Below are 57,671 nucleotides of genomic sequence, written 5' to 3'. Positions count from 1 at the left end.
TGTTTACCCGCAGGGCTTCTACATCAGCTTTGGCGCCAGGTAAATCATTTAACCTGGCTTTGCACTCTGCTCTTAATAAGTACAAGTCAGGAACTTGAACGCCAAATTGTATACCTGCAGGCCCTGTTCTTCTTAACATCCCACCGGGATAAGTATTGCCTCCAAAAGCGGGTGTGTTAGCATAAAAATTAAGCCGAAGATCAGCAGGGTCATATAATGCAACGGTTTGCGGGTTGATAACAAATTCATCACTTATGAATGTCCAGTAATTAATGAATTGCTTGCCGTACAAATTTTCTTTATCATCGACAATTGTAGGATAGGTAGGCCCGAAAAAACTTATTGGAAGGAAACTTCCGCCTGGTCCAAAGTTTACGTTGTAGTCATATAACCCAACCGGAATCGCTGCGGAAGCCATATCGGTAATGGCAGCATTTAACTGTGGCAAGGCATCGCTAAATCTTCCCATAAAAGTATAAACCTTACCTAAAATCCCTTCGGCCGCTGCTTTGGACATGCGCAGTCGATGCGTAGTCTGGGCTGGCAGGGCGGGGATAGCGGTAGTAAGGTCTTTTATAATAAAGTCATATACATCTTTCACCGAAGCCCGTGTAAATTTCGTTTGCGTTACATCGGCTGTGGTAATGATAGGAAATCCCGGGTCGGTAGAAGATGTGGCATTGTTGAAAGGTTTTCCATAATAATTAATCAGCAAAAAATACGTCCATGCTCTTCCAGCCATGGCTTCCGCCTGCAATGATTTTTTTTGCTGGTCGGTACCTTCAGCAGCATTCAATACTTCGTTAATAATTTTGTTATAGTTATAAATGTTTCGCATGGGTACCGCCATTTCATTGGCATTTTGCTGTGGTTCATAAATCACGGCATCCCAGCGAAATAGCCTTTGCGTTCGCAGGTCAGTGCCTGAAAAATAGGGTTCTACCGCTGCAATTTCATCCCCCATGGCTGCCTGCGCATCTGCATCTATATTAAATAAATCGTAATTGTTTAGCAGGAGGTTGTAGTCGTTGGTTGTTTGGGCAATGGTTTTACCTTTTGGTTTAATTTCCAAAAAGCTTTTCTTGCAGGAAAACACACTGGTGGTAAACAAAAGCCAAACGGCTAACCGGCTATAGTGCAATATCTTTTTCATTTTGCTGGCGATTGTGGTTATTGAAAATTTACGTGTACCCCTACAGTTACCGTTCCCTGGCCAAAGCGGTAGCTTTGCGTATTAACGGCGGGATCTGTTATGAAAGGTGTCGAAGGCACGCGGGTTCCCCTAAAAGGATCCTGAAATTCAGGATCAATACCGTATTTATTTGCCTTCCACAACATAATGTTGGATACCTGTAACCTGAAGCTGATATTGTCGGTTTTAATGCGGTGGATCAGACTTTGGGGCAGGCTGTAACTGAGAGTGATGTCTCGCATCTTAATAAAGGAAGCACTGACCACATTAATATCTGCGAAGCGGTAGTATTCAATATCTCTACGGGTATTGCTTACAGAAGTACTGGCAACATACGAAGGAATATTGGTAATAGCCTCGTCGCCGGGTTGTTTCCAGCGGTTTAAAAAGTCCGGGTGCAATTGACCGGAGGTAAAGCCTGACTGGTCGCTTTGACTAAGGATATTAGATTGACCGGAAATACTACCGGAGTAGGTGGTATTCACGTCTCTACGCATAACATGCCCCAGGTTCAAGACCACATTGGCCGCCAGCGTAAAATTTTTATACCGGAAGATATTGGATATGCCACCACTCCAAATTGGCTGGTAGGTTCCCATGTAAACAACATCTTCGGGTTTCGGCACATTGGGTGTTTTTGTGACGGTTTTATCGTTTAAATAAATCTGCGGATCTCCCATATTATCCAGCCCTGCATATTTGTAAGCAAAAATGCCAAATGCGGAATAGCCAGTTACAAATCGAGAAGATATCTTTTGAGCACCAGTGGTAATGGCTGTAGGATCATTCAATTGCGTAACAGTATTCTTGTTATATGCCAGTGACAACAAAGTATTCCAACTGAATTTTTTAGTAGAAATATTAAGTGAATGAATGCTGAACTCGATCCCCTTGTTTTGCAGACTACCAAAATTTCCAACAATTGTAGAATAGCCAGTGAAGCCGTTTACAGGCATATTGCCTAGTAGGTTTTCTGTTTTCTTACTGTAAAAATCTATGGAACCGTTTAAACGGTCATTCAACACAGAAAAATCAACTCCCAGGTTGATAGACTTCGTACTCTCCCAAGTAAGTTTGGGATTGGTAGCCGTTGCAATTTGGAGACCAGTGCGGCCGGGCAGGAAGGAACTTGATATGGCGGATAAAACATCATAGGAAGAAGCAGTTCCCGGCGTCGGTGAATTGCCCGTAATGCCGTAGGTAGCCCTAAGTGCTAATCGGTTAAGCCAGCTAAGTCCTTGCATGAAATCTTCATCACCCAAGCCCCATTTTACACCGGCACTCCAGACAGGTTTGTTTTGCGCCGATTTGTCAAGGCCAAATAAATTGCTGCGGTCTATGCGCCAACTACCATTGATCGTGTATTTTCGGTTATAAGTGTATCCGCCATTAGCGTAATAAGAAGTAAACCGGGTTTCGTATTCTGCTTGGCTGAATGGGAGATTTGAAAAGACGCTCCTCCCAAAACTATTTGCCATAACCGGATTGAGTACACCTGTTGCTCCCAACGTCGCATAATCAATCGGGACAAAGGTCTGCAATGCTTCATTGTAGCCTCTTACCTCGCTTCCGTTAATAATTGTTAACTGATCTTGCGCTTCCTGTCCAGCTAATAATGAAACCTGGTGCAGCAGGCCATGCCATGCTTTATCGAAAACTAACTGGTTACGGATCGTCCAGCTTCGTTGGTTCAAATTGGTAACCGAATATTTACCACCCGATGTGGGCAGATAATAAACAGGGGTAGAAGAGGGTGTTGGTGCAACGGTAAACTGCACTACTTCGCTGCGTACTGCATAACTTTTCTCATCATCAAAGCTGGTGGTTCTGTTGGTACCTTTTACATATCCGTATACGCCTTCAAAGCGCAGTCCTTTAAACAGATGGACTTTTACGCCTCCGGTTATCCGGTCTAGCAAATTATCACTTTTGGTATGGCCGTAATTTACCTCGTCTAAAGGAACATAATCGAGGCCGATACCACTTCTGTTTTGCCAGGCTATTCTTGTTGAATCGCTTAAATAGCCAATATAGGGTACAGAAAGATTTTTCCCGTTTGCATCCTGAAACAGTTGATAGGGATAAAAGCGGTAGTCAATGGCAGGCTCCCTGTTGGAAGAGGTAATGGTATTGGTTACATCAGTGATTAAATATGCCTGGAGCCATTTATTGATGTTAAAATCCTGCCGGAGATTGGCTTTGTAAGAATTGTTTTGTTCTCCCGGCCGCGGGGAGGTGGTATTGGTATAGGCCAGTGAGCCATAAAACGAATATGCAGGACCTCCACCAGAAAGAGAAACTGTATGATTCATAATAGACGCATTTCGATAAAACAAATCTTTGATCTGCTGGTGATTGTTAATAGATGCCAAACTGTCCAGACTCTTATTGGCCTGTGCATCAGAAATAAGACCCCGATAGCGGTTATACAGGATTACCGCATGGGGAGGTAACCCCATAGAACCAGTATTGGTAAAAGCAGAAGCTGTTGACCAGGGATATAAAGCGAAATATGCAGGTGTATAGATTTCTTTTACTGTTTGGATAAACTGTTGGCTGGTTAAAACAGGTGTATAATCCAAATCTGGCCTGCCCTGAAAATTAATGAATCCGTCATACTGCACTTTTACTTTTGTGTTTGCCTTTCCTTTTTTTGTCGTAATCACAATAACGCCATTGGCCGCTCTTGCGCCCCAGATCGAAGCTGCCGTTGCGTCCTTTAAAACTGTTATGTCCTCCACATCCTGCGGATTAATATAAGAAACATCATCCATGGGAATACCATCTACCACTACCAAAGGGTTGCGGTTTGTACCTGAATAATTTCCAAGTTGGTCGGAAATTCCAAGCGTGGATAATCCCCGAATTAACAAGGGGTTTCGGGACAAAGGCGCATTGTTGACTGCCAGTCCGGGCACCAGCCCATCGAGGCGTTGCAAGACATTCATACTGGTGGATCGGTTTTCCACTATCTGCATATCCGGTTTAGAAAATGCACCAGCACTTCTTTCCTTAGAAAGTGATTGGTAACCGGTATTAACCATCACTTCAACTGCCTTCATAACAACAGGACTTACCTGGAGCACCAGCGTACCCAAATTAAATGATGCATTTTGCTGTACAACAATTTCCCTCTTGATACTGTAATGACCAACATGGGATATTTGCAACATATAATGCCCTGGAGGAACATTAGCAATCGTAAAAGCACCATTCGTACTCGTTTCTGTTCCTTTATTTCCTGGTGAAAGCACTACCGAAACCCCAGGAATTGGTTTGCCCAGGGAATCAAGAATAAGCCCAGTGACAGGTTGGTGGGGATTTTCACCTACTGCAGAAGTATTGTTCGGATAATTAGACTCAATACGGATAATGTTTTCTCGAATACTCCATTTCAGCCCTTTGTTCTTTAAAAGCATATTCAGTATATCGGCTACCCTTTGGTCTGTTAGCGTAATACTTACTTTTTCTTCTTTCAGCACCCCGGTGTTTTCATACATGATCACGACATCACCCTTTGCTTCAATAGCAGCAAATACTTTTTGGATAGGGGCATTTTTGAAATCGATCGATATCTTTTTCTGTTCATTACCTTGGCCATAACCGGGAATAGCTAGCAACGCTTGCGCAGCTATCAATATAGAGGTGAGTATAATTATAGTTGGTCTCTTAATAAAGTGTGCACGCAGTTTACCAACGGTTAGCAGCCAACAACGGCCGCTAACACAATAAATACCTGATTTTTTCATAAATTGCAGGAGATGAAATATTAATATTAATGTTTCGGGGAAGCCCCTCAGATGCTGTCCAAGGCCGGAGGGGTTTTCTTATTTACGGAGGTGCATCAATGATAGGCATATTTATTATGGTTGGTTTTTGGTGATAAAATGATAATTTTCTTGTAATCTCTAATTAAGGACGATTAACTTTCCTATATTCACTAGTTGAAAGTTTATTTTTTTTAAAATTTTTTTAGGCGGATAATTTAAACATCCGCGGCTGCCATTTTCAGTATTTAATATTTTATACCTTTACTAAAACCAACTTGACTATCAACCGGCTTCAGCGTGTTCGAAGACAAAATAAATTATACGACAATATTGGAACGATTAAAGGCATTTGATCAGGATGCCTTCGAGCAGTTGTATCTCCATGCACGGGAACGCCTGTACGTGTATGCGCTTTCCATTCTGAAGGACGAAGCCACGGCGCAGGACATTGTACAGGAGTTATTTGTTGATTTTTGGGAGGAACAGATATTCCTACGGATTCATACTGGTCTGGCTGCCTATCTGATACGAACAGTAAGGAACCGCAGTCTTGATTATATAAAAACAGAACAAAATAGGTCCAAGATACGCAAAGCGTATTTCGGGGAGAACGAAACAATAGCGGATGCTGTTGAGGCTCGGGTATTGGGCGAAGAAATAGAAGCGGCCATCAACAAACTGCCACAAAAGGCCGCCACCGTGTTTCGGCTGCATTATATAGTAAAGCTAAGCCATGCGGAAATTGCGGAGCAATTGCAAATTAGTATTAATACTGTAGGCAATCATATAACAAGAGCGCTGAAAGAGTTACGGGAAACTTTAAAAATAAAATAGTGATTTTAGGCGACTTAATAGTCAATAGCGTATGATGGATCAATTAACCTCCGAAGAACAGTTTTTATTGTTAGGAAAAGTTTCGGGCTCCTTAAGCCCGGATGAGGAAAATGCATTGGAACAGTTGTTCCAATCTAATCCGCACGCTCGTCAAGCTTATGAAGAACTGGTAAGTTCATTACCTGTTGAAGACGTTACTGTCCATTTTGCACAGCGAAAAGAAAATCCTACGTGGAGAGACCTTAAGACGGAGTTCCAGGAACGGGGGCAATCGTCACTTGTTGTTAAGCAGGTTCCATTTTATAGAAAAAAATGGATTGCTGCCGCTATGGTGATCGGCGTAATGGCAATGGGAGCTGTACTTTGGCAACAGTTCCGTAAATCTGTAAAAACGGATCTCATTAAAATACCTTCAACATCTGCTATCGAATTAAAGTTAGCAAACGGTCAGGTAATCAACCTTTCGCAAGAACAGGGGACCATCAATGTCGGTACTGCGCAGCTCAACAACACTAACAAGTCACTTAATTATGCCACAGGTAATTCCCCAACGGTGGCAGGTATCAACACATTGACTGTACCGATAGGTATGGATTATAAAATTAACCTGTCCGATGGATCGGAAGTCTGGCTTAACTCAGCTACCCAATTGGAATTCCCCCTTTCATTTTCGGGGAATACACGTGAAATTACTATCAACGGGGAGGCATATATAAAAGTGGCGAAGAATGCCCTAAAGCCATTCCTGGTACATCTACCGCACAGCACTGTACAGGTCCTAGGCACTGAATTTAACGTGAACACCTACGATTCCGGTGTTGTGAGAGTAGCGCTGGTAGAGGGATCAGTAAACATGCATGCTGCTACAGGAGAAAGCAAGCTAACACCAGGCAAACAGGCCATATATCAAATCGGCAAGTCGATTACCCAAGTGGTCTTTGAGGAACGTAATGTGTTGAGTTGGCGTAAAGGGTTATTTTACTTTAATGATATCAGCCTGGAAGAAATCAGCAAGGTATTACTGCGTTGGTATGGCGTTAAGGTCGTCATAGAGAATCCAGCCCTCCTTTCTCGACAGTTCAGCGGTGTTATCAATCGAAACCGCCCGATACAATATTTCATAGAAGATTTGAAAGTAATATCACATATAGATGCGGAGTTAGACAGAAATGGAGTGTTGCATTTCAAATAAGGGGTAGCACCAGTTAAATTACGCCTGTTCTCAAAAAAATAAAAAAGCCCGCAGATACAATGTAGTAGTGGTGATAGGCCTTCAAATCTTTTTTGCTTAAATTTAAGTCACCCTATTATCTAAAAATATAAAGAATGGCAATAGTCAGAAGATTGTTATACTTCCTCCTAATAGTTACCGCAAGTATAGAGCCGGGACTTAGCCAGGAATACCGGCAATCTATCGACATGCATATTCCTTTTATGCCTGGTAGTGTAATTATGAATGGAATACCTACTGTTTACTATGAACTTTATTTGACTAATTTCTCAAATGATTCCATAAGCTTGGAAAAGATGGAAGTATTGGATGTTATTGATTCTTCCGTTGTTGTTTCCTTTAACAGGAATGATTTGATAAATAGGTTTAGCAGGCTAGGATTACAAATGAAGGATACAGAAAATATAATTGCACCAGGTAATTCAAGAGTAGTCTATCTTGAATTGCAAAATGATAAAAGGGATGTGCGACTGATTCATCGTCTTAATTTCGCATTATCCCAGGGTAATAAAAAGCAAACATTTTCGGTTCAGGGTGCATTTAATAGCTTATCAGAGAAGCCGCGAATAGTTCTTGGAGCACCTTTACGTGGTGGCCCCTGGGTTGCAGTTTACGATCCTTCCTGGAGCCGTGGGCATCGCAGGGTAATTTATACTGTTGGTGGGAAGGCCCGGATTCCGGGACGTTTTGCCATAGATTTCATCAAGCTTGATAAGCGTGGACACTATGCAAACGGAGATAATGATGTGGTGAAAAATTGGTACGGCTATGGAGCAGAGGTGCTTGCGGTGAGTGATGGTATTATTTCAGCCACCAGAGATGATTTTCAGGAAAGTACCACCTTGTCAAATCATCCTGAATGCCCCGCTGAGAAGGCAACAGGAAACTACATTTCACTAGATATAGGAAATTACTGTATCGCATTTTACGAACATCTGAAACCAGGAAGCATCAAAGTTGTAACCGGACAACGGGTAAAAAAAGGAGATGTCATTGCAACTGTCGGGTTTACTGGTCAGACTACCGGTCCACATCTTCACTTCCATGTTGCAGATCAGCATTCAGCGCTTGGAGCGGAGGGTATTCCTTTTGCATTTGAAAGTTTTACGGTGCTGGGCGCATATGCTGATTTTGGCAAATTTGGCAAGGATCTCTGGATATCAGTTAAAGAATCGGGAAACGATTAATAAATGCAGAACCGAAACCGGTCTCTTGCCTAAAAAGAGAAAAGCTCTAAAACCTTTATCACTAAAGACTTTAGAGCTTCTTAACTTAAAAAATAATTCTCAGGGTATTAATTCCAGGCACAGCATTCGCAACTGGGCTCTTCTACAGGTGGGGTCGCTTTAAAACTCCACACAGCGCCACGTGCAGTCCATTCATCATTCCCGTGAATAAAAGCCTTGCCGGAATTTTTTCCGGTCATCAATAAGTAACGCGATGGCGCACAAACAGGATAAGCATAGTGTTGTGTAAAGCGCATTCCGCTTTTGGCCAATGCGTCAAAATTAGGCGTTTCGATTTTTTGCTGACCGTAACTGCCTAATTCACCATAGCCCATACCATCAGCAAGAACATCATTTACCTTAATTGCTTTTGTCGCGTCGGATATTATACACTTTTCCGGTGGTTCCTTTTTCGCTTTTGGGCAGGATAGAAAACCTTTTATCAAACAGGATCGCCTGATGAGATATAATGATAGGGGCACTACCGTAAGTAGTCGTCTTGTCACTGAGCTTTTCCCAGAATCCAGAGGCGTATTCGTTCACAGGATGCTCAGGGGTGTTCACTTCCTCAGCATTCCCTTTAAGCAGGAAGATACTGTCACCATTAATCTTCTGTATCTGGAATAACGCGTATTGCTGCCCCGTTTCACGGGCTACATTGTTATCAATGATCATTTCACCTCCGATAGATCCATAAAGAATATCCCCTGTTTTGGGATGCGCGAAATAGTCAGCTACTATTTGCTCGTTTGCTTTCCTGAAATGAGTACTAATGGGAGCGGCTATACAGAGCACCGCAAAGAGGGATACGATAACACAGGCCCCCCTCCACAGACGGAGCGGAGTTTTACTTCCTGCTTTCAACTCCTTATACTTCGCCCACATTTCCGGTGACCATTTGGCGATTTTTGTTCCGTCATCACTAATAGCCATGCCATATTTAAAGGAGGGCATGATGGGGCCGAGCCACCATATATAACGTTGCATTACGTACAGGGTGATACCCTTCTTCCCCTTAGGAGAAACCAGGTCCGGAAAATGCTGGTGCCGATGCTCAATACTTCGGACTTCGTAAATATATACCATACTGATTTATGAAAATGTGTTATTTGCTTTAAAATAATTAATTTCTGAACCTAAAATATACATACCGGTTAAAACATTGGATGCGCATTAGCTGCCTGGTCAGGAACATCCTGCTGCGCATCCCAATGTTCTGCTATCCTTCCGTTTTCCAATCTGAAGATGTCAATCGTTGATTTTAGCTTTCCATCAGGCTTAATATTTTTGATATGTAAAAATACCAGATCACTATCCGCAGCAATATGCTGTACGTCTATCTTAGTTTTTGGAGCACCTTTGAACCAGGCCGCCGCCGCTTTCTTAAATGCAGTTGCGCCATCGGACACACCAGGGTTATGCTGTATATAGGTGGGTAATATGTATTTATCAACTGCTGCTGTGTCTTTATCACCGAACATTTGTTGGTAAAATGCCAATACTACTTTTTTGTTTTGCTCCTGTACAGTTGACGGAAGATTGGATACCTGAATCGTAAAATCTGATGGTTTATCACGCGAATGACAACCGACAAGAAGCAGCCCTATGAGCCAGAGTAGTCCAAATCCTATATTTATTTGGGGACGCTCTGATATTGAGAAAATTTGTTCTTGCATTATTCTTTTTTTAGTATAAATACTGGGTAAAAATACACAAAACCATTTGATTGTTTCCTATAAAACACCTATAAAATGACTCCAAGATTGTATTAAATTTTCAAGACAAAAAAAGTGTTATTAGATTCACTTTTTCGGTTACTAAAATCATGCATCGGCATAGTGACGATTCTGTTGAAGAACGGAGACAGCAGGCCTAAAGACCAGATGACCACCGCCCATGATTTCTTGTGTACGTCAATCCCTACCTAAAATTTTTGACCCCGGAAATCATCTGGATTTTGTAACTTTCTGATAGGTATAGTGCAGTGTTTTAATTGTTAATAATTGCGAAACTCCCAGTTATCGCTTATCAAAATTACGGCGGCCCCCAAAGGGGTGACCGCAGAATACCTGTCTAAAAATTTGGCATCCAATAAATTGAACGTATGTTTAGCGGATATGGCTACCCACTTTGCCCTAAACAAATGGGGACCTTATAAGAACAATTACTAATACTAACTTCGAACACCTTTAAACAATCTATCATGAACCCTTTTCCGTTTATTTCTTCCAAACTATCTATCATTGTATTGAGAATATCGTTGGCGATCATTTTCCTCATTCATGCCATCGTGCGTATCAAAACCAAGGGGAGCATCGATGATTTTGCCAATAGCACCTTTAATAAAATCTGGTTCATTACTCCCAAAATGATTGTATGGGGAATAACGTCATTTGAGATTATTGGAGGGATATTGTTGATCAGCGGCATTTTTGTTAAATGGATTTCAACAGGTTTTATCATTTTATTGCTAATGGGGATTATCATCATTCACGCCCAGTTGGGATGGTTCGTCGGCGAATTTGGAACTGGGGGCTGTGAGTACAGCTTTATTTTGATCATGGCATTTATCGTTGTTGCAGCAACTGACATGAAAAGGGTCGACGGGCAACCATTGTAAATACGAAAATTAACTCCGGAATGACAGACTACTCGATAGATCAAAATATAGAATGACAGAGAACGATGTTCTTAACTGCAAGTTGAATTTAGGGACAGAATTTAAAACCAGAATAAACAAAGACGGTAAACAGGAGATCATTCGAATTATTAAAGAGTCGCCGTTTAAAGCAAGGCGGTTTCTCCATACTTCGCAGTTAGTACCAAAGATTATAGATTACTGGGAGATTAAAACAGATGAAAAAGAATATAACTTCCGTCCTTTTTCTGCCACTACAATATTAGCATCATAAAGCTGACGGACGGAAAGGGTGTCAAAATAGTTTTTAAAAGTGATGTCTCGGTTTGGGGCTGGAGAACTGACTGTTATCAGGCAAATTATTCCAATAATGATGGAACGCATAAGAATGAATTTTGAAGACAGAACAATAATATAGTCTCCAGCTAATATGTTTTCCAATTTGGGATGAACATGGAGAATCATGTGATAAAATCCACATTTTGAGGTGTCTATTGCTTGACACAAGTCACAAAGAGTATATTATCCATATTTCAAAGGCAAGAATGAAATGAGGTCATACCAGGCAATAACAATTGAAAGGGTTAATTTTAAATAATGGGACAGCCGTCACCGATTTTAAAAGTAGAGGGGTTAGGAAGTAACTTTGATCTAGGTTAAAGGTTTGAAGGATTTCAGGGTGTTCTGGATCTACATTTACTTATTAGAAAATAAAAGTTCAGCATTCCTTACACCAGTAAGGAAGATGAACAGGAGAAAAGGATAGTAAAAGGAATGTTTGAAACGTGATGAAGGTGGACAGTAGGTATCATTTTTAATGGCATCCAGAAAATGTAATATTTCAGTTTCTGAAATCGGTTTACGCCGTTCGTTTTTCTTTCTTCGCTTATCTCCTCTACGTGTAAAAGTGGATTTTGACGGATTTCTCCTGAATAAACTAGCCAGGCGTATTAAAAAACGGATGGGCTAACTACTTTATCAACTTTAGATATCAATTTGTTTCTCTTTTGTGTAAATAGGCAATATATATTTAGCTAAAATATCAAAGGCCCTTTTTGCTTTCGATGAATTATAATTTCCTTGTGTGAAAACAATAACAAGGTCCAGGCTTTTGATTATCATAATATATTGACCACCATTGCCAGAGGCAAAAAGAACATCTTCCTGAAAACTTTTAGTCTTAATTATTTCCGTATACCAATAGTATCCATAGTACGTAGGCCGGGGGATAGCTATTTCCGACCTACTGAATTTTACAAAGGAAAAATCAGGTATAGGAGTTAATGTACTGGTTGATTCCCTCAACCACGATGCTGAGACAATTTGTCGGCCATGCCAGCTCCCATTTTGTCTTACTAATTCCCCAAATTTCATCATGTCTATCGGCCGAATATAAAATGAACCGGCGGGTGTCGCATGACCACTGGAGTCAACTGTCCATCTATAGTCCGTAATACCCATTGGATCAAATAAATATTCTTTGGCAAAATCCATGATCGACATTTTTGCTGTATGACTAATGATCCCGCCAATGACCATTGGATTACAGGAAGTATAAGCCCATACCCTCCCGGGAGCATTCTTCATAGGAAGGTCCAGGGAAAATCTAAGCCAATCTTTAGTAATCACCATTAGCTCCTCACAATCCTTTTCACCATTAAATTCTTCACAGTCAAACCCAGACTTCATTTCAAGAAGGTTTTTAATGGTCATTCTCTTCTTTCGATCATCATAATTACTGAAAGGTGCATACTCCGGAAAAAAGGAATATACTTTTTGATGTATGTTTTTGATGAATCCTTTATCAATTGCGATACCCGTTAAGAGGCTGGTAATTGATTTAAAGGAAGAGCGGGAATCGTGTAAGGAATCTCTTTTCCAACCATTAAAATAATGCTCATAAACCAGCTCTCCTCCTTTAGAAATCAGTATGCTATGAATGCCTGTATAGACATTTTTCTCAATATCGGCCGTCAGACTATCCAGCAATTTCCGCTGAGACACATTCAATGATTGACAATTAGCAGTATGAAGCATTACTAAAAGCAGGAAAAAAGGAAGGGCTAATTTGTTCATCATATAGTTAGCTTAAAGATATGGAAGGTTCGCAATAGCACCCTTCTTAAAGTTGAAAATAACCAAAAATGCATTGATCGGGAAAATAAATTATTGTTGTGAGTGGGGAGTTTATACAAAACACGCATTGCGTATAATTTTTACAATCAATTGATAAATAAAGCCTATCAGTTTAATATTAAATATTTTGAAAATTGTTCAATTGCGTCTATTTTCGAGTTGCCTGTCATTGTAAGTTGACACTCATCAAACTCAGCACAGGCAAGGATTATAGCGAAATTAAATAACAAAGAACGCAGACTTGATAGACAACAGTAATTTGCAACATCATCTTCATATAGCTAAAACTTTGGTGTACAACAAATGTGGCTTTGACTTTAGCGAATTAATCGTCGAAGACGAAAGCCAAGAATATGGAGCTTGTAATTTTAGACTGAATGGACTAAAAATAAAATTCAGAATTTCTAAAATCACACCGACTAAGACAGGACAATTCGTAACTATTTGGAAACGCAATGAAAAAGGGATAACTCAAGCATTTAGCTTTACAGACGAAATTGATTTTGTTATTATTTCTTCACAAAATGGAAACGACTTTGGGTAATTTATTTTCCCCAAACCAGTATTGCTTGATAAAGGAATCATAACAGGAAACGGTAAAGAAGGGAAACGTGGAATGAGGGTTTATCCATCGTGGGACACTGTAACAAATAAGCAAGCAGAAAAAACCCAACTTTGGCAGACAAAATATTTTTTAAAAATTGACAATAACAGTAAGACAAATTTGAATTTGGCTAAACAACTTTTGGGGACAATTGCCGAGACTGATTGCCGAGACGAACAACGAACAGGCAATAGTCATAGGGTAGATATAATGGATATCTGATTCCATTGTATCTCCATCTTAATACGATTCTTCCCTTATTATTACCTATGCTGATTTCGCCCTTCTTTGTCTTTTTGGAGCATCCCATTTTGCAGCCCAAACAGGGTATTTAATGGGTTATTTTGGGTTACAAATCCTGCTACATTTCAAAATATTCCAAAAGCAAAAAAGCTCTAAAACCTTTATCACTAAAGACTTTAGAGCTTTTTATTTTTCAGTCGGGACGACAAGATTCGAACTTGCGACCCCTAGCACCCCATGCTAGTGCGCTACCGGGCTGCGCTACGTCCCGAACTTTTTCCGGTTTTCCCTCTCCGGGAGAGGACGGCAAAAGTAGTAATTTTTTGTATACAACAAAATTATACAGACTTTTTTTTGTAATTTATGCGAAAGTCAGGCCCCGGATTTGTAGTAGTTATAATGAACTAAACCACTGTGCTATGAAGAAGTTACTCGGTATCACAGGCGTCGTTTTGCTCTTAACGCTAGGTTGTGTGCCGCCAAAAAGGCCGCCTTCACCACCACATCCTCCACGCCCGCATGCTAATTACGCATTGCTGCATATCACTCGGCTGGATGAAGGTAGTATCCGGTTTTGGCACTAATCCCGGTTCATGCCCTTGAATATAAGCCAGACAATCAATATCAGTATGGCTACCACAATAATGATCCCTGCCAGGACCCCCGCTTTGAAAATTGCGCCAATGATCTTGCAACTGGTTAGGGTAAGCAGGCAGCAGACCAGTAGGTAATGGATGTATTTTTTCATCGAGATACGTTTGATACTGCTATACATTACACTTTAACCAGGCTATTCGTTCAAAGGATATTCTGCTACCCACCTAAACGGCTGTCTCTGCAAAATAAATCTAGTCAGATCAGTTGCGATTTTCCGGTAATTGTCGATAATTGAATTCCATGGAACCAGGCGTGGTGCGGATAGTCAGTGTATGCTTAACGGTATCAACTACATACCTGGAGGGCACTATTCCGAAAAATCGTAATCGTAAATTAGCCTCATTGCCATTATCCAGATATATTTGCTGTAGATGCCGGTAATGAGTAGGCGCATCCGTAGGAACAGTGCTATGTTCCACCGTATAAATCCCAAATAGCGGAGGATGTTGATTCATTTCAAATGATAAACTTATCAGGGTGGAAATAGTTCTACTTTCCAATACAATGATTGTCAGCAAACTAAGAATTTTTACACTCAGGTAAATAGATTTCCCGGTTCGGCTCGTATATATCGGTATATACTGACGGGTAGGGGGCACAGCCTTATTGGTAAAGAAAAACAGGTATAGACGCCATAACTCCGGCGCCGCAATGAAAATGGATACCAAAACCAGATGTATAGAAAACAATTTGACAGGGATATCGTAACAAAGATTCAACATGGCAACATTCCCCATTACCCCAATCGAAAGGAGAGCGCCAGCTAAGCTGGTTCGACGGAACAACAGGAGGATGGCAGGAATCACCTCTGCAAGTCCCATAAAAAGGTTGTACCCTTTTGAATAACCAAAGAATTTCCAAGCCAGGCCCATAGGAGAGGATTCCCCAAAAGCCGTATCCAGCATCAACAGGGTGATATCAGGAAATTGACTCTTGATAACCTTGCTCAGACCGTAACTAAACAGTATTAATGCGAGATTATAACGGAAGATGACTAACGCCCAATACTGCTGCCGTTCAATGGAGCGACGCTTTCGATCAGCCAAACTCCAGATCACACTGCCGGTAATTGCCACTAACAGGATGGTAAAAACGCTGACATAGTGATAAAGGGTATCACTACTGCCTGTTGGATGAATGTCATTGACATAAGCCGCCCCTTTCAGCCACCGCCCAGTATGAGTGGTCAGCCACTGCCAGAAAGGACTTAGGACTGTAATATTCATCAAAAAAGACTGCATCTGGAACAGGTAAAGAAACAGATACAAGGAGAAGAAACCAAACAAAACTCGCCCCAATATTAAACGGAAACTGGCCGTCGGATGTTGATTCATTAGGATAGAGAATTTGTAACAAGATCGGAAAATATGCGTCAGGGGCTATGCCCAATGGATTGTTTTTTAATCTCGATTAGTTGAGCTGTTGTCGTTAAATTACATATATTGCAGTATGACGGCGGAATGCCGTGGATATCTACAATTGTTATGTAAGTTTGATCCCTCTTGCTGTAATAACCACAATCGATCAAATGCTATCTGTAATGAACCTTAAAACGCTGTATCAGAGAATCCGGGAAACAGGTACTATAGGGAAATCCCCGGAGGAAAAGAAGATAATTGTTCTGGTTAACACGTTAAGTCTGTTCACGGGCTTTTTTGCATTGACACTAGGACCACTCCTAGCTGTTGCTACTAAACAGCAAGGAATCATGTTTCCAGCAATACTGGAAGGCATGGCCTTTGTTTCCATAATTTTTATTAATCGTGCTGGGTGGAATACCGCTGCCAGCATATTAATGTTGGTGGCACAAAACTTTTCTGCATTTTATTTCGGATTACTATTCGGACCAATGACATCTTCCGCATTGGAATTATTGATGCTTTGTCTAGTTAGTGCCTCCCTACTGATTTTCCGGAGCCTGACTATACGAGTGGCTACCATCGCGCTGGCAATAATAGGCGTAGTGGCATTTGAGCTTAATTTTAAAAGATCATTTGTTACGCCACTGGACCTATCAATAGAAAATCAATATATCGTCAGATGGTTGGCAGTTGGAACGATCTTTTTCCTCAACCTGGTAGTGATTTTCCAATACGTACGACAAACGGATAAAACCAAAGAACTGGAAATCGCTAATCTGTATAAAACATTATATCTCCAAGAAACCTCTCATGAAATCAGGTCTCCTCTAAACGCTATCTTTGGCATCAGCCAACTACTACTCATGCAGTTGGAAAAATCGAAGCAAAGAGGGAGAGACAAAATTGAACTCAATGCCATCTTGCCTTTGGCCGAACACCTGTATGCAGCCAGTTACAGCGTGAGAGGTATTATCAATAATATCCTTGATCTCGCCAAAATTCAAAAAGGCAAAACAGACGATATCACTGCAGATCATATTGAACCTACCGAATGGCTAAAAGATATAGTCAATACCCATACCTATATCTCTAAACAAAAGAATGTAAAGATTCAACTGGAGGTCGATAGAAGAATGCCAGCAGTTATTATCGCAGATGCGGTGAAGCTAATGCAGATTGTAAATAACCTGATCTCTAATGCGATTAAATTCTCCCCGCAGAATGCTAGCATAAACGTCAGTCTTGCCCCGAAAGAAAACACCTGGCAACTCAGAATCAGCGATGAAGGCCCAGGAATCAAACAAGGGTTTGAAGATAAAATTTTTGATGCCTTTGTCTTTGAAAAGGTGGACTTCTTTGAAAGTACCGGCCTCGGACTCTCTATCTCCAAACGCTTTGCTGAACTAATGGGAGGAGAACTTCAACTGGAATCCACCGGAGATAAAGGTTCTGTCTTTCTGCTTACATGCCCCCTTCAAATTGGTAATAAATCACGTGTACAAGATCTCAAACCTACCATCTTCGAAAGCGAATATAAAGACCTCCATGTGCTAATTATTGAGGATAATCTTATGAGCCAAATGATCATCAGCAAATTCCTCACAGAAATGAACTGTATCATTTCGGTTGCTGGCGATGGTAGGGAAGGTATTGACCTAGCCCATCAGCAGAAACCAGATCTTATTTTCCTGGATACGCATATGCCCGTTCTCAATGGCCTGGATGCTCTGAAAGAAATACGCAAATCTTCGGACCTGTCCAATATACCAGTAGTCGTTGTTTCCGGAGATGCTTTCAAAGAATCTATTGAGGAAATAATGGTGGCCGGTGCAAATGACTATATTACCAAACCAGTAGAATTTAAACAATTACAGCATATCCTGCAGAAGTATTTTAAAGAGGAGCCGCACCATTAATGGTACGACTCCCATCTGAAATTTAGTTCTGGAAATCGCTTCCAGGATGGCCACCGCGTTTATACCTTGCAGTATTTAACTCCAGCCATTGTAAATGCCCTGTAATCATTAATGTAATGTTTTCCAGGAATTTATTGACAGTGCTATTCCATTCCCCGAAATCCGGAAGTACAGTACGTAAGACTATAAATTCCTGGATATCCGTATTGTGAATAGCGATGGCCTTAGTATAAGCCTCTTCCATAGTACAATTCTCTTCATTTCGAATAATCAATACTAAGTTTAAAACATCATGACCATCTTCCAATGGGGCAGAGTAAAAATCGTTTGCCCACGCCATAATCCGGCAAGTTAATTGCGCAAACCGGCGGATAATCGGATGCAACGCAACCTCGTCCGGCAGCACAGTACCTGTTTCTAATTCTATCAGGTCCACCAACGGATATACGCAAGCGGCTATCTCTCTGATTAATTTGTACTTCTCCAGTTTGGGGAATTTTAGTTGACTGCGATAAGGTATTTCAAGTTGCATACCTTTGAAATAACTATCCAGACTATTGATAAATCTGTTCATCCAAGAGGCACCTCCCAACTTTAAAAGTTCCTTCCGCAAAACAGGCAATTGCAGATTGGTAATGGTATCCGACTCAACAGCTTGCCCTCTGAGCGCTGCGATTACTTGCAGTCGTAAAATCTCCAACTGTTCAGTGTTACATCTTTCGTACGCGTCATCATTGATAAAAGCCCATAAGGAAAATCTGCAAATGCTGATCAAGCCGCTGTAACTGGTTTTAGGGAATAATCGTGCGCCTACATACCCAACACCGGTATGCTCATATTTGCGCCTTATCTTCTCTGGTAAATAGCCATAGTCCTGATTAATCCAAGACTTGATTTCGTTTTCCAACTTTTCGGCAAATGGGCTGATTGCATCTTCGAACGGACAGTAGATGTCACGGTAAGTGAGTGTTTGCATAATTTGTTTACGTTTTAGAAGTGAATATGAATTGAAGTGGACTTCTCAAAGCATTCTCGGATACTGCATGAAAATGAATAGTTTGGTAGTTGTTTCTTTAGGATAATTGACCCACTCACATCGATTGTATAGGCATAAGAAAGTGTATGGCAGTCCTAAAATATTTACGTATTAATTTGGTATGGCAATTCTCGGCAAGATAGAGATTTCGAAAATTTTGATTAATAGATTGATGACTAGTCCTCTATTTAAATACTGTTTTGTTAACTTCGATTTGGGTTAAATCTGATTCTACATGATACATCTCTTTCAGCCACTACATCTCCGCTCCATTACCCTAAAAAACCGCATCGCGGTATCTCCGATGTGTGAATACTCTTCTGAAGATGGTTTTGCAAACGACTGGCACCTGGTACACCTGGGTAGCCGGGCAGTAGGAGGGGCGGCACTGGTGCTGACGGAGGCTGCTGCTGTTTCTCCAGAAGCACGTATCTCTCCACAAGATCTGGGTATCTGGAAAGAGGAACATATCCCAATGCTACAGCGTATTACGCAATTTATTAAGTCGCAAGGCGCTGTGCCAGGCATGCAATTGGCCCATGCGGGCAGAAAGGCGAGCACTTCGCGCCCTTGGGAAGGCAATAAAGCGATCCCGCATGATCAAGGCGGCTGGACGCCGGTAGCCCCTAGCGCCATCCCTTTCAATGAGGTATATCCCATGCCAGAAGCCTTAACAGATGAGGGTATTAGAAAGGTGATACACGATTTTGCTACGGCCGCTGATAGGGCCATCAGAGCCGGATTTGAAGTCATCGAACTGCATGGTGCACACGGCTATCTGATCCATAGCTTTTTGTCGCCCATCAGTAACCACCGAACAGATAACTATGGCGGCTCCTTTGAAAACAGGATACGCCTAATCTTAGAAATTGTAATAGCGGTAAGGGCGGTGATCCCTCAGCAATATCCCTTGCTGGTACGCATGTCCGCGACCGACTGGGTACCCGGCGGCTGGACACCGGAAGAATCCGTGAAACTGGCGGCTGTGCTGAAAGAAGAAGGCGTGGACCTGATCGATACTAGTAGCGGTGGACTTTCAAAAGACCAGAAAATCCCAGTTGGACCATTATACCAAGTGCCCTTTGCGGAACAAATTAAAAAAGAAACAGGGATCGCTACCGGGGCGGTTGGGTTAATTACTACCTCCTCTGAAGCCAATGGAATCATCGCTGATGGCCGAGCCGATCTGGTGCTGATGGCCAGAGAACTGCTACGCGACCCTTATTTCCCCCTGCGGGCAGCCACTGAACTGGACTTCCAGGAGATGCCATGGCCTATTCAATACGTTCGCGCAAAAAGAACACATAAATAGAAGTTGAATTAAAAGTAAAAACTTTCCTTCCTGTCGTCCCTGCCCATCGGGCAGGGGGCGACGAAAAAGACAAAAACGAGAGGTGACGTCGCAGACGTCACCTCTCGTTTTTTGATACAGTTTCTATATCCTTTAAAAGGCTTCTATGATTGTAATATCGTTTCGATATGTGCCAGTTCTGTGTTTGTGAAGACACGGTTCTGCAGGGCTGACAGGTTATCATCCAACTGGGTGGTGGAGCTGGCGCCAATCAATACCGTAGTGATGCGGGGATCTCTCATCACCCAGGCCAATGCCATCTGAGCCAAGCTCTGTCCTCTTTCCTGCGCCAATGAATACAACTGCTGGATCTTTTGCAATTTTTCAGGCGTAATATCTTTCTCCTGTAAGAAACCTCCCGGTCTGCTGGCTCTGCTGCCCGCAGGAATACCTTGTAAATATTTTCCAGTCAATAACCCCTGGGCCAGCGGAGAAAACGGAATACAACCTATGCCATTAGCCTCTAATACATCCAATAGCCCATTTTCCACCCAACGCTCAAACATACTGTATTTAGGCTGATGTATTAGGCAGGGCGTACCCAAGGATCGCAATACGGCAACAGCTTCGGCGGTCTGTGTGGCATTGTAGTTGGAGAGCCCCACATACAATGCTTTCCCCTGTTGCACGATGCTATGCAATGCCCCCATCGTTTCTTCAATGGGCGTTTCAGGGTCCGGACGATGGGAATAGAATATATCTACATAATCCAACTGCATGCGCTGTAAACTCTGATCCAGACTGGATATGAGGTATTTCCGACTCCCTTTGTCGCCATAGGGGCCCGGCCACATAATATATCCCGCCTTAGTTGAGATGACCAGTTCATCTCGCAGATGCCCTCCAAAATCCTTTTTCAGGATACGCCCAAAATTCTCCTCCGCACTTCCCGGAACAGGACCATAATTATTGGCGAGATCAAAATGGGTAATACCTCGGTCAAATGCATGCCGGATAATACTCCGCCCGTTCTCGAAAATATCCGTTGAGCCGAAGTTATGCCATAAGCCTAGAGAGATAGTCGGTAGTTTAAGCCCACTTTTGCCACATCTGTTGTAAGGCATATGTTCATAGCGATCTGCTCGGGGAGAATATATAGTCATGCAATGTTTTTTGAACAAGATAAAGGGAAAAATAGTATTTTAGTACTAATCCAAAAATATTCGTTTTCCCCTAATAACCATCTGTACTATTTCTATTTTATCAACCTACAACAACCCACTGTCTATGGAGCACGTAATTACAACTGATAATATTTCAGTTGACCTATACGAGAACAGCAGGATACTTTCTACCACTTGGAATACCTGTAATACTGCAGAAGAATATGTTTCCGGCATCAAAGCGTTTTATGATGTCTGGTATAAGGTAGGGGCCAAACATGCTTTATGGCATAGTCAAACTTGCCAGTTTGCGCTTACGCCTGAATTACAGGCCTGGACGGATGTATTCCTGAATGTGGATGCTCTTAACAAGGGGTTTGATGGAAAAGTGGCGTTAATAGTGGGAGATAACATGCTGCACCAGCTTTCCCTTGCTAATATGTATGAAGAAGGACAAGCCAAGATCAATTCCCGATTCTTCGCACACCTGGAAGAGGCCCTGCCATGGCTGGAAAAGAAAACTCCCACTAAATCGGTGGCTGCTCCGGCCATCCGCGTGAAAAGCCTGACCCCAGGCAATGTGGAAATTAAACTGGAAATAGACAGCGAAGACCTCAATGAATACATCTTCCTGCTAAACAGGATGCTGAAAAGCTCCCTTTTCAAAAGGGCTCATGCCGAAAATTTTCAGTCACTCTCCGTTCGAGAGAAGGATGTTTTTCATCTCATCGTTCGTGGCTTTACAAACCCCATGATATCCCGACAACTCTTCATCTCCATAGATACAGTAAAAACACATCGACGGAATATCATGCAGAAACTCCATTGCAGAAATGTACAGGAGCTCCTCCAATTTGCCATTTTTGTACAGATATAGGGGCTAAAAATCACCCTATTTCGGTATTGATCTTATGAATTCAATTGATGAAATTGCATGAAACAAATCAACCGAACTGAATCATTACTGCTGTACTGCCTACATGGAAGTTGTCATTAAACCTGAATTTTCTATCATTTTAATTTACCCTTGATTACATCTTCTTCTGCCATTATAATGATGGTACAGGTGCTATAATAGTACATACATCCGTGTATACAGCACAGTAGTTTAAGTTATTATATCGTGTAGTGTGTTGTGGTTAACCTCAAAAGGAATAAGTGGCTAAATAGAAAGGTCGTCTCGGAATACCGGACGACCTTTTATATTCTCTGCAGATGGTGGCTGTTATGCCCTTACTTCATTCAGTGCACTACCATCTTTTACATTGTTAATCTTATTGCTTTCTCTCACTTTGGCAGGTACCGGGCGAATTTCCCAAACCAAACCAACAGCACTGAGCGCTTTCAGTACATAATAAGTGATATCCACTTCCCACCAGTAGAAACCCTGACGTGCAGAGCTCTGATAGTAGTGGTGGTTGTTATGCCATCCTTCACCCAGCGTAATCAGCGCCAGCCACACACTGTTGCGGGACTGATCACCGGTTACATAACGCTGGCGACCAATTTTATGCATCAGGGAGTTGATAGTGAATGTACCATGATACAAGAAAATAGTGCTAGCAAAGAAGCCGATGAAGAGCGTAGATAAACCTGCATGCCAGTCAAACCAACCAGTACCATTTACTTTGTTACCAACAAAATAACAAGCAACAGCCAGAATTACAGCAGGCACCATATGCCATTTGTTTAACCAGAAAAGTTCTTTCGCTTTATGATCTTTGATCAGATCATAACGGGTAGGCTTATACTCAGGACCCATGATCCAACCGATATGCGCATACCAGATGCCATAAACGTTTGCGGAGTGAGGATCTTCAGGGGTATCACTGTGCTTGTGGTGAATACGGTGATTGGCAGACCACCATAACGCACCTTTCTGCAAGCTACTCTGTGCACCACCCGCCAGAATAAACTGGAAGAAACGAGACGTTTTAAACGCTCTGTGGGAGAAATAACGGTGATAACCAGCCGTTACAAAAAACATTCGCACTACATACAGTGCTACGCACAAAATCCAGTCGAACGCTGTCGTGCCGGTAAAAAACGCAAGAAAGGGCACCAAATGTATGCCCAGAAAATCCGCTTGATGCCACCAAATTGGTCGGCCACGCTGTTGCTTTATCGCATTATTCATCTCACAAAGATAGTTTCCAGAAATAGTTATTAAAATGATATAAATCAGCCGAGCAAAGTTAATAGTTTTAACCGAGCCCCCGCCACCCTGGTTGAACTTTTTACAAAGGCATGTGTTAGGGAAGTATCAATGCCTTCTCTTTAATTAAAAAAAATACATATGTCTAACCTCTTATCTACTATCCGAAGTAATGTAAAATACTGGTGGCTATACTTGATTAATGGGCTGCTCTTCCTCATTGCAGGGTTCGTTGTATTTTCGAATCCTTTCAGTAGCTATGTGCTGCTCAGTATATTCTTTGCCGTTACCTTGTTTGTGTCGGGGATTTTTGAAATCTCCTTCGCAGTGTCCAACCGCCAACATATGTATGGATGGGGATGGTCCTTGGCAGGAGGTATCGTCGACTTTGTGGTGGGATTGCTACTCATGATATACCCTTCCGTTAGTATGGCTGTCATTCCTATCTTCCTGGGCTTCTGGTTCCTCTTCCGCGGTATCAGTACCATCGTTTTCTCTATTCAACTCAGCATGGAGAAGATTCCCAACTGGGGCTGGATGTTGGTAGGTGGCATCATTCTCATTATGCTCGCTATTTTCATCCTGGACAATCCCGCCCTCGGCGTAGCCACCCTTCTGGCGGTATTGGCCACTTCCTTCTGGATGATGGGGGTTCTCAGTATTATTTTCGCATTCCGACTACGCCATGTGAAAAAGGAATTTAATAAACTCGTTTAACTATTTCTGTCTTCATATCTTCAAAAGCTCCGCTCGCCGGAGCTTTTTTACTATTCACCGATACCAGCCATTTATTTTCTTATTTCCATGTATATTTAAGTAAAGCTCATTTACTCAACTAAATCTTTTACGTCCAAGGATGAAACGTACCCTGATCTATCCGCTGGCATGTATGCTGACAGCGGCAACGATGCAAACCAGCCTTGCCCAGAATTCCCGTTATGATCAACATGAGGCCTTCGCTCCGATTTTCTACACAAGCAATGGTAATGAATACCGCAGTGCCGACGGAAGTCCTGGCCCTAAATACTGGCAAAACCAAGCTGACTATAACATCAAAGCTACTTTAGATACCGTGTCTCACCAAATCACTGGCGTAGTAACGATATCATATAAAAATAACAGCCCGCAAGCATTATCCTTCCTCTGGTTACAACTGGACCAAAACCGCTTCCGTAAGGATTCGCGGGGAAATGCTACCATTCAGGGCGACCGCTTCGCAGGGCGAGAATTTACCAATGGCTTTGAGCTGAAGGCGGTAGAAGTTTCGGCCAATGGTAAAACAAACTATGCCAGTTATGTGGTAAACGACACGCGTATGCAAGTCCGTTTGGCCATGCCACTACCGCCCGATGCCAGTATACAACTGAAAATCAGCTATAGCTTCCAGGTGCCTGCTTATGGCATCGATCGCTGTGGCCGCATGCAATCGCGCTATGGCTGGGTATACGAAATCGCGCAATGGTACCCCAGAATGGCCGTCTACGACGATGTGATGGGATGGAACAACCTCCCTTACCTCGGGGGCTCCGAATTCTATCTCGAATATGGCAACTTCGACTATACCATTACTGCTCCGGCAAATATGATCGTGGCAGGTTCCGGGGAACTGTTAAATCCTACGGAGGTACTCACTACCAAAGCACAGGCCCAGCTTAATAAGGCGAGGAATTCAGATGCTACGGTGATGATCCGTGATTCAACGGATATAATATCGAACCGCCCGGTTTCCGGTACCCGCACCTGGCATTTTAACTGTAAAAATAGTCGAGATGTTGCCTGGGCGGCTTCCGGCGCTTTTATCTGGGATGCTGCCCAGATGAATCTACCAGGTGGGAAGAAAGCCCTTGCACAATCTGTATACCTGGCGGAAAACGCTGGCAACGACGGCTGGGGGCGTGCTACGGAATATGTGAAAGGCTGTATTGAGCATTATTCCTCGCAATGGTTTCCTTATGTCTATCCAGTAGCAACGAATGTGGCGGGCAATGTAGGCGGTATGGAATACCCCGGGATTGTTTTCTGTTCCTGGCGCTCCACGAATAATGGTCTTTGGGGTGTTACCAATCATGAGTTTGGTCATAACTGGTTCCCCATGACGGTAGGCTCCAATGAACGCAAATACGCATGGATGGATGAAGGCTTTAATACTTTTATCAATGGTATTTCCAATAAAGCCTTTCATAACGGGGAATACTATACGCCATCCACGATCCAGCGACAAGCTCCTAAAGTATTTCCTCGCGATGAGGAAGCTATCCTGAATACGCCGGATGTACTCAACTTAAGTTACATCGGTACCGCTGCTTATTTTAAACCTGCTATGGGACTGAATTTGCTGCGCGATGAAATTCTGGGAAAAGAAAGATTCGACTATGCTTTCCGGGAATATATTCGTCGTTGGGCCTTCAAACATCCTACACCATATGATTTCTTCCGTAGTATGGAGAATGCCAGCGGGGAAGATCTCTCCTGGTTCTGGAGAGGGTGGTTCTTCAATAATTGGAGAATGGATCAGGCCATTACCAAAGTGGAATATACAGATAACAATCCGGCTAAAGGGGCCACCATTACTATAGAAAATAGAGATAAACTGCCAATGCCCGTTATTGTGGCCATCAAACAGGAAAATGGGCAGAAAGATACAATACACTTGCCTGTGGAAGTTTGGCAACGCGGCAGCACCTGGAGTTTCGACTACCCATCTACTTCCAAACTGCTGAAAGTACAGTTGGACCCGGAAGGCCGACTCCCAGACTTGGATAAATCCAATAACGAATGGAGTGCCGAAAGCGGAAAGCCTGTACCACCAGGCCTTAGCGCTACACAAGTATTACAAAATTATCTGAAGGCGGTAAACGTCAATCCAACGAATGGCCTGAAAGATATTTCACTCGATATAGACGGCGATGCGGAGGGTACACAATTTAATATGGTAAGACGTTCGGCTTATCCAAACAAAACCTACCGGGAAATATTTGTCCCGATCATCTCCCAAACAGTATACCTGCTGCGCGTCAATGGCGATTCTATTTACCTGCAACGAAACGGAAAGGAGAAGGCCATCACGAATATGGAGAAAGGATTTGAAGCAGATAGAAACCTGTTTCTGCCGGAAAGGACTTACCTGGATAATCCTGGCAACGTAAAGCTGGAACTGTCTCCAGTAACGGAAAGTATTGATGGGCAGCAAGCAGTGGTCGTGTCTATTGCCACCAGCAATGGAACAGTTTTCAAAAATTATTATGATATTAAAACCGGACTGAAATTACGTTCTGTGCTATTGCCCACGGAGGAAATGGCCAATACAGCAGCCATTGTTACGGACTACTCCGATTACCGTGATGTAGATGGATTCAAAATTCCATTCCTGGAAGTGGCCGTATCCGAAGGCGTTGAACGACGCATGAAAATAAAATCCGTAAAAATCAACCAGGGACTCAGCCCGGATCAAGTCTTTAAAAAGACTTTCTGATCCGAGCAGCGCTCGTCTCCCTAAAAATAAAAATAGTTGACAAAGTCGCAATCAAATTGCGACTTTGCTGTTTTACGTCATTGTCTTGCAGCTACGTTATCTTTATTTTTGCTCACATGAAAAGTATCATGTTTGTAGGTACGGCCTCTGATGTAGGCAAAAGTGTGATCACAGCAGGCTTCTGTCGCATATTTAAACAGGATGGATATTATCCGGCTCCTTTTAAAGCACAGAATATGTCGCTCAACAGTTATGCTACCGCGCAAGGACTGGAAATCGGCCGTGCACAAGCGGTGCAGGCGGAAGCAGCCGGCGTGGACTGTCATACCGATATGAACCCAGTATTACTGAAACCCACGAACGACAAGACTTCCCAACTAGTACTACATGGTAAACCTGCGGGAAATCGCAGTGCGATGGAGTACTTTTCCAGTACGCACAATGACGCATTATTTGAAGAAGTAAAGCAAGCATATGACCGCTTGGCTGCGCAACATTTTCCGGTGGTAATGGAAGGTGCTGGTAGTATTTCCGAGATCAACCTATGGTCCAGGGATATTGTGAATATGCGGATGGCGAAGCATGCAAATGCGGCAGTATACTTGATTGCAGACATTGATAGGGGAGGTATTTTCGGTAGTATTTACGGCTCTTTGGAGCTGCTGCCAAAAGATCATCGGGAGTTAGTCAAAGGCATTATTATTAATAAGTTTCGGGGAGACAGCCAGCTCTTTGACGATGGCCGGCGTCAACTGGAGCAACTGACAGGGATTCCAGTTACAGGCGTATTGCCTTATTTCCGCGATATCCATATCGAAGAAGAAGACTCAGTGGCATTAGCGCATAAGCAACGCCGATTGGCCAGTCATGGTGTGAATGTGGCCGTGGTGTTGCTCCGCCATATGTCCAATTTTACAGACTTCAATGCCTTGGAGAAATATCCCTCCGTCAATCTTTTTTATACGGATGATCCAGTGGAAATATTGGCGGCGGATATCATCATTCTGCCGGGGAGTAAGAATACCATTGCCGATCTCATTGGCATTCGAAATAACGGCACAGCAGCGGCCATTTTACAGGCCAGAGAACAAGGGAAAGTGGTGATAGGCATCTGTGGTGGCTATCAGATGATGGGAAACCGTATTTCAGATCCATTTGGCATAGAAGGAAGCATTGTTACAGTGCCCGGACTCGGCATCCTGCCTATATCCACGGTACTGGAAGAAGATAAGGTTACCTTACAACGTAGTTTTCAGTTTAGGGGAGACACGACCCTTTGCAGCGGCTACGAGATCCACATGGGTAGAACCGTGTCTCCACAACCATCTCCGGTGAATATTCTCTCGGATGGTACGCCTGATGGCTACTGGCTCTCCGAACAATGCTGGGGCACCTATCTGCACGGCATCCTGGACAACGATACCGTTATAAAACAACTCCTACATGCATGTGGGAAAGGAAAAAATATGACCTTCGATTATCACCAATTTCGTCAACAACAATATGATAAATTAGCGGCACTGATGCGTGAACATCTGGATGTGGAAGCTGTTTATAAGTCATTGCGCATTTAATTACAACACCGTATGATGAAAGCCAACACAGGAAACGATACCTTTTCCGCGGATACCAGGATAGTGGCAGATTTCAGTACAGATAGCTGGTATGGCGGATTACGGCCAGAACTTAAGAGTTATCTCATCACAACTATCGATAGGGTAGTGGATTATCCAGATAAGGCCGAATCAGAGCTCCAGGCATTGCTGGAGAAACAGGCCAAGTTGACGGCAGCTTTGCTAACGAATGGCGTTACACAGGCCATCTACCTGATAGCACAGGCTTTCGCCGGTGCTACCACTACCATCGTAGGACCAGCTATCCCGGAATATACAACTGCCTGCACTTTGTATGGTCATCAAATCCGACATTTGCCCCGCGAAAAAGTGACAGATATTCTCCAGGTAGAAACAGATCTTTTTTTCATTAGTAATCCCGGTAATCCCGACGGCCAAGTTGTAGAAGACGCCTGGCTGGAACACCTGATCAGCGCTAATCGTAAACGTATTTTCGTGGTGGATGAAACCTATATTCGTTTTACACGCAACGCTTCCAGTTTAGTCCCACATCTACACCGACTTCCCAATGTATTTATTCTGCAATCGCCCGCCCGGATAGGCTGTTTCCCAGGACTGCGACTAGGTTATGTACTGGCTCAAAAGGCATTGCTGGAGAAAATTCGGTTGTTACAAACGCCCAGGTCCGTTAATCAGTTGGCTTTGGCAGCAGGACTTTTCACAGAAAAGAATCCGGCATTATTCAAATTTCCCCTCGATAATCTGCTCGGAGACGCCTATCAACTGCGAGAGAACATAAAAAAAATGGCGGAGTTCAAAGTATATCCCTCTTATACTCATTTTTTTCTATTTGAGACTTTAACTGGTACATCGGCCGAATTGAATGCCTGGCTGATCGAAAAATATGGTATTGTAGTAAAAGACGTATCAGAAATGGAGGGCTTAACCATTGGATCATGCAGAATTACCTGTAGGAATGAATTGGACAATAAGTTGCTGCTCACTGCCCTCAAAAAATGGTCTGTCATATAAAGCTCGTATAGACCTAAACGTTATATCTTTCCCTGCCTGCTAAATCAAGCCCATGGCCGCCCCAAACGTGTCACCCGGAAGTTATATATTCCGTGAAAGCAGCACACTGCCTCAACTTATCTTACCTTTACAGCAGATAAATGACGCAATAATAAGCATGTATAATCCAAAGTATCCAAGGGTGAGTATATTAGGCTGTGGATGGGTGGGGAAACCGCTGGCACAGCATCTTTCAGGCGCTGGTTATATGGTAAAAGGCTCCCGTACCACCGCTGAAGGAGTGGCAGAAATGAATGCCCTGGGCGTACAGGGGTGCCTGGTAAAGCTGGAGGAATGGCAGGTTATTGCCGAAGATACTTTCTGGGAGGCAGATGTACTAATGATTGATGTACCGCCACGTATGCACAGAGGCCCACAGGTGTTTGCCAATGAGATGGCCACTTTGCGGGATCATCTTTTGCAAACAGCTATTCGCAAAGTGATCTTCATTAGTTCGACTGCTGTGTATCCCAATGTGAATGATATCGTGGATGAAACCAGTAGCTTACCGGCGGATAAGTCCAACGGACAAGCTCTTCTGGATGCGGAGCAAATATTCCTGCATGCGCCAGGAATGGATACAGTGGTCATTCGTTTCGGTGGATTGGCAGGTTATAACCGGTTCCCTGCAACGCAAGCAAGGCTGGATGAGGCCAGTGGACTGAATATGCCGGTCAACCTGATTCATAGGGATGATTGCATCGGTATTATTGCACAGGTATTACAAAAAGATATTTGGGGGGAGACATTTAACGCTTGTGCCAGTGCGCACCCGCTGAAGTACGATTATTTATCCGCGGTGGCTGACTGGTATGGGCTGCATCGTCCTACCCGCAAGGATTCGGAAGAAGCGTCCTGGAAAATCATTAGCAACAATAAGCTGAAAGAGATGCTGGGCTATTCGTTCCTGTACGATGATCCTTTGCAGTTCTTGGATGTTCATTCAAAGGCACTAGTACAAAAGCAAGGCTCAGAGCAAGCTTGATAAGCTTAGAAAAGGCTTAGATGAGGGCATACAGTTTTAAGTATTTATTTGCACGTTAAATGCGAAATATTTTTTAATTTGTTATGCCTTATGTCAACGTCAACAGCTAAACCTAGTTTATCGTGGTGTTTCCTTTATTATTAACCGCCCTAGCCGCTTCTCTCATCCTTGGAGTATTTCTGTACAGGAATGTAAACAGGAAAAAAACTATCCCTGCAGTGTTACGCTCTGCCGACATCGTGAAAATCAACAGCTATAAGTCATTCGGCATTATGGCTACCGTACAATTCAACGATGCAGGCGCTCCCCAGGTGGGAGAACGCATACAGCAAGAGGGTGATACTTACAAAATTAAAGGGGTAGTCATTGAAAGTCCCCTGCAGCACAACCATGTTTGGGAGTGCAAGCTGGAAAAAATCTGATACTCCATGCATTATGTCAGGATTTATTGGTTAAACCGGGAAGATGACGAAGCAGAGATCCAATACAGCGAACTGGATGAACTCCGCTTTGAATGCAGAAAGATAGAACTATACCCGGACGGTAGTTTTGGCATTGCGAACAGTAATTTCAACTTTGGGGGTACTGCCCTCAGCGTGGAACCTGTGCCCCAACCCAAAGACCTGAATCATAATAGTCAACTCGTAGCAGAAGACCTCTCCCAAGAAGAATTTGAAATGGTCTGGTACAAGTATTACAATTTTCTTTCGGCCTGATTTCTGCATCGTTTTTTAAAAACGTGTCCCATGCAGCCATTTATAATCAAGACCCCCTCCGGCCGTTTTTATGTAAAACCTGCCGGTACTCCAGGTCACGAAATGTATTCCGTAGATATTGACGGTGAGGAAATTACGATGGAAAAAGACGACGATGGTTATCTCCGAGCCCAAGGCGCCACCTCCAAAGGGCATCGATTGCATATCAGTCTACTGAATATGATTGCGGATTATATCAAGAATGCCACCGATTGAATTTTGCAGCCATTGGTGTGGAATTCCACAGGAGGTGTGGCGATTTTATCACAGTTCCCCGCAGTACTTTCGCACCAAGTCTATAATTGATCATACTCCCGGAAAGCTTCCAGGTATTTTTTGATGTAAGCATCCTTGGTTTTCGATTTGTATTGCATGACAAATCGAGGATGTTCCACTGGAATCACGTGCTTAAAAAATTGATGTTGTTGGTTTAACCCTTGCAGGAAAGCCGCATTCTTGCCTGTGCCCATACAGTAACATACTTCGTGGCTGACAGGCCATGCCAGTTGTCTGGCCATGCTGCTTAGAATGAGCGGGGTAGCAGCTTTGGTGAGCGCCGCGCTATCGTAATAGTTATAATTGACTTCCTTTTCCCCTTTTTCGGCGGTAAATCCTAGGGGACATATACTCGTAATATAAAACTTCCGATAAAACTTTTCCGGGCCTCCATAGGCATTAATGACATCATAAACGAATACAGAAGACGGTTCATGGGTTTTAAACCCCTTGATTTCTAGGCCCACAGTAGCCATTCGCTGGGTATCCGTAAATGGTACGCCGGTAGAACCAGCGCCTAATCTGCCGGGATTGATGCCAAAGATGATCTGCCTTGGCTGATGATCGTCGTAGTACTTTTTGTAAAAGGAGGTCATAATGCCCACGATTTCCTTGTTGTTCTGGAAAGGATTCATCACACGAATACCTGTGGGCAGTTTGCCTTCGAAATGGAGCGTTTTATTGAATGCGATAATACGGTCTGCGAATGTCAAGCGATAACGAATTTAGCGGCTTAAGTTAGTCCATTCACGCCATCATACCAAACAACTGGATTTTCTCCAGGATATCCTCTTCCCGATAAGGCTTGGAGATATAATCATTGAAGCCGGAGCGGAGGTAGTTGGCCACATCATCTTCCAAAATATTACCAGTAATGGCAACTATTTTTACGGCAGCTTTCTCTTTATCTTCCCACTGACGTATCCTAGCGGCTAATGCCAGCCCATCCATGCCCGGAAGATCGATGTCGGAGAATACCATATCAAAAGTAAAGGACCCGAATTGTACGAGGGCTTCCTCCGCATTGGATACCACTTTGTAATATACCTGCATACGATCCAGCATGAGAGATAACAGCTTTTGATTAAGCACATTATCTTCAACTACGAGTATGCGTGTCAGTGAGGTTCTGGGTGCTTCCTGGTTGGCGGCATTAACGGGCACCGTAATTTTACGGGTAGCCGGACTATGCACCACCATGGGATATTTGATTTCAAAGAAGAAGGTAGAACCCTTGCCATGTATGCTTTTTACATGAATCTTACCTTCATGTAGATCAATTATTTTTTTGGCGATATGCAGCCCCAGACCTGAACCGCTAATACGTTTGTGCGCATTGGCATCGTTCTGATCGGCTTGGGTAAACGCATCGAAGAGTTGCGGTAAATCCCGATTATGAATACCAATACCAGTATCCGTAACGGATACTTCGAGCAAACAGGTATTGTTATCTGTATTCCTAACAGATGCAGTAACAGTGATCTCCCCGTTATCAGTATATTTAATCGCATTGGCTACCAAGTTGGTGATCACTTGTTTCAGGCGGAAGGCATCGCCGGATACTTGCAGGCTGGTAGGGAAGAAGATGTTGAGCGTCATGATGAGCGACTTCATATCCGATTGTACGCGGAGTCCTTCACAAACCTCTTCTATGGCAGTGCGAGGAGAAAATTTCTCCTGCTTTAAAACCAGTTTCTCTGTTTCAATTTTCGTATAGTCCAATACGTTATTCACTACTTGCAACAGCATTTCAGCGGCGGTACGAATAGCAGACACCGTTTCTGGTTTGTATTCGCGGTTCAGTTGTTGGCTGTAACCAAGCAGGGAGTGAATAGGCGTACGCAGTTCATGACTAACAGTAGCAGCAAATTCTGCTTTCTGTCGGGCGAGGCGCTCTGCCTGTTGCTTGGAGCGCAATAAGGCAAGATCATAGCGATAGAGGCGCATCATGCCATAGATGATAATGCCTGCCAGGAGGAGTATCAGGGGGATTTCCCAATAGCTTTGCTGCCAGATGGAGTACAGTGCAGAACCGGCTTCTGCCTTTTTTTCCGCTTGTTTGGCAATAATGGCATCTGTCATGGCCCGACGGGCATTCTGCAGCAAGGTTTCCAGTTGATCGAATAAACGACTACTAGTAGCTACAAGGTCCTGCTCCGCTGCGTTCATCCGAAACCTGCTCTTGGCAGCTTCATTCAGCAACTGGTCGTAGGAGGCCTGCATCTGCTGTAACTGCGACTGTGAAATAGCCCCGTTATTGTTATTGGCAGTGTTATTATGATGTACTACACTTACTTGGTTATGCTGCTGGTGAACGCTGGACTTATTGGTGATGGCGTCTTTCAGCCGACCGAATAATTTCTTTTTATTGGTTTTGGTTACCTGTTCTGTGGTCACAATGGTATCGGATTGCACTTTTTGCTGCGCTACCAATTTGCCCAATACCTGTACTGGGAGCGACACAGCGGCTGGCTTCCAATCTTCTTGGATTTGGAGTAACGAATCCAACTGCTGACTACATTGCAGGAAGATCCCCATTTTATCAGATTTGTAGTTGAGTAGTTTATGCAAACTACCTGTACTAACGCTGTCCAACATCACACTATCGAGCTGTAATTTCAGCCCATTTAATTGCTCGCGATAACTGTTAAAGTACTTTTTATCGTATGTAACAGTATACAACCGAAAATTATTATCTGCCTTGTATAACAACTGTGTGGCTCTATCGAGATAGACAATACTGGTATGGCCAGTGCCCATTTCCCGGATAATAGTTCCCAGTTGTTCGGATGTTCTCTTTCTGAAAAAGATGATCATAAAGAGGCTGATCATTACAATGATCATCAAGGTCAGTACAGCAAATCGGACAAATGTCTTCCTCTCGTGATTGTTGTGCATGGGTCAAGAATTGCGCTTGGCTAACATGTGTTTTTTCCGGCGTAAAAATAAGCGTTTTGAGCCTGATGACGCAATCGAATTTTTATCTAATCATTTGTTTTACAGTTATTTAGGGATTAGGTAGATATGTATTACAGATATATATGCATTATGAAAATTTATTAAATTAAGAAATGGATAAATTTGAAATTAAGCAGTTGTAAATTCACAATTATCATATAATCTTGTATATGCGATTTAAACGAAGAATCATAGTCATTTGCCTGGTGATGGCGGGGTTTACTGCCATGGCACAGACGACTGCACCAGACCCTCAGTATACATTTTTATCCGGGCCTAGTGCAGTACAAGACAAAAATTTTTATCTCTTTACCCTGATGGAAAAGCAGCCTGTGCTGAGTAAGCTCATCACTACAGACTCTTTACTAGTGCGGGTAGGGCAGCAGTTCAACCAGCGATTGGCAAGGCCAGCTTCGGCGGCAGGCAATGATGTCTATGCAATGGTGCGTCCTTTTCAGTTTTCCGGGGAGGACGTGGCATCTGTGGCGATGCGCCTTAATCAACTGTTGACTACCCATCCGCGCGAAATGGCGCCCATGATGCAGGCGATGCGCAGCAGCGGAATGTATCAACTTTATATTCATGAGAGTGATAGCGCCCTGCTTAAATCGGCCTGGCAAGATGCAGCAAATGGGGTCAATTATATCCTGGACGCCTATACGAAAAATAAAGGGTTCCGATATCCTAAAATAGATTCCGCTGCCTATTGGGTAAAATCGCCTGAATATTTTGCCAGTGTAAATGGTTTGTTGGAGAAGTTGCAAGGGGGAGACACGCATGCCTCGTTTTTCTTTGAGCCCTCCCTGGACTTATCTCTGGCCTTATTGCAACTAAACCATCATGATGAAGCCGGCAGATATGAGCCACTGACGAAGCTCAATAAGGATGCCTATCAGAAAATAAAGAAAACGAAATGGGGTAAATATCCCTATTCAGCTATTCTCATCTTGGGAGCAGGGCCAGGCAATATAGAGCATATCAGTGATGCGGGAAAGAACCGTTGTAAATCAGGTGTAGCGGATTATAAAAGTGGAAAAGCACCATTTATCATCGTTTCCGGAGGCCATGTACATCCTTTCCTGACGCCATTTGCAGAAGGTATAGAGATGAAGAAATACTTGGTAGACAGTTTAGGAGTGCCGGCATATGCCGTGATCGTAGACCCATATGCAAGGCATACTACCACGAATATACGAAACGCTGTCAGGATCATGTTCCGTAGCGGGATACCCATGGATAAGCGGATGCTTTGTGTGTCGGATAACATGCATCTCACGTATATTACTACAAAAATATTCGATATGCGATGCCGGCAGGAGTTGGGTTATGTGCCAATGAAAGAGTCGCAGAGTGTCAGTGAAACCAGCATCAGCTTTTTCCCAGATCTGAGTGCTTTGCAGGCGGATAGCCGTGATCCACTGGATCCGTGATAATAGTATGGGGGCAACAACCGTTTTTCCTGACGAAAAGCTTATTTTAGTAAGTATACCCTTTACTGACTTAAGAAAACGCTACGTTATGAAAAAATGGTTGTTGCCTTTTCTGTTGATTTGCCTGAATGCTGCGCAGGCACAGTATAAAACGCCCCGCACCACTTATCCTGGATTGTTTGAAGCGGTCCAAATGAATAGGATCTACCCCGACGGGAAAACCTTCCCGGACCTAAAGCCGAAAGTCTCCCCAGATTCCATCATGCATGCTTATCAGCTCTTAAAAGATAAGCCGGATTTTAACCTGAAATCATTTACAGATACCTATTTTGAGATGCCAGTCTCTCAAGCCCACACTTACCACAGTGATATCAGTGCTGGCATCCGCAAACACATAGATACCCTCTGGACGGTTTTGCGCCGGGAACCAGTGGCAGACGGAAGTATTTCCCTGATTAAACTCCCTCATCCCTATATCGTTCCTGGTGGCCGCTTCCGGGAGGTATACTATTGGGATTCGTACTTTACCATGCTAGGACTGAAAGCCGCTGGGAAATATGATATGATGACCAATATGGTGGATAATTTCGCATGGCTTATTGATACCTTTGGATTTATTCCGAATGGAAATCGTACCTATTTCCTAACCCGCTCTCAACCGCCATTATTCTCTTTGATGGTGGCGCTGTTGGCCCAAGTGAAAGGAGATTCTGTGGTGATACGATATTTACCGCAAATGCTGAAGGAATATAACTTCTGGATGCAAGGCGCCGATAGTCTAAAACCTGGTAGTGCTTATGCGCATGTGGTGAAATTAAAATCAGGGGAAGTACTGAACCGTTATTGGGACACTAGTGATCAGCCAAGAGAAGAATCCTATCGAGAAGATGTGCTGGCGGCAGCAGGAGCAAACAGAGATCCCAAGGAGTTTTATCGAGATATCAGGGCTGCTGCCGAATCTGGTTGGGACTTTAGTAGTCGCTGGTTCAAAGACCCGCAGCGACTGGAAACAATTCATACCACTGATATCATTCCTGTGGACTTGAACTGTTTGATGAAACAATTGGAATGGATGATCTGCCGCGGATACAATCTCCAGCAAAAAAATGATTCTGCTAAAATATATTGGCAAAAGACGTGGAGTAGAAGAGATGCTATTCTTGCCTATTGTAGGGATACCATGTCTGGCTGGTATCATGATTTTGATTGGAAAACCCAACAGCAAACACCTGCGGTTACCCTGGCGGGTGCATTTGCTTTATTTTGTGGAGTGGCAACTCAGCAAGAAATGGAACGACCTCTTATGGCCTCATTTATCAGAGAGCATTTGCTAGCGCCCGGAGGTTTGGTTACAACAAGGGTGAATAATCATCAGCAATGGGATGCTCCCAATGGATGGGCTCCGTTGCAGTATGTTACTTGTATTGGATTACAATATTACATGCAAACCAGTCTCGCTGATAGTATTGCCAGGAGATGGACGACACTAAATGTCTCCGTTTTTAAAAACACTGGTAAATTGTTGGAGAAGTACAATGTACAGGATCTACACTTGCCAGCCGGAGGAGGGGAGTATGCCCTCCAGGATGGATTTGGCTGGACTAATGGCGTATTGTTAGAATTCCTCTCACGAAAAATTAATCTTGATATTCAGTAATTATCTGTCTCTTTGCATTACTCAAATCATCATTATGCCAGACCAAACTATGCAACCCCTTTATACCATCCTGGGGGCAGGAGGTATAATATCCAATGAACTCACTAACCACTTGGCTGCTAATGGCCACCGGGTGCGACTTGTTAGTCGGAATCCAGTATCCTACGCAGGCATTACAGATCTTGTAGCCGCAGATATCACAGATGAAAAACAAACGATTGCGGCAGTAAAAGGTTCCGATTATGTGATCCTTTGCGCAGGACTTAAATACGATATCAAGGTCTGGTCTGTTGCCTGGCCCTCTATCATGAATAATGTGATTCGTGCTTGTAAGGAAACAGGCGCTAAATTATTATTCTTCGATAACGTATACTCGTATGGGTTAGTAGATGGCCCGATGGTGGAAACCACGCCTTACAATCCTGCTAGTAAAAAAGGAGCCGTAAGAGCCCGTATCGCCCGTCAATTGATGGACGAAGTACAAGCAGGTAACATCACCGCTAGTATTGCTAGGGCGGCTGATTTCTATGGCCCCAAGGCAGATAAGACCGGCTTCCTCAATATCCTGATAATGGATAAATTCAAAACCAAGAGCACCCCTATGTGGATAGGCCGGGATGATCTGCCTCACAGCTATACCTATACCCCAGACGCGGGTGTTGGCATGTATCGCCTATTACAGGATGCAAACAGTTGGAACCAGGTATGGCATCTCCCTACAGCTTCTCCGGCCCCTACCGGCAAAGAATATGTGCAAATGTTTGCAGACGCAATGCATGTAAAAGCCAAACACATGAATCTGGGAAAATTCATGCTCACCATCACTGGCCTCTTTGACGGTACCATTAAAGAAATGGTAGAAATGTTGTATCAAAACAACTATCCTTACCATTTCAATTCCGATAAATTTGAAAAATATTTTCAGTTCACGCCAACGTCTTACCAGCAAGGAATTCAGGAGACCGTTACCGCGGCTGGAATTACTAGTCCACAAAAATAGTAGGAAATAAATTTGGTGAATTGATTTTCCGCTGTATCTTTGCACCAGTTCTTTCATAGTTGCTTATCAAGAAAGGAGTAGGGAAATGGCCCGATGATACCTTAGCAACCTTCACCACCAGTGAAAGGTGCTGCATCCATCCTCGCCGCGGCGAGGGAAGATAAGTCAGATACAAAGTTTTATTGCGATTTCTTCGGAATCACCATATTTAAAACTCATCTGGCTGCCAGATGAGTTTTTTTATTGCTATCATGCAATAGAACACCCACCTGTCTGCCCACCTCACTTGATAGTACCCTTGCAGGAACACCTTTATTCACCTTTAAAATCATTTACCCATGAGTACTATCACACAGTTGATTCATTCTATTCCTGTAGATCCTCAAACCGGCGCTATCGCTGTTCCGATTTATCAAACTTCTACTTTCGTGCAGGAAGCGCCTGGTGTCAACAAAGGTTATGATTATGCCCGTTCCAATAACCCTACCCGCGAAACGGCAGAGAAAATCATAGCAGGCCTAGAAGGAGGCGCTGGCGCATCCGCCTTTTCCAGCGGACTTGCAGCCATTGATGCGGTGATAAAATTATTGAAATCCGGTGATGAGATTTTAGCCGTGGATGATATCTACGGAGGTGCGTTCCGGTTATTCGATAAAGTATACAAAAAGTTTGGGATCCATGTCAATTATATTGATACCAGCGATATCGAAACCGTCTTCCATGCGATAACGCCAGCCACCAGGTTGATATGGTTGGAAACGCCTACCAACCCTACTTTGAAGATCTCCGATATTGCAGCCATTGCCAGCATCGCGAAAGCAAATAATGTGCTATTGTGTGTAGACAACACCTTCGCGTCGCCAATACTCCAACAACCTATCGCATTGGGTGCGGATCTAGTGATACATAGTGCCACCAAATATTTAGGCGGCCACTCTGATCTCATCGCTGGAGTAGTTATCAGTAAAACAGAACAACTGGCACAGGAAATCAAATTCTACCAAAATGCCTGTGGTGCTGTATTATCTCCGTTCGATTCTTTCTTGTTGATTCGTGGTATTGAAACCCTGCCGCTACGTATTCGTCAACATAATCTGAATGCGCAACAAATTGCGGAATACCTCGCACAACATCCAGCAGTAGATAAAGTATTCTATCCAGGATTACCTAGTCACCCCGGACATGAGCTGGCAAAACGCCAGAGTAAAGGGTTTGGAGGTATCATTTCCTTTACGCTGAAAGATGATTCCACCGCAGCAGCTACCGCATTTGTAACGTCTACCCAATATTTCAAACTGGCAGAAAGTTTAGGTGGTATTAAGAGTTTATTGTGTCATCCTGCGACTATGACGCATAAATCCATCCCAGATGAAAAAAGAAGAGCTGCGGGCGTCAGCGATAGCCTGATCCGCTTGTCCGTTGGACTGGAAGATGCGGCAGATCTGTTAGCCGATCTGGAACAGGCTTTCAGCAAACAGCCTATTCCCGAACAAGTAAGCGCAGCAGTATAAGCTACTCCGTGGTATGCAAGCTCCCTCGCATAAAGCGCGTGGTAAGCATGGCGGCCACATTATCGCCGGTGGCATTCAATATAGTAGCCAGTGGATCTACCAAGGTACCAATAATCATCAGGGGAGGGAGCGCTTCTACCGGGAACCCATATACGCTCATGACGAGCAGTTCACCTACATAGCCTCCGTTAGGAATGCCTCCTTCCACGATGCTGGCAATAACGGTAACGCCTAATGCGAGTGCAATCGTTTCTGGATTGTCGAAGCCTTTGCCATACATCCCGAAAACGACAGCCATCTTCACGATAGAACTGATGCTGGAACCATCTTTATGGAGCGTGGCTCCCAGCGGAATAACGACGCTGGCGATATCGTTGGGAACGCCCATGCGAGGCACCGCTTCCAGGTTGGCGGGAATGGTGGCGATACTACTACCAGTACCCACTGCGGTCAATGTAGGGATGATATTGTTTTTCCAGAATAGTTTAACACCCCGTAAACCGCCGGCTATAAAGGCATAGCCCGTGAAGCCCACCAGGAAATAAACGATGCCGAAACCATAATAAATAGCCATGGAATGCGCATAGGTGCCAAACAACTTTGGTCCCAAGGTGCCTACCTGGCAGGCGAAATAAGCGCCAAGGCCGATAGGGCCGGCTTTCATGATGATGTGCAATACTTGCTTCATCACTTCATTACCGGAATAGAGGAAATTACGGAAGCCAGCACCCGCGCCACCCGCTCTCATAGCGGCAAAACCAACTATCACAGAGAAGATGATAAAAGGAAGCATATTCTTCCTGGATAAGAGGGTGTAAAACTCATCGACGGTTAGTAGTCGCGTGAGCTGCTGACCTACATTACCCGGATTACTGATATCTCCGGCAGTATGCGATAACACCACCTGTTGATGAATCGGAAAAATCCATACGCAAACGATGGTTAGGAAAGCGGCAATCAATAAGGTAGATAAGAATACCAAGGACATGATGCCCAGTATGCGGCCCAATTTCCGACCAGCATCCACTTGGGCAATGGCATTGGAGATAGCAAAAAATACCAGCGGTATAATAGCGGTAAAGAGTAAATTTAGGAAGATATCGCCAATCGGCTGCAATACAGTCACCCGGCTGCCTAGTACCAATCCCGCTATACTGCCGGCGATGATGCCTCCCAGGAGCCACAGCACACTGCTGTAATTCTTTATTAATCCCATACAGGAAATTTTTCTCGTACAATTTATGCCGGAATTCTCAATTATGATGACTATTTTTATCATCACGTTAGCATATACTGAACAATGAAAAGAATCTCCTTTAAGTCCCTGCTGGGAGGGGCCGCACTGACGGTACTCCTGAGTATGGCCTGTACCCACGCTGATGCACAATACCGCCTGCGTTTCAATGGCGCCAGCAATTTCGTGGAACTGAACGGTAAAGACCTCCAACCTCCTTATACGGTGGAATGCCTCGTCAGCCGGAATAAAGTAAGCACTTACTCGTCCCTGCTCACTAGCAGCGATTATGAAAGTGGTATCCGCTTGGAACAATATAACAATACCAACAAAATCGGGCTTACCAAGAAAGGTAAATTCGACGTCCTGTTTGATTATGAACTACCGGTTGGTAAACTCACGCATATCGCCCTAGTAGCGGATAGTGTGCATACCTCCCTCTATGTAGACGGTAAGTTCATCCAGACAATTGATAAAAGTATACCCCTGCCTTTGTCCCAGATTGGCTTGGATGCAGATGGTTTCGGTACCCTCAATGCCACTGTTGATGAGATGCGTATGTGGGACAAGGAGCTCTCTGCGGCCACCATTGCGCGACTCGCCTTTAAAGAAGTGACGGATAAAGATCCTGAATACAATCACCTGTTGCACTATTACAAGTTCGACGAGGGGAGTGGTAATGTGATAAAGGATTCGAAAGGCACGCTCAATGGAAAGATTTTCCTAGCGAATTATGAAAAAGTATATCCGCTGGATATTGCCATTACCAATGTGGTCACCCCGCAAAATGGCCGTGATGCCTTTTCTTCGGCGGAACCTGTGACGATTCGCGTTACCAACCTGGGTACGCAGGAGGTAAACAAGGATGTTACTGTCACTTACAGTATTGGTACCGGTGCTGCGGAAAAGCGCATCAGCATTCCGTTTGGAGCCGCGCCGCTGCCGCCATATGCCTATAGAGATGTACTGTTGGAAAAGGCAGACCTGCATAGTAAAGGTATCTGGCAGTTGGATGCGAAGGTGATATTAACGGGAGACGAAAACCCCTCCAACGATAAACTCTCCACCCATCTACTATTGAAGAAAGTGCCATTGACGAATGTTGTGAAACTGCAACAGCAACCGGGTCAGTTGCTATTTACTTTGGGCAACGCCAACGTAAAACTGCAGTGGCTACAAGCAGACCTGTATCGGCTACAAGTAAGTACAGACGGTCATTTTGAAGATGCTATGGAAAATGGTATCGTCGTTTGGAACGGCGATAAAGCAGTACCTTACCAGGTAGCTGATAAAGGGAGACACTATAACATCACTACTTCGAAGTTAACACTGAAAATAGATAAAGCGCCTTTTCGTATATCCGTCTACGATAAAAGCGGAAAGCTGATCTCTGAACAAACAGAACCGATCAGTTTGGGTGAACAGGCTACAGAATGCCTGCGTCGGGGAAGCAAAGACTACTTCTACGGTGGCGGTATGCAGAACGGCAATTTCTCGCATCGCGACAGCATCATCCCTATCCGCAATAATTTCGGTAACTGGGGCGCGAATACCACTTCCAACCCGGCGCCGTTTTTCGTGAGCACCGCTGGTTATGGCATTTTCCGTAATACCTTCAATAAAGGGGAATATGCCTTCCGCGATACAGTAAAACTCCAGCATGAAGGCTATCAATTCGATGCTTATTATTTCTATGGACCGGGCATTAAAAATGTACTGGATCAGTATACCCATGTAACAGGTCGGCCATTTATGGTGCCGCGTTGGGGCCTTGAATTCGGCGATGCGGATTGCTATAACAAGAAAGGCGTCACCGGTGATGTGATTAGTAAAGTGGCCCGTGTATATCGCGAAAAAGATATGCCTGGTGGCTGGATACTCCCTAACGATGGCTATGGCTGTGGTTATCAGGGATTGGATACAGTGGTGCAAAGTTTACATAAACTAGGTTTCTATACAGGTTTATGGACAGAAAACGGCGTAGAAAAAATCAAAGATGAAGTAGGCCATTTGGGCACGCGTTGTATGAAGCTGGATGTAGCCTGGGTAGGTCCGGGTTACAAATGGGGCCTGGATGGAAACCGTGCTGCTTTCCAGGGAATTGAAAATAACGCAGATGCCCGTGGTTTCATTTGGTGCGTGGCCGGATGGGCGGGCACACAACGCTATGCCACCGTGTGGAGCGGCGACCAGAGCGGTAACTGGGAATATATTCGTTTCCACATCCCAACTGTGATTGGTAGCGGACTCTCCGGCTTCAACTACGCTACCGGCGACGTAGACGGTATTTTCCGTGGAAGCGCCAAAACATATGTACGCGATATGCAATGGAAGGCGTTTACGCCGGTATATATGGCTATCAGCGGTTGGGCGAAAACCAACAAGCAACCGTGGACTTACGATGAGCCCTATACGAGCATTAACCGCAAATACATGAAGCTGAAAATGCGCCTGACGCCGTATATGTATTCCTATTGTCGCGAAGCCTATGAAACTGGTACGCCAGTATGTAGGGCCATGATCCTGGAATATCCGCAGGATAGCACTACTTGGGGCCGTTCTACGCAGTATCAATTCATGAGTGGAGAATACCTGCTCGTAGCGCCTGTATACAAGGATGAAGAAAAACGCGATAGCATCTACCTACCAGTCGGCACTTGGACCGATTACGACAATGGTGTTACCTATTCCGGTGGACAGTGGCTGCAAAACTTTGCCGCTCCGCTGGAAAAGCTGCCGTTGTTTGTAAAGCAGGGAGCTATCATCCCTAAATACCCTGAAATGCTGTACGACAGGGAGAAACCAAAGGATACCCTCACCCTGGAAGTCTACCCTGGTGCAGATGGTCATTTCAAATTATATGAAGACGATGGCGCTACACTGGCGTATAAAAAGTCGAACGCCTTCGCCTATACGAATATCACATCCAAACATATGAGTGGTAAAACTACGGTCACCATTGGTGCTACCACTGGTAAGTACAATGGGCAGTTAGAAAAACGTAGTATTAAATTGGAAGTATTCCGTCAGCAGCAGCCAAAGAAAGTAATGCTGAATGGAAAAGTGATTAGTAGCTGGACATGGCAGCCTGGCTACAAGAAAGGTTGTGTCATGATAGACGCTGGCATGGCTGATATCCGTAAGGTACAGCAGTTGGTGATAGAATAAAATTTTCCGCATCCATCCATTCAACTCCGGCTGACAGTTGTAAAGCTGTCAGCTTTTTTTTGCAATGAACTTTTCGATTCGCGCGCTGTTTTAGCAAAGGAAACCATTGTCACACATGAAAACGCTGTTCCTTTGTTTGTTCTTGATCACCGCATTTGCATTTACCCGCCCGCCGCAGGAGAATTTGACTGTAGGAGAAGTATTGCGCAAGGCAAGGCAGTTGGACCGGGACAGCGCTACTGTCCGACTCACCGGCTATTTTACTCGGAAGCTTTCGAAAGGATGGTATCAGTTTGAAGATCGAACCGCAGAGATCAAGGTGTATGTAGATGACAAGTATCTCCCGAGCAAACCTTTGGACGACCGGGTTTCTATGATCTTATATGCCTTGGTAGTGTATGAACAAAATAAGCCTGTCACCCTGAAGGCCAACAAGCTTATCATGGAAGAATGAGGAAAGATTTACAGCACTTTCACCGCAAATCCGTATATACTTTTCAGACTTGCCAATATAACGATCACAGCTACCGCGATCATAATGGTTTTAGCGGAGATTTTATTGGATACCTTAGCCGCAATAGGAGAGGCCAGGGCACTGCCTATCACGAGTCCCATCACAGCCTCCCAATGCACATGCGACAGCACCGTTACGAAGGTGAGAGAACTCAGCATAGCGATAAAGAAGCGGCAGAGTTTAACGGTTCCTAAAGAAAAACGAGGATGACGGCCGCCGGCAATCAGGGAAGAGAGCACAATAGAGCCCCATCCGCCGCCGCCAATGGCATCTATAAAGCCGCCAAAGAAGCCAAGAATGCCAATTCGTTTGATTTTTTTATGCTGATGCGCTTTTTTATAGCGCACATTAATCGCTCTTTTCAGGATGATACTACCCAGAATGAGGGTATACAGGGAAACAACGGGTTTCGTATAGGTAGCATAATGTTCCAGGGAAGACAACAAGTACGCCCCTATGACCGCCCCTGTAATGCCCGGAATGATGAGCATTTTGAAGAGTTTCTTGTTGATATTCCCCATTTTAAAGTGCATCCAGCCAGCGATGCCATTACTGAGGATTTCCGAAATATGGACAGCCGTACTGGCGGAAGCCGGCGGAATACCCATAGACAAGGAAAAAGTAGTGGAAGTAATACCGTAAGACATGCCAATGGCGCCGTCAATCATGGCAAAAATGAACCCTGCAAGAAGAAAATAATAAAAAGTAGGGGGGATGTCTGCTACATATTGCTGGAAAGTGGGCGTATGCCACCAAATGGTTGTCAGGGTAATTCCGAAGAAGAGCACCGCAGCCGTCCACCAAAGTATACGTCTTCCCGATGGGGTACTCTTGGCAGGCAAAACTGTTTCCTGTGGCGGAACAGCGGCTGTTTTAACGACGGTGGGGGCAGCAGATGGTATGACTTTCTCCATGTATATATCCAGTCAATTTCATCACAAAATACATAAACTCTATGAAAATAGTAGACTATTAGAAAAAAATTCCAAAAGATAGTTTTAGAGAGATGTAACCATACTGGCAAAAATACCTTAACGTATAAGAATTCTTTAGCCTATATTTGGGGTTGCGAACCAATTTTCCCACATAATGTTTCTACAAGTTCTTGGAACTATAATTCTTGTTTTACTGAATGGATTTTTCGTAGCGGCCGAATTTGCTATTGTAAAAGTTAGGTCTTCACAGATAAACGCCAGTGAAGGAGCTTCCAAAAGGGCTACCAAAGCGGCAAAGCATGTTCTGAGTAACCTCGATGGTTATCTAGCGGCAACACAACTGGGTATTACCTTGGCTTCCCTGGGTCTGGGTTGGGTCGGAGAATCCGTAGTAACAACATTAGTATTAAATTTCATGGATGCTATCGGGCTGCATATTACTGAGAGTGCGGCGCATGCGGTAGCTATTCCATTTGCGTTTTTAGTTATCACCGTAATGCATATCGTTTTTGGAGAACTTGCTCCAAAGTCAATGGCTATACGTAAACCGCTGCCTACCACGCTGGCAGTAGCAGTACCGCTGCAATTCATCTTCATCATTTTCCGTCCATTTATCTGGATGCTGAATGGCCTGGCCAACAGTATCCTGCGCTTTTTCGGATTACAACCAGCCGGAGAATCAGAAATTCACTCTGAAGAAGAGCTCAAACTGATTATCTCTGAAAGTCAGGAGGGTGGGGCCATCGAAGAAACGGAAAGAGAGCTGATACAGAATGTATTTGAGTTTGATGATAGTCGCGTGAAAGAAATATTTACGCACCGCAAAAATCTTTCTGCCTTGGATATTTCCCTGCCATTTGATCAGTTGGTCAACCAGGTGATCACAGATGGCTATTCCAGGTATCCCGTGTACAGCAATTCTCTGGATGATTTGAAAGGGGTGATCTATACCAAAGATTTGGTGAAAGGCGTGCATGAGAAAAAATTAACGGATATCAATGAGATCCTCAAACCGGTATATTATGTACCAGATAGTATGAAGATCAAGGACCTACTCCGTACTTTCCAGTTACAGCGTATACAGATGGCCGTGGTGACCAATGAGTTCGGCGATACCGAGGGTATTGTGACCATGGAAGATATCCTGGAAGAGCTGGTAGGCGATATCCAGGACGAGCACGACCAGGAAGCGCCGATTGTGGAGAAAAAAGATGATATCACCTATATCGTGAATGCCCACGAAAATCTCTCTGATATCAACGAGCATCTGCCATATCCATTACCTGAAAGCGAACATTATGAAACGCTGTCGGGTTTAATAAACTACGTACATGGCAATATTCCTAGAGAAGGAGACGTTTTGCGCCTGGACAGATACGAGGTGTTAATATTGAAAATGTTCCGCAGCTCCGTAGAGAAAGCTAGCCTGAAATTATTGTCTGACGAACAAAAATAATAACCATGGAAAAGAAAATCCTGCACGTACTGGAAGGAAGAGAGAAGCAGATAACGGATACAGAAGTAGTGCGACAGTCGTTGCCCACCGCGCAGTTTCGTTTTGCGAATCCGTTCATTGTGGTGCATCACATGATGCCTAAGTTTTTTCCTGCTGGCTCTCCGGAAGATCGGCTGCATCCGCATCCACACAGGGGCTTTGCACCGGTTACTTTCATGTTGCAAGGACAGGGATTCCATCGGGATAATGCTGGCAATGCTATGACGGTATCAGCAGGGGATGTACAGTGGATGTTTGCAGGAAAAGGTATACTGCATAGTGAAGGGCCTTCGGAAGAATTTCTGCAAGAAGGGGGAGTTTATGAACTCTTGCAGCTTTGGTTTAATGTACCGGCGGCGCATAAGTTTGAGGCGCCGTATTATCAGTATGTACCGGGTAATACCATGCCTGTAGTGGCTAATGAGGCGGGCGTGCATTTAACCCTGATAGGAGGGGAGTATGGTGGTCAAACAGGCCCACTGAAAAATTTTACCCCTATCACTGCTATTTGGGGAAGTATACACGCAGAAAAAGAATTCAGGCTGCATGCGAAGCCTGGCTACTGGACGCTGTTGTATCTGATTGATGGTTGTCTCCTCGTAAATGGAACTACTGTAGATTGTTATCATTTAGTGGTGTTTGATAAAGACGATCCGCATACGGAAATTTTGCTGCAAGCCACAGAAACCACGCGTATACTGTATCTCAGCGCTGAACCGATCAATGAACCTGTTGCTGCAAAAGATAATTTCGTGATGAATACAGCCGAAGAAATTGAACAGGCCTTCTCCGATTATAAGAATGGATTGTTCGGTACCTTGGAAAAGTAGTCTCCCTAAAAATATCTCATTACATATTGAAGGCAATATCTCTTGCCTGTCGCCCTGAGGTGACAAAAAAAAGAAGAAGGGTGTGACGTCGCAGATGTCACACCCTTCTTCTTTTTTTGATACAGCCTTTTCGTTAATACCTACCGTTGTTTAGCATACATTTCTGTGAATGCTAAGGCAGACAAAACTATGGCTTGCTAAACTGTGTCCAAATCCTTTGTGGGCTTGTGCTTAATCGTTTTACTTGTTTTATCGATTTTTTGCTATATTCAGTATAAGAATTCGAATTCCACATTTTTCTGGTCGAGATAATTTAGCACACTGTTAGACCCGTTAGTCGTATCCCATGATCCGATCCTGATTTCCTTTTTTATTAACCATCAAAAATCTAAACATGACCTTCCGATTCCACGCACTGCAGCGCGTTGTGCTGCCTGCCATTACCATTGTTATCCTGGGCATGCTATCCTGCAAAAAGGACCTTGCTCCCCAGACTGATCAAACGCCTAAAGCCCATACAGAATCTGTCACCAAAGCCGGCGGGAAATCTGTCTGCTATGTGGAGGTTAACAGCAATAGCCTGTTAGAAACGGGAAAATATACCCTCACTACAGGTGGCCAGCAGCTTTTTGATATTGCCATTATATTCGCGGCCAATATCAATTTCAACACCACTACACAACAGGCCTACCTGTATAACAACCCGCAGGTAACTAGTGTGTTGGTAAACAAGAGCACACAGATCGTTCCCTTGCAAAACAAAGGCATGAAAGTATTGCTGTCTATCCTGGGGAATCATCAAGGCGCTGGCATTTCGAATTTTACGAGTCGCACTGCTGCGCATAACTTCGCTCAGCAACTGGCGGATACTGTTGCCTATTATGGATTAGATGGCATCGATTTCGATGATGAATATGCCGATTATGGCACGAATGGTACACCACAGCCTAACGACAGTTCTTTTGTATTCCTGTTGAGCGAACTCCGTTCACTGTTGCCCACAGGTAAGATTATTTCTTTCTACTACTATGGCCCTGCGGCTTCCTATTTGTCTTATGGCGGTCAGAAAGCAGGCGATTTTGTGAACTATAGCTGGAATGCCATCTATGGCTCTTTCTCCGTTCCAAATGTAGCGGGACTCACAAAAAGCCAGTTGGCACCTGCTGCCGTAGATATTATGAGTACAAGCCAGAGTACTGCCGTATCCCTGGCAAATTCCACGAAAAGCAACGGCTATGGGGTTTATCTCTGGTACAATCTAACCAGTACGAATAAGGCTTCTTATTTCTCTGCCGTATCGCAGGTGCTTTACAGTAGTAAGGTGACTTATACTCCTTGATAGCGGAGTGTTTTAAAATTAAGTGCTAAATCGTTTAAGTAGAAGGGGTTACGGCTGGCTGAAAAAGTGGTAATACAAAAATAGGACGTCGTCTCAGGTATCCTGGAGGCGTCCTATTCTTTTGGGTTATGGAGGGCTTATGATTTTTTGTACTTTTCGTTTTGACTAAGGGCATTCAATTTTTCTGTATCCGCGGGATTTCAAGCCTATCCAATCTTTTGCCTAATTCGAGCACATGTGTTCTCATTCCTAAGATACTATAATCAATGATATCAAATCGTTTTTCACATTTGTCATCCAGCATCTTAATATCGTCCTGCAGACCATCAAATCGTTTTTCAGACTTGATATCCATTTGTTTAATACTCTCCTCCATGAAATCAAATCGTGTTTCAAACTTCTCATCCATCGCTTTCATATTCCCCTCCATTCGATCAAACCTTTGATCCATACTTTCAAATCTAAGATCCATGGTATCAAACCTTTGATCCATACTTTCAAACCTACGATCCATACTTTCAAATCTACGATCCATACTTTCAAATCTAAGATCCATGGTATCAAACCTGAGATCTATGGCGGTAAACTTTTTCTCAAATTTTTCGTCCATGGAAATTATCCTTTGCTCAAGGTCTTTACCTTGTTTGTCCAGAAGACCTGTGAATTTGTTATCCAATCCTTTAATAGCGCCTAAAATTACTTGCATCTGATCATTCGACATACAACGTGTTTTTGGGTTAAAAAATTAATTTACATCGTAAAAGTAGCGAGCTTTTCCTATCGAAAATCATGTCAAAAGTTAATCAAATGTTATTGAAAATTAATTATTTATGTATTATTAAATTGATTAAATAATTATCATTTTGATTATCTCTGGAACAAAACGAAAATGGTTCCACTATAGGGTGGAACCACTTCGGGAACGCATTAATTTTTCTGTTAGCCTGATTTATTATTGACCGTAGTTGATACCTGCTTTCTTCCAACGTGCGTAGAAATAGCCTAATGCCTGCTGGAATGCAGTATAGTTTTTATTGGCGGGTTGTGTCCATCCAACTTCTGCATAGGCGGCCAGGCGCGGATATACGCGTACATTCATGCTTTGTGCATCCGGGATAAATTCACCCCACATTTGGCAGCCAAATCCAAGGATTTTCGATTGGTATTGTGGTTCCAGTCCAGTTGGTATTGGATCAAAGCCATAGGCTTTATCCAGTTTGAAATCGTAATCCAGGTATGTATAGGAGTGATAAGAGTTTACGACATCATAGCCTTTGGAAACGGCATCTCGGATGAGCGAGAGCTCTCCTTTCCAGAAGTGTACAATTGTTTGTGGCGCTAGTTTTTCCGTACCTGCAACATCGTTGGCATCATTATATTCGTGGAGTTTTACGCCCATGATTTCATTCCAGCCCATCATTCTGCGGTTGTTGTCGGCCAGGTAATTGGAAATACTATTAGTAAATGCAATTTGGAGATCGGCGGGGGAGTTGAGATGATGATCCCGCATATATTTCACTACAGTGGAATCAGCTTTCCACTGGTCATATTTTACTTCATCTCCACCGATGTGTATCACTTTGGATGGAAAGAGCGTCATTACTTCCTGCAGTACGTCCTGTAAAAATCCGATCACTTTTGGATCTGTTACATTGAAAACGTTATAATGCACACCAAACTGCGCGGGAACTGCAATCTGTTCGTGGCGGGTGCCCAGCCAAGGATAAGCGGCAATAGCAGCACTGGCATGACCTGGCATTTCAATTTCTGGAACAATGTTGATATGCCTTTCGGTGGCGTATTGAATAATATCTTTTATCTGTTCCTGCGTATAGTAGCCACCGTGAGGAACCAGTCGGTATACCTTGCTGCCAAAGGCTGTCTGCGAAGAATCGCGGTGACTGCCAATCTTGGTCAGTAGTGGATACTTTTTAATTTCTATTCTCCAGCCCTGATCATCTGTCAGGTGCCAGTGGAAAGTATTCATTTTCAGGAGGGCCATTTCATCCAGCAGTTGTTTGACAGTGGCTACTCCTTTGAAATGACGGGCTTCGTCTAGCATAAAGGCTCTCCAGCCGAAGCGGGGCTTATCTTTTATGTCTACTCCTGAAATCGTATAGATATTACCGTTAGCATTTATAATTTGCCTTAAAGATTGGATACCATAAAATATGCCTGTATTGGTAGCGGCGGTGATGACTACGCCGGTATTATCCGTATGGAGGGTATAGCCTTCTTGTCCCAGTTCCTGGGCTAATTGGGGCTGAAGATCGAGGCGGATATAATTGGAAGCAGCATTACTGGCGGCGCTGAGGTGCAATCCATATTCAGTGGCCAGTGTTTGTTGGAGGAAACCCGCTTCGCTGGCGCTTTTACCGGCGATGATAGCGGTTTGATCGGTGAGTGAAAAGGTGGTACCAGTGGTTTTGACTTCCGAAGGTCGTGGAATGATGTTCACTGCGTAGAGCTGTGTGGTAGCGCAAAAGAGCGCGGTGAGTGCTGCCAGCATTTGCCTTATTGTCTGCATGATAAATGGAGGTTATAAGTAATTTCCAAAGGCAAAAATTACAAATAATCTCCGTATGCAGGCTGAACTTTTACACGAGTGCGCTCTTTATGCGGGCGCTGGCAATATCTGCTATGGCTTCTGCCCAGAAGATAGGCGCCACTTTCAGGAAGGGGAGTAGGCGGTCAGCAGCCACCGGATGGGTGCTGCTGACGGATGCTGACTCCTGTAATATTTCTGTGAAGTACAGGTTACCCAGTTTGCACTGGATACCGGATGCGTGGTATATGCTGAATACATCCACGGTGGCGGTTACCTGTTGTATATCGTCGGTTTTGGTGAAGGCGTATAAATTTCCTTCTTCATTGATGGCGGGCAGCCAGCCTTTTTCCTGGAGATGGAGGATAAGTGCTTCTTGCTCCATCACTATATCTTCGAAATCGTTGATTTGTGTCTGAAACCGTTGCTGTGGCGTTAACAGCGTGGTGTTTCTATCCAACTGATTGAATGCAGGAACGATATTGTTTACCGAGAGATGCTGTCTCCACTGTTGCAAACTGGTTTCATCCAGTTGCAATGGATGGAGCAATCTTACGGTGGCATATTCTGGTAAATGTATTTCAGCTCCCGAAACACTGTGCAGACGGGATTCTTCGGTGCATCTGAAGGTGGTCATCAATTGGCCTGCTTCATCATATACTGCCCATACCAATCTGTTGGCAAATACAAACATCAACGGGTTTTGCAGGAACAGTTCCAACCATTGTTTGGCTGTCCAGTTGCGCTGATTGACGAGGAACTGTTCCAATCGCTTCGTTTGTGCAATAGCCATATCCGGCAGTTGTTTCTGCAAGGATTTAAAGAAACGTTTGGTTTCTGGAGCGGCAGCTACAGGCGGCGTTTTCGGACGTCTGTTTTTGCGATTCAGGTAAGCGATGCGGAAGTTAAGATCTACAAATCCTTTCCAGGTATCGCCTTTCATATCGAATGGCTTGTATCGCCCTTCAAAATCCAGGTCAGGAACGGCTTTGTCGCCCAGTTCATGGAGGGTGAGTCCCAGTTCTTCGGCGGCGCGGGTCAGCGCAGTTCTGGCGGCTGCACCCAGCGCTACTTTCCTGGTAACATATTTATTAGCGTAGTATTCTACTATTTGAAGTGATTTGCTGCCGGCATGGAGGGCCAATGCGGCCAGGCCATGTTCCGCCTGACGAGGACGGCGATGTTTAATCCAGTCTGCGATATTATCCTGTAAAGCAGTCGCCAGTTGTTTATGACCGGTGAGCGCTGCGGTAGCGAGGAGGAATTTCAGTCTGGTATCACCTTCATGTTGTTCGTACAGATTGAACAGTGCCACAGCAAAATCATCATTGCGTGTTTTGTCGAGCAGGCGGAGTAACGGTCTCGCCTCTACGTCGGCGCCCATTTCTTTAATCCTGGACATGCGGTACAGGAGGAAGCGGGTAGCCTCGAGGGGAAGCTGTGTACCGTCTGTAGTCCACAGGAGAGGGAGGGATTGGTCATCCAGCCATTTCTCCAGTGGGCGGGACAGTTTATGTCTGCTGGCGGCAGAAGCGATCAGGTAATTGACCGTTTCCATATCTGCTGAATACTGGATGGTATTGCCCAAGGTTTCCAGCATCATATCACGTGCATCGTCGTTGATCTCATTGTGGAGGGCCTCCTGAATGAGGGTACGTGCTGCTGGCGTATTGATACTGCAAAGGATGAGCGTAGCTGCCAATCGCTGTTCCGCCTTTTTATGCTGAAGGAGATCAGCGGCTTTGTTATAAGCCTGTGGGTCTCGTGCCAACAGGGTAGCTACTGCCATGCGTACTGATTTCAGTTTATGCAAGGTATATGGCCATAGCTGGTCCGCAAAAGCAGCGGGATCATGTTGGTCCAGTACGGGTAGTAGCAGTTTGATATCGTAGCCGTTTTCCAGTGCATTCAACAGGATAGGTAGTACTTGTTGTTGCGGTTGTTGGCCGAGGATATCGAAGCATTCTCCCTGGATCATGCGTTTTTCACGGATGAACTGTTCCAGGTAAGCGGTACCGGCGGCAGGGTCTTGTTGGAGCAAGCCATGCAGGGCGATGACGCTTAATGGATAACTGCGGCGGTCGTCCGCATGCAGCAGGGTAGTAGCGTATCCTTCTACCTCCGGCTGATGGGAAGTAAAATCTTCCAGGTATTGCCGGAATAGCGGGAGTAAATTCGCCTGATAGGTTTCAGGTTGGAAATTGGTGAGGGCGAGATGAACGCCCAGGCGTACGGCCACCGATCCTGCGTTGGCGGCGGCAGTAGCGATTTGCAGCAGCAACGGTTCATATTTACTGAAGTTGTGCTGTAATAAGGTATTGGCTAGTTCACTGTGAAGGTATCCCGGAAGTTGTTGCAGGAGTTTGGCTTCCAGGTAATTCATTTCATGGTCGGGATGACTCCTACTAAGGAGTCGAAAGAACAGGGAGTTCCAGTTTTGCTGATACCATCTTTGAAGGTATGGTTGTATTGTCAGTTGATCCGTTGATCTAAGCAGATCCTGTAGGAATTTTCGCAGGGGCGAAAATTTCAGCGGCATGAGGTCCATATTATCGCCATAATTGGAATAAAGGATCATCATGGAGCCGATTTTCTCAGGGGAATAGCCCTGTTGCTGCAGGAAGTGGGTAAAATTGCTGAATCGCTGTACAATAGAGGAGGAGCTGCCTGGCATATCTAGCATAGGGATCATATGCTTCAGGAAATCATGCTCATTTTTCTCCCATACCTGTGGTTCGGATAGTAACTGTAATACCAACTGGTCGTTGTCATTCCATTGGTCCGGGAGCTGTAGCAGGGGGATAAAGGCGCCTGCCATTGCTATTTCGTCTGTGGTGGTCAGAGAGGGAACAGCGGCTTGTCTGCCGGTCAGGAACAGATGGATCGACACGATCGTGGTTTCATTCGCATGCTGGAAGAACCTTTTTTTCAGTCTTTCGATAATTGGTTGTGTCGCTTCCTCTGTATATGGCATAAGGTCTAAATAGGTTCTGTTTAGTTAGTCTTCTCTGCTTGTTGCCGCGGATAGCGGTTTTAAAGATTAAAAAATTAAGTTATACATATAATGCCTACTTGAAGCAAAATCGGTCACAAATTAAAGAAAATCGAAAAATAAAAAAGCCAAATATCAAATGTCTTTTGGGGACTATCTGATAAATGGCAATAAATTTTATAAAAATAGAGGAGTTGATTAGAGGAAACCCAGTTCCAGCTTGGCTTCTTCGCTCATCATTTCCTTTGTCCATGGTGGATCGAAGGTAAGGTGGACGTGTACATCGGTCACACTTTCCAGGTTTCTGACCTTTTCTTCCACTTCGCGGATGATATCTCCGGCAACGGGACATCCGGGAGCGGTAAGGGTCATATCAATACCAACGCTATTATCGTCTTTGATTTTAATGGCATATACCAGTCCTAGTTCCCAGATATTCACCGGAATTTCCGGGTCATAAACGGTGCGGAGTTGTTCTTCTATCTGATCCCTTAATGTTGATTCACTCATTGCTGATTGATTTTCGCCTGGTAGGCTACGGAATAAAGTTTCATTTGTTTCAGCATACTCAGCAGACCGTTGGAACGGGTAGGGGAGAGATGACTGCTCAAACCGATAGCGTCGATAAAAAATATTTCTGCGTCCGCGATTTCCTTCGGCGTATGGCCGGAAAGTACGGAGATCATGAGGCTTACGAGTCCTTTTGTGATAACGGCATCAGAATCGGCGGTAAAGATGAGTTGACCGTCTTTGAGTTCTGTGTGCAGCCATACGCGGGATTGGCAGCCTTTGATCAGGTTATCGCTTGTTTTGAATTCTTCCGGAATGAGGGGCAGTTCTTTTCCCAACTGGATGATATATTCATATTTATCTTCCCAGTTTTCCATGAAGGAAAAATCGTCAATTACCTCGTCTTGTTTTTCTTTGATCGTCATGATGCCCAATTTACAGCAGCATTTTGCTGGCACGTTTCACACCGGCCACCAGCTTATCAATTTCTTCCATGGTATTATAGAAAGTCAGGGAGGCCCTAACGGTACCTGGAATTTGAAAGCGGTCCATGAGTGGTTCGGTGCAATGGTGTCCGGTTCTAACGGCAATTCCTTGTTGGTCCAGCAGTTCGCCCATATCGAATGGGTGGATGTTGTGCACCAGGAAGGAGATCGCGCCGCTTCTGTGGGCAGCATCGCCGATAAAACGGAGGCCGTCTATCTGGCGGAGCTGATCCACAGCGTAGGCGGTTAATTCCTCTTCCCATTGCTGGATAGCCGGAATGCCGATATGCTGCAGATATTCAATGGCTGCACCCAATCCGATAGCACCCGCAATATTTGGGGTACCAGCTTCGAATTTATAGGGCAGCTCATTATAAGTTGTTTTTTCGAAAGTAACGGTTTTAATCATATCTCCACCGCCTTGGTAAGGAGGCAGTTTGTTGAGCCATTCGGAAGTACCGTAGAGTACACCGATGCCGGTAGGGGCATAGATTTTATGGCCGGAGAATACAACAAAATCCGGTTGCAGCGCTTGCACGTCTATGGTCAGGTGCTGGATAGCCTGTGCGGCATCGATCAGTACCGGAATATTTCGTGCATGCGCCAGCGTGATGATATCTTCCACGGGATTGATGGTACCCATGGTATTGGAAACATAAGTTACAGCTACAATTTTAACGGTATCATCGAGCATGGCCTCGTACGCATCCATGAGGAGTTCGCCCTTATCGTTGATAGGGATTACTTTCAGGGTAGCGCCGGTATCTTCACAAGCCATCTGCCAAGGAACAATATTGGAGTGATGTTCCATAGCGGAAATGATCACGCTGTCTCCTTTTTTGAGGAAGCGGCGGCTCATGGCGTTGGCTACGAGGTTGATACCATCGGTAGTACCTTTTGTGAAGATAACTTGGTTGGCATTAGGTGCATTGATATATCCAGCCACGATCTGGCGGGCTTTTTCATATGCATCGGTTGCCACCTGGCTCAGATGATGTACACCACGGTGCACATTGCTATTATATGTTTCGTAGTAACGTTCTATTGTATCTATTACCACTTGCGGCTTTTGCGTGGTAGCACCATTATCGAGATATACCAGCGGTTTGCCGTGCACCAACTGTTGCAGGATAGGAAAATCTTTCCTGATAGCGGCAACATCTAGTGTGGTGGTTCCTATGTTAGCAATATGTTCCATGTTGTATCGTCTTAATTGTTCATGATAGCCTCGATCTGTCCCTGGATGTAATCCTGCAGGGCAGGTACCGCGATTTCGTCGGTTACATCGTGGGAGAATGCATTTACCAGCAGGGCTTTAGCGGATTCTTCACCGATACCGCGTGCGCGGAGGTAGAACATCGCTTCTTCGTCGAACTGGCCAGCAGTAAAGCCGTGGCTGCATTTCACGTCGTCGGCATAAATTTCCAGTTGTGGCTGGGAGTTGATATTTGCTTTATCGCCCAAGAGCATGTTGTTATTCTG

General features: G+C 44.1%; 47 protein-coding genes, 1 tRNA gene, 1 pseudogene and 1 riboswitch (2 of these 50 running past the window's edge). Of the genes and pseudogenes, 26 read left to right on the top strand and 23 right to left on the bottom strand.

Going from position 1 to position 57,671, the window contains the following annotated elements; translation table 11 throughout:
- Both JO154_RS02855 and JO154_RS02850 read right to left on the bottom strand, forming a co-directional pair.
- Window positions 1-1,153 carry the 5' portion of a RagB/SusD family nutrient uptake outer membrane protein gene (locus tag JO154_RS02855; RefSeq protein ID WP_291941676.1) on the bottom strand. 296 nt of this gene lie to the left of the window's left edge, so only the first 1,153 of its 1,449 coding nucleotides appear in the window; it begins with the start codon at window positions 1,151-1,153; its stop codon lies beyond the left edge, outside the window.
- Window positions 1,154-1,170: 17 nt separating this feature from the next.
- Window positions 1,171-4,941 carry a SusC/RagA family TonB-linked outer membrane protein gene (locus JO154_RS02850; RefSeq protein ID WP_291941674.1) on the bottom strand — a complete coding sequence of 1,257 codons (3,771 nt, stop codon included), beginning with the start codon at window positions 4,939-4,941 and terminating at the stop codon, window positions 1,171-1,173.
- 351 nt (window positions 4,942-5,292) lie between these two features.
- Here JO154_RS02850 and JO154_RS02845 point away from each other — a divergent pair, with 351 nt between their 5' ends.
- The 3 genes from JO154_RS02845 to JO154_RS02835 all read left to right on the top strand — a co-directional run bounded on the left by JO154_RS02845 (window position 5,293) and on the right by JO154_RS02835 (window position 8,214).
- The gene (locus JO154_RS02845) at window positions 5,293-5,796 is read left to right on the top strand and encodes an RNA polymerase sigma-70 factor (RefSeq protein WP_291941671.1); all 504 of its coding nucleotides are present in this window, start codon (window positions 5,293-5,295) and stop codon (window positions 5,794-5,796) included.
- 31 nt (window positions 5,797-5,827) lie between these two features.
- Window positions 5,828-6,988: a FecR family protein gene (locus JO154_RS02840; protein ID WP_291941670.1), complete on the top strand. Its 1,161-nt coding sequence runs from the start codon at window positions 5,828-5,830 to the stop codon at window positions 6,986-6,988.
- Between the two features lie 134 nt (window positions 6,989-7,122).
- On the top strand, window positions 7,123-8,214 hold the full coding sequence (locus tag JO154_RS02835; protein ID WP_291941668.1) for a M23 family metallopeptidase: 1,092 nt from the start codon (window positions 7,123-7,125) through the stop codon (window positions 8,212-8,214).
- Window positions 8,215-8,321: 107 nt separating this feature from the next.
- Here JO154_RS02835 and JO154_RS02830 read toward each other — a convergent pair whose 3' ends face one another.
- The 3 genes from JO154_RS02830 to JO154_RS02820 all read right to left on the bottom strand — a co-directional run bounded on the left by JO154_RS02830 (window position 8,322) and on the right by JO154_RS02820 (window position 9,929).
- On the bottom strand, window positions 8,322-8,699 hold the full coding sequence (locus JO154_RS02830) for a sulfatase-like hydrolase/transferase (RefSeq protein ID WP_291941666.1): 378 nt from the start codon (window positions 8,697-8,699) through the stop codon (window positions 8,322-8,324).
- Complete coding sequence (locus JO154_RS02825) at window positions 8,614-9,339, bottom strand: hypothetical protein (RefSeq protein ID WP_291941664.1); 726 nt, start codon at window positions 9,337-9,339, stop codon at window positions 8,614-8,616. Before JO154_RS02825 ends, JO154_RS02830 begins: the two co-directional genes overlap by 86 nt.
- Window positions 9,340-9,407: 68 nt before the next feature.
- Complete coding sequence (locus JO154_RS02820) at window positions 9,408-9,929, bottom strand: ester cyclase (RefSeq protein ID WP_291941662.1); 522 nt, start codon at window positions 9,927-9,929, stop codon at window positions 9,408-9,410.
- A gap of 527 nt (window positions 9,930-10,456) precedes the next feature.
- On the opposite strand from JO154_RS02820, the gene JO154_RS02815 reads away from it, so the two are divergent.
- Window positions 10,457-10,873: a DoxX family membrane protein gene (locus tag JO154_RS02815; RefSeq protein ID WP_291941660.1), complete on the top strand. Its 417-nt coding sequence runs from the start codon at window positions 10,457-10,459 to the stop codon at window positions 10,871-10,873.
- A gap of 1,002 nt (window positions 10,874-11,875) precedes the next feature.
- Here JO154_RS02815 and JO154_RS02810 read toward each other — a convergent pair.
- Window positions 11,876-12,970: a serine hydrolase gene (locus tag JO154_RS02810; protein ID WP_291941658.1), complete on the bottom strand. Its 1,095-nt coding sequence runs from the start codon at window positions 12,968-12,970 to the stop codon at window positions 11,876-11,878.
- A gap of 349 nt (window positions 12,971-13,319) precedes the next feature.
- On the opposite strand from JO154_RS02810, the pseudogene JO154_RS02805 reads away from it, so the two are divergent.
- Window positions 13,320-13,853 (top strand): annotated as a pseudogene (locus JO154_RS02805) (MepB family protein).
- Between the two features lie 218 nt (window positions 13,854-14,071).
- On the opposite strand, the gene JO154_RS02800 reads toward JO154_RS02805, so the two are convergent.
- Window positions 14,072-14,145: transfer RNA gene (locus JO154_RS02800), tRNA-Pro, on the bottom strand.
- A gap of 148 nt (window positions 14,146-14,293) precedes the next feature.
- On the opposite strand from JO154_RS02800, the gene JO154_RS02795 reads away from it, so the two are divergent.
- Entirely contained in the window at window positions 14,294-14,458 is a 165-nt protein-coding gene (locus tag JO154_RS02795) for a hypothetical protein (RefSeq protein WP_291941657.1), read from the top strand.
- Here JO154_RS02795 and JO154_RS02790 read toward each other — a convergent pair.
- The gene (locus JO154_RS02790) at window positions 14,455-14,622 is read right to left on the bottom strand and encodes a phosphatidate cytidylyltransferase (RefSeq protein WP_291941655.1); all 168 of its coding nucleotides are present in this window, start codon (window positions 14,620-14,622) and stop codon (window positions 14,455-14,457) included. The genes JO154_RS02795 and JO154_RS02790 overlap by 4 nt on opposite strands.
- Window positions 14,623-14,731: 109 nt before the next feature.
- Complete coding sequence (locus JO154_RS02785; RefSeq protein ID WP_291941654.1) at window positions 14,732-15,865, bottom strand: hypothetical protein; 1,134 nt, start codon at window positions 15,863-15,865, stop codon at window positions 14,732-14,734.
- Window positions 15,866-16,071: 206 nt separating this feature from the next.
- Between JO154_RS02785 and JO154_RS02780 the strand changes: the two genes are divergently transcribed.
- Entirely contained in the window at window positions 16,072-17,808 is a 1,737-nt protein-coding gene (locus JO154_RS02780) for a response regulator (protein WP_291941653.1), read from the top strand.
- A gap of 22 nt (window positions 17,809-17,830) precedes the next feature.
- Here JO154_RS02780 and JO154_RS02775 read toward each other — a convergent pair whose 3' ends face one another.
- Complete coding sequence (locus tag JO154_RS02775) at window positions 17,831-18,784, bottom strand: hypothetical protein (RefSeq protein WP_291941651.1); 954 nt, start codon at window positions 18,782-18,784, stop codon at window positions 17,831-17,833.
- 295 nt (window positions 18,785-19,079) lie between these two features.
- Between JO154_RS02775 and JO154_RS02770 the strand changes: the two genes are divergently transcribed.
- Window positions 19,080-20,156, top strand: a complete 1,077-nt coding sequence (locus JO154_RS02770; RefSeq protein ID WP_291941650.1) for an NADH:flavin oxidoreductase/NADH oxidase — start codon at window positions 19,080-19,082, stop codon at window positions 20,154-20,156.
- 143 nt (window positions 20,157-20,299) lie between these two features.
- Here JO154_RS02770 and mgrA read toward each other — a convergent pair whose 3' ends face one another.
- Window positions 20,300-21,298, bottom strand: a complete 999-nt coding sequence (gene mgrA, locus JO154_RS02765; protein WP_291941649.1) for an L-glyceraldehyde 3-phosphate reductase — start codon at window positions 21,296-21,298, stop codon at window positions 20,300-20,302.
- A 124-nt stretch (window positions 21,299-21,422) separates the two neighbouring features.
- On the opposite strand from mgrA, the gene JO154_RS02760 reads away from it, so the two are divergent.
- On the top strand, window positions 21,423-22,175 hold the full coding sequence (locus tag JO154_RS02760) for a helix-turn-helix transcriptional regulator (protein ID WP_291941646.1): 753 nt from the start codon (window positions 21,423-21,425) through the stop codon (window positions 22,173-22,175).
- Between the two features lie 348 nt (window positions 22,176-22,523).
- On the opposite strand, the gene JO154_RS02755 is transcribed toward JO154_RS02760, so the two are convergent.
- A complete protein-coding gene (locus JO154_RS02755) occupies window positions 22,524-23,435 on the bottom strand; it encodes an acyl-CoA desaturase (RefSeq protein ID WP_291941644.1) in 912 nt (303 codons plus the stop codon).
- Window positions 23,436-23,594: 159 nt separating this feature from the next.
- Here JO154_RS02755 and JO154_RS02750 point away from each other — a divergent pair, with 159 nt between their 5' ends.
- The 8 genes from JO154_RS02750 to JO154_RS02715 all read left to right on the top strand — a co-directional run bounded on the left by JO154_RS02750 (window position 23,595) and on the right by JO154_RS02715 (window position 31,526).
- The gene (locus JO154_RS02750; RefSeq protein ID WP_291941642.1) at window positions 23,595-24,170 is read left to right on the top strand and encodes an HdeD family acid-resistance protein; all 576 of its coding nucleotides are present in this window, start codon (window positions 23,595-23,597) and stop codon (window positions 24,168-24,170) included.
- Window positions 24,171-24,309: 139 nt separating this feature from the next.
- Window positions 24,310-26,925, top strand: a complete 2,616-nt coding sequence (locus tag JO154_RS02745; RefSeq protein ID WP_291941641.1) for a M1 family metallopeptidase — start codon at window positions 24,310-24,312, stop codon at window positions 26,923-26,925.
- A gap of 116 nt (window positions 26,926-27,041) precedes the next feature.
- Window positions 27,042-28,499, top strand: coding sequence for a cobyric acid synthase (locus JO154_RS02740; protein WP_291941638.1), 1,458 nt, complete (start codon window positions 27,042-27,044; stop codon window positions 28,497-28,499).
- 12 nt (window positions 28,500-28,511) lie between these two features.
- The gene (locus JO154_RS02735; protein WP_291941636.1) at window positions 28,512-29,531 is read left to right on the top strand and encodes an aminotransferase class I/II-fold pyridoxal phosphate-dependent enzyme; all 1,020 of its coding nucleotides are present in this window, start codon (window positions 28,512-28,514) and stop codon (window positions 29,529-29,531) included.
- A gap of 157 nt (window positions 29,532-29,688) precedes the next feature.
- On the top strand, window positions 29,689-30,555 hold the full coding sequence (locus JO154_RS02730; RefSeq protein ID WP_291941634.1) for an SDR family oxidoreductase: 867 nt from the start codon (window positions 29,689-29,691) through the stop codon (window positions 30,553-30,555).
- Window positions 30,556-30,677: 122 nt separating this feature from the next.
- Window positions 30,678-30,977, top strand: coding sequence for a hypothetical protein (locus tag JO154_RS02725; RefSeq protein ID WP_291941632.1), 300 nt, complete (start codon window positions 30,678-30,680; stop codon window positions 30,975-30,977).
- Between the two features lie 6 nt (window positions 30,978-30,983).
- Window positions 30,984-31,271, top strand: a complete 288-nt coding sequence (locus JO154_RS02720) for a hypothetical protein (protein ID WP_291941630.1) — start codon at window positions 30,984-30,986, stop codon at window positions 31,269-31,271.
- Window positions 31,272-31,301: 30 nt separating this feature from the next.
- Window positions 31,302-31,526 carry a hypothetical protein gene (locus JO154_RS02715; protein ID WP_291941628.1) on the top strand — a complete coding sequence of 75 codons (225 nt, stop codon included), beginning with the start codon at window positions 31,302-31,304 and terminating at the stop codon, window positions 31,524-31,526.
- Between the two features lie 80 nt (window positions 31,527-31,606).
- On the opposite strand, the gene JO154_RS02710 is transcribed toward JO154_RS02715, so the two are convergent.
- A complete protein-coding gene (locus JO154_RS02710) occupies window positions 31,607-32,299 on the bottom strand; it encodes a uracil-DNA glycosylase family protein (RefSeq protein WP_291941626.1) in 693 nt (230 codons plus the stop codon).
- 34 nt (window positions 32,300-32,333) lie between these two features.
- Entirely contained in the window at window positions 32,334-34,484 is a 2,151-nt protein-coding gene (locus tag JO154_RS02705) for an ATP-binding protein (RefSeq protein ID WP_291941625.1), read from the bottom strand.
- A 230-nt stretch (window positions 34,485-34,714) separates the two neighbouring features.
- Here JO154_RS02705 and JO154_RS02700 point away from each other — a divergent pair, with 230 nt between their 5' ends.
- From JO154_RS02700 to JO154_RS02685, 4 genes are all read left to right on the top strand, one after another.
- Complete coding sequence (locus JO154_RS02700) at window positions 34,715-35,974, top strand: YdcF family protein (RefSeq protein WP_291941624.1); 1,260 nt, start codon at window positions 34,715-34,717, stop codon at window positions 35,972-35,974.
- An 88-nt stretch (window positions 35,975-36,062) separates the two neighbouring features.
- Window positions 36,063-37,631: an alpha,alpha-trehalase TreF gene (gene treF, locus JO154_RS02695; RefSeq protein ID WP_291941622.1), complete on the top strand. Its 1,569-nt coding sequence runs from the start codon at window positions 36,063-36,065 to the stop codon at window positions 37,629-37,631.
- Between the two features lie 34 nt (window positions 37,632-37,665).
- Entirely contained in the window at window positions 37,666-38,631 is a 966-nt protein-coding gene (locus tag JO154_RS02690) for an NAD-dependent epimerase/dehydratase family protein (protein ID WP_291941620.1), read from the top strand.
- Window positions 38,632-38,691: 60 nt separating this feature from the next.
- A riboswitch (SAM riboswitch) is annotated at window positions 38,692-38,798 on the top strand.
- A 171-nt stretch (window positions 38,799-38,969) separates the two neighbouring features.
- Window positions 38,970-40,142 (top strand): PLP-dependent aspartate aminotransferase family protein, encoded by a 1,173-nt coding sequence (locus JO154_RS02685; RefSeq protein ID WP_291941618.1) that lies wholly within the window; start codon window positions 38,970-38,972, stop codon window positions 40,140-40,142.
- A 1-nt stretch (window position 40,143) separates the two neighbouring features.
- Here the strand turns inward: JO154_RS02685 and JO154_RS02680 are convergent, their stop codons facing one another.
- Window positions 40,144-41,358: a dicarboxylate/amino acid:cation symporter gene (locus JO154_RS02680; RefSeq protein WP_291941616.1), complete on the bottom strand. Its 1,215-nt coding sequence runs from the start codon at window positions 41,356-41,358 to the stop codon at window positions 40,144-40,146.
- 84 nt (window positions 41,359-41,442) lie between these two features.
- On the opposite strand from JO154_RS02680, the gene JO154_RS02675 reads away from it, so the two are divergent.
- Both JO154_RS02675 and JO154_RS02670 read left to right on the top strand, forming a co-directional pair.
- Complete coding sequence (locus JO154_RS02675) at window positions 41,443-44,544, top strand: TIM-barrel domain-containing protein (protein WP_291941614.1); 3,102 nt, start codon at window positions 41,443-41,445, stop codon at window positions 44,542-44,544.
- 115 nt (window positions 44,545-44,659) lie between these two features.
- The gene (locus tag JO154_RS02670; protein ID WP_291941612.1) at window positions 44,660-44,998 is read left to right on the top strand and encodes a NirD/YgiW/YdeI family stress tolerance protein; all 339 of its coding nucleotides are present in this window, start codon (window positions 44,660-44,662) and stop codon (window positions 44,996-44,998) included.
- A gap of 8 nt (window positions 44,999-45,006) precedes the next feature.
- Here JO154_RS02670 and JO154_RS02665 read toward each other — a convergent pair whose 3' ends face one another.
- Window positions 45,007-45,972: a sulfite exporter TauE/SafE family protein gene (locus JO154_RS02665; protein ID WP_291941610.1), complete on the bottom strand. Its 966-nt coding sequence runs from the start codon at window positions 45,970-45,972 to the stop codon at window positions 45,007-45,009.
- Window positions 45,973-46,147: 175 nt separating this feature from the next.
- Between JO154_RS02665 and JO154_RS02660 the strand changes: the two genes are divergently transcribed.
- From JO154_RS02660 to JO154_RS02650, 3 genes are all read left to right on the top strand, one after another.
- Window positions 46,148-47,449, top strand: coding sequence for a hemolysin family protein (locus JO154_RS02660; protein ID WP_291941607.1), 1,302 nt, complete (start codon window positions 46,148-46,150; stop codon window positions 47,447-47,449).
- A gap of 5 nt (window positions 47,450-47,454) precedes the next feature.
- Complete coding sequence (locus JO154_RS02655) at window positions 47,455-48,318, top strand: pirin family protein (protein WP_291941605.1); 864 nt, start codon at window positions 47,455-47,457, stop codon at window positions 48,316-48,318.
- A gap of 394 nt (window positions 48,319-48,712) precedes the next feature.
- Entirely contained in the window at window positions 48,713-49,657 is a 945-nt protein-coding gene (locus tag JO154_RS02650) for an endo-beta-N-acetylglucosaminidase H (RefSeq protein WP_291941604.1), read from the top strand.
- A gap of 175 nt (window positions 49,658-49,832) precedes the next feature.
- On the opposite strand, the gene JO154_RS02645 is transcribed toward JO154_RS02650, so the two are convergent.
- The 7 genes from JO154_RS02645 to sufD all read right to left on the bottom strand — a co-directional run.
- Complete coding sequence (locus tag JO154_RS02645) at window positions 49,833-50,378, bottom strand: hypothetical protein (RefSeq protein WP_291941603.1); 546 nt, start codon at window positions 50,376-50,378, stop codon at window positions 49,833-49,835.
- Between the two features lie 231 nt (window positions 50,379-50,609).
- The gene (locus JO154_RS02640) at window positions 50,610-52,184 is read right to left on the bottom strand and encodes a beta-N-acetylhexosaminidase (RefSeq protein ID WP_291941601.1); all 1,575 of its coding nucleotides are present in this window, start codon (window positions 52,182-52,184) and stop codon (window positions 50,610-50,612) included.
- A 70-nt stretch (window positions 52,185-52,254) separates the two neighbouring features.
- Window positions 52,255-55,176 carry a DUF4132 domain-containing protein gene (locus JO154_RS02635; protein WP_291941600.1) on the bottom strand — a complete coding sequence of 974 codons (2,922 nt, stop codon included), beginning with the start codon at window positions 55,174-55,176 and terminating at the stop codon, window positions 52,255-52,257.
- Between the two features lie 216 nt (window positions 55,177-55,392).
- Window positions 55,393-55,704, bottom strand: coding sequence for a DUF59 domain-containing protein (locus JO154_RS02630; protein WP_291941598.1), 312 nt, complete (start codon window positions 55,702-55,704; stop codon window positions 55,393-55,395).
- Complete coding sequence (locus JO154_RS02625; protein ID WP_291941595.1) at window positions 55,701-56,129, bottom strand: SufE family protein; 429 nt, start codon at window positions 56,127-56,129, stop codon at window positions 55,701-55,703. The genes JO154_RS02630 and JO154_RS02625 overlap by 4 nt, the downstream gene beginning before the upstream one ends.
- A 10-nt stretch (window positions 56,130-56,139) precedes the next feature.
- On the bottom strand, window positions 56,140-57,387 hold the full coding sequence (locus JO154_RS02620; protein WP_291941593.1) for a cysteine desulfurase: 1,248 nt from the start codon (window positions 57,385-57,387) through the stop codon (window positions 56,140-56,142).
- Window positions 57,388-57,398: 11 nt separating this feature from the next.
- A protein-coding gene (gene sufD / locus JO154_RS02615) for a Fe-S cluster assembly protein SufD (RefSeq protein WP_291941592.1) crosses the window boundary here: on the bottom strand, window positions 57,399-57,671 show its 3' portion. Its footprint extends 1,032 nt past the window's final position; 273 of the gene's 1,305 nt are visible here — the last part of the coding sequence; its start codon lies off the right edge, out of view — the gene reads right to left on this strand; its stop codon occupies window positions 57,399-57,401.

The sequence above is a fragment of the Chitinophaga sp. genome, assembly GCF_019236475.1.
GTDB lineage: Bacteria > Bacteroidota > Bacteroidia > Chitinophagales > Chitinophagaceae > Chitinophaga.
Note: the sequence above shows the minus strand (reverse complement) of the source record. Positions and strands in the feature narration are given on the sequence as shown.

Coding starts and splice junctions, on each gene's coding strand:
- JO154_RS02850 (WP_291941674.1), bottom strand. CDS start 4,941: ATGAAAAAATCAGGTATTTATTGTGTTAGCGGCCGTTGTTGGCTGCTA.
- JO154_RS02840 (WP_291941670.1), top strand. CDS start 5,828: ATGATGGATCAATTAACCTCCGAAGAACAGTTTTTATTGTTAGGAAAA.
- JO154_RS02835 (WP_291941668.1), top strand. CDS start 7,123: ATGGCAATAGTCAGAAGATTGTTATACTTCCTCCTAATAGTTACCGCA.
- JO154_RS02825 (WP_291941664.1), bottom strand. CDS start 9,339: ATGGTATATATTTACGAAGTCCGAAGTATTGAGCATCGGCACCAGCAT.
- JO154_RS02820 (WP_291941662.1), bottom strand. CDS start 9,929: ATGCAAGAACAAATTTTCTCAATATCAGAGCGTCCCCAAATAAATATA.
- JO154_RS02815 (WP_291941660.1), top strand. CDS start 10,457: ATGAACCCTTTTCCGTTTATTTCTTCCAAACTATCTATCATTGTATTG.
- JO154_RS02810 (WP_291941658.1), bottom strand. CDS start 12,970: ATGATGAACAAATTAGCCCTTCCTTTTTTCCTGCTTTTAGTAATGCTT.
- JO154_RS02795 (WP_291941657.1), top strand. CDS start 14,294: ATGAAGAAGTTACTCGGTATCACAGGCGTCGTTTTGCTCTTAACGCTA.
- JO154_RS02790 (WP_291941655.1), bottom strand. CDS start 14,622: ATGAAAAAATACATCCATTACCTACTGGTCTGCTGCCTGCTTACCCTA.
- JO154_RS02785 (WP_291941654.1), bottom strand. CDS start 15,865: ATGAATCAACATCCGACGGCCAGTTTCCGTTTAATATTGGGGCGAGTT.
- JO154_RS02780 (WP_291941653.1), top strand. CDS start 16,072: ATGAACCTTAAAACGCTGTATCAGAGAATCCGGGAAACAGGTACTATA.
- JO154_RS02775 (WP_291941651.1), bottom strand. CDS start 18,784: ATGCAAACACTCACTTACCGTGACATCTACTGTCCGTTCGAAGATGCA.
- JO154_RS02770 (WP_291941650.1), top strand. CDS start 19,080: ATGATACATCTCTTTCAGCCACTACATCTCCGCTCCATTACCCTAAAA.
- mgrA (WP_291941649.1), bottom strand. CDS start 21,298: ATGACTATATATTCTCCCCGAGCAGATCGCTATGAACATATGCCTTAC.
- JO154_RS02760 (WP_291941646.1), top strand. CDS start 21,423: ATGGAGCACGTAATTACAACTGATAATATTTCAGTTGACCTATACGAG.
- JO154_RS02755 (WP_291941644.1), bottom strand. CDS start 23,435: ATGAATAATGCGATAAAGCAACAGCGTGGCCGACCAATTTGGTGGCAT.
- JO154_RS02750 (WP_291941642.1), top strand. CDS start 23,595: ATGTCTAACCTCTTATCTACTATCCGAAGTAATGTAAAATACTGGTGG.
- JO154_RS02745 (WP_291941641.1), top strand. CDS start 24,310: ATGAAACGTACCCTGATCTATCCGCTGGCATGTATGCTGACAGCGGCA.
- JO154_RS02740 (WP_291941638.1), top strand. CDS start 27,042: ATGAAAAGTATCATGTTTGTAGGTACGGCCTCTGATGTAGGCAAAAGT.
- JO154_RS02735 (WP_291941636.1), top strand. CDS start 28,512: ATGATGAAAGCCAACACAGGAAACGATACCTTTTCCGCGGATACCAGG.
- JO154_RS02730 (WP_291941634.1), top strand. CDS start 29,689: ATGTATAATCCAAAGTATCCAAGGGTGAGTATATTAGGCTGTGGATGG.
- JO154_RS02720 (WP_291941630.1), top strand. CDS start 30,984: ATGCATTATGTCAGGATTTATTGGTTAAACCGGGAAGATGACGAAGCA.
- JO154_RS02715 (WP_291941628.1), top strand. CDS start 31,302: ATGCAGCCATTTATAATCAAGACCCCCTCCGGCCGTTTTTATGTAAAA.
- JO154_RS02705 (WP_291941625.1), bottom strand. CDS start 34,484: ATGCACAACAATCACGAGAGGAAGACATTTGTCCGATTTGCTGTACTG.
- JO154_RS02700 (WP_291941624.1), top strand. CDS start 34,715: ATGCGATTTAAACGAAGAATCATAGTCATTTGCCTGGTGATGGCGGGG.
- treF (WP_291941622.1), top strand. CDS start 36,063: ATGAAAAAATGGTTGTTGCCTTTTCTGTTGATTTGCCTGAATGCTGCG.
- JO154_RS02690 (WP_291941620.1), top strand. CDS start 37,666: ATGCCAGACCAAACTATGCAACCCCTTTATACCATCCTGGGGGCAGGA.
- JO154_RS02685 (WP_291941618.1), top strand. CDS start 38,970: ATGAGTACTATCACACAGTTGATTCATTCTATTCCTGTAGATCCTCAA.
- JO154_RS02680 (WP_291941616.1), bottom strand. CDS start 41,358: ATGGGATTAATAAAGAATTACAGCAGTGTGCTGTGGCTCCTGGGAGGC.
- JO154_RS02675 (WP_291941614.1), top strand. CDS start 41,443: ATGAAAAGAATCTCCTTTAAGTCCCTGCTGGGAGGGGCCGCACTGACG.
- JO154_RS02670 (WP_291941612.1), top strand. CDS start 44,660: ATGAAAACGCTGTTCCTTTGTTTGTTCTTGATCACCGCATTTGCATTT.
- JO154_RS02665 (WP_291941610.1), bottom strand. CDS start 45,972: ATGGAGAAAGTCATACCATCTGCTGCCCCCACCGTCGTTAAAACAGCC.
- JO154_RS02660 (WP_291941607.1), top strand. CDS start 46,148: ATGTTTCTACAAGTTCTTGGAACTATAATTCTTGTTTTACTGAATGGA.
- JO154_RS02655 (WP_291941605.1), top strand. CDS start 47,455: ATGGAAAAGAAAATCCTGCACGTACTGGAAGGAAGAGAGAAGCAGATA.
- JO154_RS02650 (WP_291941604.1), top strand. CDS start 48,713: ATGACCTTCCGATTCCACGCACTGCAGCGCGTTGTGCTGCCTGCCATT.
- JO154_RS02645 (WP_291941603.1), bottom strand. CDS start 50,378: ATGTCGAATGATCAGATGCAAGTAATTTTAGGCGCTATTAAAGGATTG.
- JO154_RS02640 (WP_291941601.1), bottom strand. CDS start 52,184: ATGCAGACAATAAGGCAAATGCTGGCAGCACTCACCGCGCTCTTTTGC.
- JO154_RS02635 (WP_291941600.1), bottom strand. CDS start 55,176: ATGCCATATACAGAGGAAGCGACACAACCAATTATCGAAAGACTGAAA.
- JO154_RS02630 (WP_291941598.1), bottom strand. CDS start 55,704: ATGAGTGAATCAACATTAAGGGATCAGATAGAAGAACAACTCCGCACC.
- JO154_RS02625 (WP_291941595.1), bottom strand. CDS start 56,129: ATGACGATCAAAGAAAAACAAGACGAGGTAATTGACGATTTTTCCTTC.
- JO154_RS02620 (WP_291941593.1), bottom strand. CDS start 57,387: ATGGAACATATTGCTAACATAGGAACCACCACACTAGATGTTGCCGCT.